At 58.9% G+C, this 49,524-nt stretch carries 46 protein-coding genes, 3 tRNA genes and 1 pseudogene; 30 read left to right on the forward strand and 20 right to left on the reverse strand.

The annotated features are described in order from the left end of the window. Positions 1–632, forward strand: a 632-nt coding sequence (locus tag BN1129_RS23185) for a glycoside hydrolase family 19 protein (protein WP_209418483.1), incomplete at its 5' end; no start/stop codon positions are given. Positions 633–1,383: 751 nt separating this feature from the next. Further along, positions 1,384–2,595: a hypothetical protein gene (locus BN1129_RS06720; protein WP_042035385.1), complete on the forward strand. Its 1,212-nt coding sequence runs from the start codon at positions 1,384–1,386 to the stop codon at positions 2,593–2,595. Here the strand turns inward: BN1129_RS06720 and BN1129_RS06725 are convergent. From BN1129_RS06725 to BN1129_RS06735, 3 genes are all read right to left on the reverse strand, one after another. Further along, positions 2,596–2,671: transfer RNA gene (locus BN1129_RS06725), tRNA-His, on the reverse strand. It lies immediately after the preceding gene. A 52-nt stretch (positions 2,672–2,723) separates the two neighbouring features. Next, positions 2,724–2,800 (reverse strand) — tRNA-Arg (locus BN1129_RS06730). Positions 2,801–2,837: 37 nt separating this feature from the next. Beyond that, a tRNA-Pro gene (locus tag BN1129_RS06735) sits at positions 2,838–2,914 on the reverse strand. Positions 2,915–3,117: 203 nt separating this feature from the next. On the opposite strand from BN1129_RS06735, the gene folD reads away from it, so the two are divergent. Continuing rightward, complete coding sequence (folD, locus tag BN1129_RS06740; protein WP_042035387.1) at positions 3,118–3,972, forward strand: bifunctional methylenetetrahydrofolate dehydrogenase/methenyltetrahydrofolate cyclohydrolase FolD; 855 nt, start codon at positions 3,118–3,120, stop codon at positions 3,970–3,972. A gap of 119 nt (positions 3,973–4,091) precedes the next feature. Here folD and cspD read toward each other — a convergent pair whose 3' ends face one another. Next, complete coding sequence (cspD, locus tag BN1129_RS06745; protein ID WP_042035390.1) at positions 4,092–4,310, reverse strand: cold shock-like protein CspD; 219 nt, start codon at positions 4,308–4,310, stop codon at positions 4,092–4,094. 229 nt (positions 4,311–4,539) lie between these two features. Here cspD and clpS point away from each other — a divergent pair, with 229 nt between their 5' ends. Next, positions 4,540–4,857, forward strand: a complete 318-nt coding sequence (clpS, locus tag BN1129_RS06750; protein ID WP_042035393.1) for an ATP-dependent Clp protease adapter ClpS — start codon at positions 4,540–4,542, stop codon at positions 4,855–4,857. Between the two features lie 60 nt (positions 4,858–4,917). After that, positions 4,918–7,170, forward strand: coding sequence for an ATP-dependent Clp protease ATP-binding subunit ClpA (gene clpA, locus BN1129_RS06755; protein ID WP_042035395.1), 2,253 nt, complete (start codon positions 4,918–4,920; stop codon positions 7,168–7,170). 68 nt (positions 7,171–7,238) lie between these two features. Here the strand turns inward: clpA and infA are convergent, their stop codons facing one another. The 3 genes from infA to aat form a co-directional block, all read right to left on the reverse strand. Continuing rightward, on the reverse strand, positions 7,239–7,457 hold the full coding sequence (infA, locus tag BN1129_RS06760; protein WP_005300033.1) for a translation initiation factor IF-1: 219 nt from the start codon (positions 7,455–7,457) through the stop codon (positions 7,239–7,241). Positions 7,458–7,525: 68 nt separating this feature from the next. Then, positions 7,526–8,242 (reverse strand): arginyltransferase, encoded by a 717-nt coding sequence (locus BN1129_RS06765; RefSeq protein WP_042035397.1) that lies wholly within the window; start codon positions 8,240–8,242, stop codon positions 7,526–7,528. Continuing rightward, positions 8,239–8,946 (reverse strand): leucyl/phenylalanyl-tRNA--protein transferase, encoded by a 708-nt coding sequence (gene aat, locus BN1129_RS06770; RefSeq protein WP_042035398.1) that lies wholly within the window; start codon positions 8,944–8,946, stop codon positions 8,239–8,241. Before aat ends, BN1129_RS06765 begins: the two co-directional genes overlap by 4 nt. A gap of 19 nt (positions 8,947–8,965) precedes the next feature. Here aat and BN1129_RS06775 point away from each other — a divergent pair, with 19 nt between their 5' ends. Next, entirely contained in the window at positions 8,966–9,436 is a 471-nt protein-coding gene (locus BN1129_RS06775) for an outer membrane lipoprotein (RefSeq protein ID WP_042035400.1), read from the forward strand. Positions 9,437–9,526: 90 nt separating this feature from the next. On the opposite strand, the gene BN1129_RS06780 is transcribed toward BN1129_RS06775, so the two are convergent. The 3 genes and pseudogenes from BN1129_RS06780 to BN1129_RS22330 all read right to left on the reverse strand — a co-directional run bounded on the left by BN1129_RS06780 (position 9,527) and on the right by BN1129_RS22330 (position 12,686). Beyond that, positions 9,527–10,774, reverse strand: a complete 1,248-nt coding sequence (locus BN1129_RS06780) for a diguanylate cyclase (protein ID WP_042035402.1) — start codon at positions 10,772–10,774, stop codon at positions 9,527–9,529. A gap of 57 nt (positions 10,775–10,831) precedes the next feature. Next, on the reverse strand, positions 10,832–11,782 hold the full coding sequence (gene trxB / locus BN1129_RS06785; RefSeq protein ID WP_042035405.1) for a thioredoxin-disulfide reductase: 951 nt from the start codon (positions 11,780–11,782) through the stop codon (positions 10,832–10,834). A gap of 179 nt (positions 11,783–11,961) precedes the next feature. Then, positions 11,962–12,686, reverse strand: a pseudogene (locus tag BN1129_RS22330) (alanine dehydrogenase). Positions 12,687–12,836: 150 nt separating this feature from the next. On the opposite strand from BN1129_RS22330, the gene lrp reads away from it, so the two are divergent. The 9 genes from lrp to miaE all read left to right on the forward strand — a co-directional run bounded on the left by lrp (position 12,837) and on the right by miaE (position 24,763). Continuing rightward, complete coding sequence (gene lrp / locus BN1129_RS06795; RefSeq protein WP_005300047.1) at positions 12,837–13,328, forward strand: leucine-responsive transcriptional regulator Lrp; 492 nt, start codon at positions 12,837–12,839, stop codon at positions 13,326–13,328. A 201-nt stretch (positions 13,329–13,529) separates the two neighbouring features. After that, complete coding sequence (locus tag BN1129_RS06800; RefSeq protein WP_042035407.1) at positions 13,530–16,043, forward strand: DNA translocase FtsK; 2,514 nt, start codon at positions 13,530–13,532, stop codon at positions 16,041–16,043. An 80-nt stretch (positions 16,044–16,123) separates the two neighbouring features. Further along, positions 16,124–16,732 (forward strand): outer membrane lipoprotein periplasmic chaperone LolA, encoded by a 609-nt coding sequence (gene lolA, locus BN1129_RS06805; protein ID WP_042035510.1) that lies wholly within the window; start codon positions 16,124–16,126, stop codon positions 16,730–16,732. A 75-nt stretch (positions 16,733–16,807) separates the two neighbouring features. After that, positions 16,808–18,145, forward strand: coding sequence for a replication-associated recombination protein A (locus tag BN1129_RS06810; protein ID WP_157013289.1), 1,338 nt, complete (start codon positions 16,808–16,810; stop codon positions 18,143–18,145). Between the two features lie 387 nt (positions 18,146–18,532). Then, positions 18,533–19,828: a serine--tRNA ligase gene (serS, locus tag BN1129_RS06815; protein ID WP_042035411.1), complete on the forward strand. Its 1,296-nt coding sequence runs from the start codon at positions 18,533–18,535 to the stop codon at positions 19,826–19,828. A 234-nt stretch (positions 19,829–20,062) separates the two neighbouring features. Next, positions 20,063–21,652: an AbgT family transporter gene (locus BN1129_RS06820; RefSeq protein ID WP_042035413.1), complete on the forward strand. Its 1,590-nt coding sequence runs from the start codon at positions 20,063–20,065 to the stop codon at positions 21,650–21,652. 122 nt (positions 21,653–21,774) lie between these two features. Then, positions 21,775–22,263 (forward strand): CvpA family protein, encoded by a 489-nt coding sequence (locus tag BN1129_RS06825; protein ID WP_042035415.1) that lies wholly within the window; start codon positions 21,775–21,777, stop codon positions 22,261–22,263. A 21-nt stretch (positions 22,264–22,284) separates the two neighbouring features. After that, on the forward strand, positions 22,285–23,805 hold the full coding sequence (purF, locus tag BN1129_RS06830; protein ID WP_042035416.1) for an amidophosphoribosyltransferase: 1,521 nt from the start codon (positions 22,285–22,287) through the stop codon (positions 23,803–23,805). Between the two features lie 199 nt (positions 23,806–24,004). Further along, complete coding sequence (gene miaE, locus BN1129_RS06835) at positions 24,005–24,763, forward strand: tRNA isopentenyl-2-thiomethyl-A-37 hydroxylase MiaE (RefSeq protein WP_042035418.1); 759 nt, start codon at positions 24,005–24,007, stop codon at positions 24,761–24,763. 157 nt (positions 24,764–24,920) lie between these two features. Here the strand turns inward: miaE and BN1129_RS06840 are convergent, their stop codons facing one another. The 6 genes from BN1129_RS06840 to pspF all read right to left on the reverse strand — a co-directional run bounded on the left by BN1129_RS06840 (position 24,921) and on the right by pspF (position 31,496). Continuing rightward, positions 24,921–25,706, reverse strand: coding sequence for a peptide ABC transporter ATP-binding protein (locus BN1129_RS06840; RefSeq protein ID WP_042035419.1), 786 nt, complete (start codon positions 25,704–25,706; stop codon positions 24,921–24,923). Between the two features lie 55 nt (positions 25,707–25,761). Continuing rightward, positions 25,762–26,760, reverse strand: a complete 999-nt coding sequence (locus BN1129_RS06845) for a peptide ABC transporter ATP-binding protein (RefSeq protein WP_042035422.1) — start codon at positions 26,758–26,760, stop codon at positions 25,762–25,764. 127 nt (positions 26,761–26,887) lie between these two features. Next, on the reverse strand, positions 26,888–27,781 hold the full coding sequence (locus BN1129_RS06850) for an ABC transporter permease subunit (protein WP_042035424.1): 894 nt from the start codon (positions 27,779–27,781) through the stop codon (positions 26,888–26,890). A gap of 35 nt (positions 27,782–27,816) precedes the next feature. Further along, on the reverse strand, positions 27,817–28,776 hold the full coding sequence (locus BN1129_RS06855; RefSeq protein WP_042035426.1) for an ABC transporter permease: 960 nt from the start codon (positions 28,774–28,776) through the stop codon (positions 27,817–27,819). 2 nt (positions 28,777–28,778) lie between these two features. Next, positions 28,779–30,374 carry an ABC transporter substrate-binding protein SapA gene (gene sapA / locus BN1129_RS06860; protein WP_042035431.1) on the reverse strand — a complete coding sequence of 532 codons (1,596 nt, stop codon included), beginning with the start codon at positions 30,372–30,374 and terminating at the stop codon, positions 28,779–28,781. 90 nt (positions 30,375–30,464) lie between these two features. Continuing rightward, positions 30,465–31,496: a phage shock protein operon transcriptional activator gene (pspF, locus tag BN1129_RS06865; protein WP_042035433.1), complete on the reverse strand. Its 1,032-nt coding sequence runs from the start codon at positions 31,494–31,496 to the stop codon at positions 30,465–30,467. 195 nt (positions 31,497–31,691) lie between these two features. Here pspF and pspA point away from each other — a divergent pair, with 195 nt between their 5' ends. The 11 genes from pspA (at position 31,692) to yfiB (ending at position 41,224) form a co-directional block, all read left to right on the forward strand. After that, on the forward strand, positions 31,692–32,378 hold the full coding sequence (pspA, locus tag BN1129_RS06870) for a phage shock protein PspA (protein WP_042035435.1): 687 nt from the start codon (positions 31,692–31,694) through the stop codon (positions 32,376–32,378). Between the two features lie 3 nt (positions 32,379–32,381). Next, on the forward strand, positions 32,382–32,618 hold the full coding sequence (pspB, locus tag BN1129_RS06875) for an envelope stress response membrane protein PspB (RefSeq protein ID WP_042035437.1): 237 nt from the start codon (positions 32,382–32,384) through the stop codon (positions 32,616–32,618). After that, positions 32,615–33,019 carry an envelope stress response membrane protein PspC gene (gene pspC, locus BN1129_RS06880; protein ID WP_042035439.1) on the forward strand — a complete coding sequence of 135 codons (405 nt, stop codon included), beginning with the start codon at positions 32,615–32,617 and terminating at the stop codon, positions 33,017–33,019. Before pspB ends, pspC begins: the two co-directional genes overlap by 4 nt. Positions 33,020–33,130: 111 nt before the next feature. Further along, entirely contained in the window at positions 33,131–34,552 is a 1,422-nt protein-coding gene (locus BN1129_RS06885; RefSeq protein ID WP_042035440.1) for a YcjX family GTP-binding protein, read from the forward strand. 69 nt (positions 34,553–34,621) lie between these two features. Beyond that, entirely contained in the window at positions 34,622–35,665 is a 1,044-nt protein-coding gene (locus BN1129_RS06890; protein ID WP_042035511.1) for a YcjF family protein, read from the forward strand. A gap of 169 nt (positions 35,666–35,834) precedes the next feature. Continuing rightward, positions 35,835–36,629: a phenylalanine 4-monooxygenase gene (gene phhA, locus BN1129_RS06895; protein WP_042035442.1), complete on the forward strand. Its 795-nt coding sequence runs from the start codon at positions 35,835–35,837 to the stop codon at positions 36,627–36,629. A 54-nt stretch (positions 36,630–36,683) separates the two neighbouring features. After that, positions 36,684–37,037, forward strand: coding sequence for a 4a-hydroxytetrahydrobiopterin dehydratase (locus BN1129_RS06900; protein ID WP_042035444.1), 354 nt, complete (start codon positions 36,684–36,686; stop codon positions 37,035–37,037). A 134-nt stretch (positions 37,038–37,171) separates the two neighbouring features. Then, a complete protein-coding gene (gene tyrR / locus BN1129_RS06905) occupies positions 37,172–38,719 on the forward strand; it encodes a transcriptional regulator TyrR (RefSeq protein ID WP_042035446.1) in 1,548 nt (515 codons plus the stop codon). Between the two features lie 200 nt (positions 38,720–38,919). Next, on the forward strand, positions 38,920–39,468 hold the full coding sequence (yfiR, locus tag BN1129_RS06910) for a regulatory sequestration protein YfiR (RefSeq protein WP_042035448.1): 549 nt from the start codon (positions 38,920–38,922) through the stop codon (positions 39,466–39,468). Continuing rightward, on the forward strand, positions 39,465–40,733 hold the full coding sequence (gene dgcN / locus BN1129_RS06915; protein WP_042035450.1) for a diguanylate cyclase DgcN/YfiN: 1,269 nt from the start codon (positions 39,465–39,467) through the stop codon (positions 40,731–40,733). Before yfiR ends, dgcN begins: the two co-directional genes overlap by 4 nt. Positions 40,734–40,735: 2 nt before the next feature. Beyond that, positions 40,736–41,224, forward strand: coding sequence for an outer membrane lipoprotein YfiB (yfiB, locus tag BN1129_RS06920; RefSeq protein WP_042035452.1), 489 nt, complete (start codon positions 40,736–40,738; stop codon positions 41,222–41,224). 59 nt (positions 41,225–41,283) lie between these two features. Here the strand turns inward: yfiB and BN1129_RS06925 are convergent, their stop codons facing one another. Beyond that, positions 41,284–42,015, reverse strand: coding sequence for a TerC family protein (locus BN1129_RS06925; RefSeq protein ID WP_042035453.1), 732 nt, complete (start codon positions 42,013–42,015; stop codon positions 41,284–41,286). 108 nt (positions 42,016–42,123) lie between these two features. Between BN1129_RS06925 and BN1129_RS06930 the strand changes: the two genes are divergently transcribed. The 3 genes from BN1129_RS06930 (at position 42,124) to BN1129_RS06940 (ending at position 45,402) form a co-directional block, all read left to right on the forward strand. Further along, the gene (locus BN1129_RS06930; RefSeq protein ID WP_042035454.1) at positions 42,124–43,239 is read left to right on the forward strand and encodes an ATP-NAD kinase family protein; all 1,116 of its coding nucleotides are present in this window, start codon (positions 42,124–42,126) and stop codon (positions 43,237–43,239) included. A 122-nt stretch (positions 43,240–43,361) separates the two neighbouring features. Beyond that, the gene (locus BN1129_RS06935; protein WP_042035455.1) at positions 43,362–43,640 is read left to right on the forward strand and encodes a YfcL family protein; all 279 of its coding nucleotides are present in this window, start codon (positions 43,362–43,364) and stop codon (positions 43,638–43,640) included. Positions 43,641–43,737: 97 nt separating this feature from the next. Further along, the gene (locus BN1129_RS06940; RefSeq protein WP_042035456.1) at positions 43,738–45,402 is read left to right on the forward strand and encodes an AMP-binding protein; all 1,665 of its coding nucleotides are present in this window, start codon (positions 43,738–43,740) and stop codon (positions 45,400–45,402) included. A 67-nt stretch (positions 45,403–45,469) separates the two neighbouring features. Here BN1129_RS06940 and cdd read toward each other — a convergent pair whose 3' ends face one another. The 3 genes from cdd to BN1129_RS06955 all read right to left on the reverse strand — a co-directional run bounded on the left by cdd (position 45,470) and on the right by BN1129_RS06955 (position 47,589). Then, on the reverse strand, positions 45,470–46,363 hold the full coding sequence (cdd, locus tag BN1129_RS06945; RefSeq protein ID WP_042035457.1) for a cytidine deaminase: 894 nt from the start codon (positions 46,361–46,363) through the stop codon (positions 45,470–45,472). 186 nt (positions 46,364–46,549) lie between these two features. Then, a complete protein-coding gene (locus BN1129_RS06950) occupies positions 46,550–47,236 on the reverse strand; it encodes an LrgB family protein (protein WP_042035458.1) in 687 nt (228 codons plus the stop codon). Then, positions 47,233–47,589 (reverse strand): CidA/LrgA family protein, encoded by a 357-nt coding sequence (locus BN1129_RS06955; RefSeq protein WP_042035460.1) that lies wholly within the window; start codon positions 47,587–47,589, stop codon positions 47,233–47,235. The genes BN1129_RS06950 and BN1129_RS06955 overlap by 4 nt, the downstream gene beginning before the upstream one ends. 191 nt (positions 47,590–47,780) lie before the next feature. Between BN1129_RS06955 and BN1129_RS06960 the strand changes: the two genes are divergently transcribed. Beyond that, the gene (locus BN1129_RS06960; RefSeq protein WP_042035462.1) at positions 47,781–49,490 is read left to right on the forward strand and encodes a glycoside hydrolase family 36 protein; all 1,710 of its coding nucleotides are present in this window, start codon (positions 47,781–47,783) and stop codon (positions 49,488–49,490) included. Positions 49,491–49,524 lie beyond the last annotated feature (34 nt).

Below are 49,524 nucleotides of genomic sequence, written 5' to 3' on the forward strand. Positions count from 1 at the left end.
TTAGGATCAGTTATTTAGAAGAGGTTAATAGTAACTTGGAACGGTTCAAATTAAATACTAGAACTAGACAAAGGCATTTTTTCTCTCAGATAAGAGGTGAAGTCGGTGTGACAATGGAAGGTAGAACTGAAAGTTGGGAATACTCTCCTGCCGTCCTTAGGTCATTTAGTAGTTACTATAGAGCTAACCCACAAGAGTCAGAGGTTGACGGATACAAAAAGGACTCAAAGGGTAGCATAATTAGGGGCGCGGATCAGCAGGCCATAGGAAGAAAACACTTTCAGAAACTGAATGGAAATCGAGCATCCAATCCGAATGATGGATTCAATTTCAGAGGTAGGGGATTAATACAGATTACTGGTTACGAAAAATATAATGGCTTTAAGTCTGATTATGCTTCTTATTGGTTGGGAGATGTCCCTGATGCAGTAGAGCAGCCGAACATTATAAATACAATGCCGATTGCAATTAGAAGCGCCTTATGGTTCTGGTTTAAGTATAAAGTTTATTTATGTGATAATGGTAATGGTTTTGGTGATGTGCCAACAGTGACAAAACGAGTAAATGGAGGCAGTGTGGGCCTCGATGAGCGAAAAGAAGCGTATAAAATCATAGAGACTATTTTAAAATGAAGTATCTACCTATATTGCTTGTTACAATTTCAGCTTCATATGTTATTGGTGCAAATGGTAACGAAATTAACTTATGCAAATCTGATGAGATAGAAATTGCTGCATGTCAGATAGATGAAACAAAAGAGAGATTGATATCATTTTGCTTAGACAAAAAAAGAGATGTTATCAATTATAGGTTTGGTAAAAAAATTCTATCGAGTTAACAACTAAGTTTACGAATGAAAACAAACTTCAGAGGTGGGCTGATATAGGAACCTATACGGTCTATCTTGGATTTAAACGTGGTGAGTATTCATATTCACTTGGCATTCCACAAGAAACAATAAATGCTAAAGCATTCTTATCTATTAAGAGAAATAGAGAGCGTCTTGGGCATGATAAGTTATGCGTAGGCAATTCTTTTGGGGATAAAAATATATATAGCAATTCCATAATTGATATTGATGATGAGGTGGTGAGAAGCGGTAGTTTCGATTTTCCTAAATAATTTTTTCATATGGTTCTAATTTCAAGTTGGAGCTATATGCTTGAAAAGCGTAAACGGACAGCTTGTACTGCTCGAATGATCACCAGACATCTGCCTCCAGCCGGTGTCTTTTTACGCAGGTTTAGTTAAGAAAAACCTGGGAAAGAAAAACCTGGGACACCCACCATTTTGACAGGGACACCGGCAAATCTGGGACACCCACTTTTTTGAGCAAGTCGCTGTGTGGCCCGAGATCTCCCCGATCGTTTTTAAAGGTCAGTGATGACGCAGGGGAAGCCGCTCCCCTGCGAAGTCGCCTCTCTCGATGCGTTTATCGAGAAGATCAACAGTCTCAAGAGCGGCGCTTTCCTGATTGGTCGCAACCGTATCTGGCACGGTGGCATCCACCTCAGTGAGAAAGGGGGGTGGCTCCCCAGCGGCGCTGTACGCGCCATTGCGGACGGGGAAATCGTGGCCTACCGGCTGGCGACCAAACCAGCCAAGGCGACCCGTAGCGCCGAAGAGGGCAAGCCAGAGGGAAAGATTGACTTGTATACCTCCCCTTCGTTTTGTCTGGTGCGTCATCGCTACGAGGCCGGTGAGCAAAACAAGAACCGTCTGACCTTTTACAGCCTCTACATGCACATCGCGTGTGAGAACACCTACAGCAGCCCAGAGGCGGCGCGAGTGACCGTCAAGGGCTCGGGTGTCTCCACCTATGAACCGGTGGCAGCGGGGGATCCCCTCAAACTGACACGCCGACTGTCGGGCAGTCACCCTGTGTATGCCAAAACAGGGGCTGAAGTGAAGCTGATCCAGCAAACCCCGAGTAACCTGCTCAACCACAGAGATGAGGCCCACGATTACTTTCTGGTGCACTACGTCGATGAACCGAACAGCCCGTTCTATATCGCACAAAGCCAGTTGCAGCATGAATATCCGCAAAAGCCGAGGTGGATGACCCCACCAGAAGGCAAACCGGCCCGTCATGGCATTCCGAGTAATACCTGGTTACGGCAAACGGCTGACACCACGGCGGGGAGCCTGGGGCTACCTGCTGGCAGTGAGGTGGTGGTATCTGGTGAGTCACAGATGGTGGCCCTCGGCGGCGGTTCGACCGAGTTTCGTAAAGTGCAGGTGTTCAAGGTGGGCAGCGGCACCGTCAAAGACAGCGCCAATGGGGTGATGGCCAATGCCAGCAAAGGGGCCATTGGCTGGCTGGCGACAAGCAAGATGGGGGCCGGACTTGCCGCCGAGCCGAGTATCCCTGTCGAATTCAAAGAAGATGCGCCGGTCGTAGACCGCAGCGAGAACCCGATAGCGGTGCAGGCCGGAGAGGTCATCGGTCACTGGGGCGAACATCAAATAGCCAAAGCCGGTGCAAGCGGCTTAGTGAAAGACGCCGACAGTAAAGCTGTGCACTTTGAGGTGTTTGTGACCGAGCAGGATAGCAAAGATGATTCTGAGAAAAGGAATAAGCAGGCGAAGGGGTAATGGGGTGGCTGATGGGGCTCGAACCCACGACAACCGGAATCACAATCCGGGACTCTACCAACTGAGCTACAGCCACCACTGAAAATTTCCATCAATACCATCCATCCCGAGGAGAGAGGATTTATTAATGGTGCGCCCTGCAGGATTCGAACCTGCGACCCACGGCTTAGAAGGCCGTTGCTCTATCCGACTGAGCTAAGGGCGCTCTGTATCGATCAGCCAAGCTGGCTCATCGATGAACTTGGTCGGTGATAAAGGATTCGAACCTTTGACCCTCTGGTCCCAAACCAGATGCGCTACCGGGCTGCGCTAATCACCGAAAATTTCTTGTCCAGCATACCGATAGCGGCGGTACTGGGCAACGGGCGGGCATCATACCCAAGCGGGAAAGGCAGCGTCAATGTATTTTTCCGCTAGTAAATTCAAGTGCCTACTTATTGCCCGCTTAGCGAGCGCTGCTAACACCCGCGCCAAAAAAATGCGACAATGCGCGGCAGTTGAACACATGGTGAGTGAAGAACGATGTCTGCCAAAATCATTGATGGAAAACAGGTTGCGCAAACGATTCGCAATCAGGTCGCAGCGCAAGTCCAACAGCGGTTGGCACAGGGGAAACGGGCGCCAGGTCTGGCGGTGATCCTGGTCGGGGTGGATCCGGCGTCTCAGGTCTATGTCGGCAGCAAGCGCCGCGCCTGTGAAGAGGTGGGGTTTATCTCCCGCTCTTACGATCTGAGCGCGACAGCGAGCCAGGAAGAGTTGCTGGCCCTGATCGATCGGCTCAATGATGATGTGGACGTAGATGGCATTCTGGTGCAACTGCCGCTGCCGGCCCATTGTGATACGACTCAGGTGCTGGAGCGTATTCGTCCCGACAAGGACGTGGATGGCTTCCATCCGTACAACGTTGGCCGTCTGGCTCAACGTATTCCGGCGTTGCGTCCCTGTACGCCCAAGGGGATCATGACGCTGATTGAGGCTACGGGTGTCAAGACACACGGCCTGCATGCGGTAGTGGTTGGAGCATCCAATATTGTGGGACGCCCGATGACGCTGGAGCTGCTGCTGGCCGGTTGCACCACAACCACTTGTCATCGCTTCACTCAGGATCTGGAAGATCAGGTGCGTCGTGCCGACTTGCTGGTCGTGGCGGTGGGCAAGCCGAACTTCATTCCGGGGGAGTGGATCAAACCGGGGGCCCTGGTGATCGATGTGGGCATCAATCGTCTGGCTGACGGTTCTCTGGTGGGTGATGTGGAGTTTGAAACGGCGCGTAATCACGCCTCCTTCATCACACCGGTTCCGGGGGGCGTTGGTCCCATGACGGTGGCGAGCCTGATGGAAAATACCCTGAGCGCCTGTCAGGACTACCACGACTAGGCCCTGTGCTGGCCGATGAAGCCTTCGTCTGACAAGCTTCACGCTCGCAAGAGCGCACTGCTATAAAAAAACCGGCGACCTTGCGGTCAGCCGGTTTTTTTATTTATCCAGTTCGACTCTTACATGTTCTGTGCTTCGTTTGGCACGATGACAGAGGCGTGATTTCCTTTCGGCCCCTGCTGCAGTTCGAAGTTGACTGCCTGACCTGCTTTCAAGGTCTTGTAACCTTCCATTTTTATCGTGGAGTAGTGGGCGAAGATATCTTCACCACCCCCTTCCGGACAGATAAACCCAAATCCTTTTGCGTTGTTAAACCACTTGACTGTTCCGGTTGCCATACATCTACATCCTTTTATTGATTACCCTGAAGTCGTTGAGTAACCTGCGCCAGCCCTTTATAACTAGTAGCATATGCCCATAGCAGACGGGCGCCGATTAGCAAGTAACCAATCTAGTCTAACTTTTGAGCGAGTCAAGGAGTTGTTAACAACTGATGTGATCGGGTTAACAAGTCTATTGACAATCTTGTGTTAGACGGTAGTAATCTAGAGGTACCGAAGCGCGATTATGAGCAAGCAGAAAGAACTCTTTGCTAATGAAGAGATTGCACAAGCAGAGAAAACGAAGCTGCAACCGCCACCCATGTACAAGGTCGTCCTGAACAACGATGACTACACACCGATGGAGTTTGTGGTGGAGGTGCTGCAAAAGTTCTTTGGTATGGATTTGGACAAGGCCACCCAAGTGATGCTGAGTGTGCATTATAGTGGTAAGGGAGTCTGTGGCATGTTCACCGCCGAGATTGCCGAAACCAAAGTGGTCCAAGTCAATACCTATTCACGTAACAACGAACATCCACTGCTATGTACCATGGAAAAGGCTTGAATCTGATGACTTGATGGCGATGACGACACCACATTGTTGCTGTACTGAGGGGAGGTGCCTATGTTGAATAAAGATCTAGAAAAGACGCTGAACGAGGCTTTCAAACTGGCCCGTGACGAGCGCCACGAATTCATGACCGTCGAGCACCTGTTGTTAGCCCTGTTGGATAACAGCTCAGCCCATGAGGCGCTGAGTTCATGTGGTGCGGATGTGGAGCTGATGCGCAAAGAGATCAGCGCATTCATTAGTCAAACAACCCCGCTTATTCCCCGCGATGATGAAGACAGAGAAACTCAACCCACGCTTGGCTTCCAGCGAGTGCTGCAGCGTGCCGTGTTCCATGTTCAGTCTTCAGGTAATACTGAAGTCAGCGGCGCCAACGTGCTGGTCGCCATCTTCAGCGAGCAAGAGTCACAGGCTGCCTATTTCCTGAAGAAAGCCGAGATCAGCCGGCTGGATGTGGTCAATTTCCTCTCCCACGGGGTGCGTAAAGACAGCAAGCCGGATAACAGCAGTAACAACGCCGAGTCTGATGACGATGTCTCTGCCGCCCAGATCGAGAGTTTTGCGACCAACCTGAATCAGTTGGTGCTGGAGGGGAGAATCGACCCGCTCATCGGTCGCGATCAGGAGCTGAGCCGCACTATCCAGGTACTGTGCCGTCGCCGCAAGAACAACCCGCTGCTGGTGGGTGAAGCGGGTGTAGGCAAGACTGCGATCGCCGAAGGGCTGGCCTATCGCATCGTCAAGGGGGATGTGCCCGAGGTGATTGCCGGCAGCACCATCTATTCACTCGACATGGGCTCCCTGCTGGCAGGCACTAAATACCGTGGTGACTTCGAGAAGCGCCTCAAAGTGCTGCTCAAGCAGATTGAGCGCCAGGAAGGGGCCATTCTGTTCATCGACGAGATCCACACCATCATAGGGGCCGGGGCAGCTTCCGGTGGCCAGCTGGATGCGGCCAACCTCATCAAGCCGTTGCTCTCCAATGGCTTGCTCCGCTGTGTCGGATCGACGACCTACCAGGAATATTCCCAGATTTTCGAGAAAGACCGAGCGCTGGCCCGTCGTTTTCAGAAGATCGATGTCGTCGAGCCGAGTGTGGATGACACCACTCGCATCCTGATGGGGCTCAAGAGCCGCTACGAATCGCACCACGGCGTGCGTTATACAGTCAAAGCGATCCGTGCCGCGGTCGAACTTTCGGCAAAGTACATCAATGACCGTCATCTGCCTGACAAGGCGATCGACGTGATCGATGAGGCGGGGGCAGGGCAGCGTCTGCTGCCTGTGAGCAAGCGCAAGAAAGTGATCAATGTGCCGGAAATCGAAGCCATAGTCGCCAAGATAGCCCGTATTCCAGAGAAGTCTGTCTCTTCTTCCGATAAGGAAGTGCTAAAGAACCTGGAGCGGAACCTCAAGATGGTGGTGTTTGGTCAGGACAAGGCAATCGCTGTGCTGACTGACTCAATCCGCCTGTCACGCTCGGGCCTTGGCAATGAACGCCGTCCTGTGGGTTGCTTCCTGTTTGCTGGCCCGACCGGGGTGGGCAAGACAGAGGTCACCCAGCAGCTTGGCAAGGCGCTCGGGGTGGAAGTGCTGCGTTTTGACATGTCCGAGTACATGGAGCGACACACAGTCTCTCGTTTGATTGGTGCTCCTCCTGGTTATGTCGGTTTTGAACAGGGCGGCTTGTTGACCGACTCAGTGCTCAAGCATCCGCACTCAGTGGTGCTGCTGGACGAGATCGAGAAGGCGCATCCTGACGTGTTCAACCTGCTGCTGCAGGTGATGGACAACGGGACCCTGACGGATAACAACGGGCGCAAGGCGGATTTTCGCAACGTGATCCTGGTGATGACCACCAACGCTGGCGTGCAGGAGACCCAGCGCAAGTCCATTGGCTTCCAGCAGCAAGACATGAGTCATGATGCCATGGCGGTGATCAACAAGACGTTCAGTCCGGAATTCAGAAACCGGCTTGATCACACCATCTGGTTCAACCATCTGGATATGACGGTGATCCATCAGGTGGTTGACAAGTTCATTGTCGAGTTGCAGGTACAACTGGATGCCAAAGGCGTGTCTCTTGAAGTGTCCGAGGGTGTCCGCCACTGGTTGGCCGAGAAGGGATATGACAGGGCGATGGGAGCCAGACCCATGGGACGGGTCATCCAGGAACACCTCAAGAAACCCTTGGCCAATGAGATCCTGTTCGGATCACTGGTTGATGGGGGGGTAGTAAAGGTTGAGTTGGTAAATGACAGCCTCAGTTTTGATTTTCAGGTCAATATTGAAGCTGTCTCCCACTAAGCACTGATAGTTAGAAAGCGACAAAAAACCCCAACCGAAAGGTTGGGGTTTTTTGCTGAATTCCTGGCTTAGCGAGAGCGGAAAACAATACGTCCCTTGGAGAGATCGTACGGAGTCAGAGCTACCGTTACTTTGTCCCCAGTCAGGATACGGATGTAGTTTTTGCGCATCTTGCCGGAAATATGAGCGATAACCACGTGACCATTTTCCAGTTCCACACGGAACATGGTATTGGGCAGGGTTTCGAGAATGGTGCCCTGCATCTCAATACTGTCTTCTTTAGCCATTGAATCCTCTTGATAAGCCACAACAAAAATCCGCTGGATCATGCCGGATTTAAGGCTATGTGTAAAGTTTACTCGGGCTTGGTGTCGATATTTTTCCATTCCCCGTGGATCAGTCGCTCGTGGGGCAGGTATTGGCGCTTGTAATTCATCTTGCGGCACTCCTCCACCAGATAGCCGAGATACAACCAGGTGCGACCTGTACGCCTGGCCAGTTCCAACTGACTCAGGATGGCGAAGGTACCGAGGGAGCGATCGGCATGGGCCGGATCGAAGAAGGTATACATGGCACTCATGCTGTGAGGTAGCAGATCCGTGGTGGCGACTCCGATCAGCTGGTTGTCCTTGCGCATCTCCAGGTAAAGGGGAGGCATCCAGTCGCAGTGTAAAAAGCCCTTGTACTGGGTCCGGCTGGGGGGATACATGCTGCCATCACGGTGACGCTCGCAAATGTAGCGCTCGTAGAGCTGATAATATTCGGGTTTATCATCGTAGCTGAGCACCAGCTCCAGGTCCTGGTTCAACTGGCTGATCCGCTTCTGGCTGCGGCTTGGCATGAAACGCTCACTGTGGATGCGCAGGGACTGGCAGGCACTGCAGGCAGGGCAGTGAGGTCGATAGATGTCGTTACCGCTGCGCCGAAATCCTGCGGTCAGCAGCCGCTCATAGCCACTGGCATTGAGCAGGTTGTGGTCCATCAATACCAGCAGCTGCTCCTGTTCATGGCCCAGATAGCTGCATTGATGCTTGGGGGTCAGCCCTACCTTGAGGATCACTTCTTCTGTCATAGGCTGATGCTCTCCGGTTGCCAGCAGTGCTTTGCCAATGGTTGTCGACTCAGTTGGGCCAGGGCTTTCAAGAAGGTGGCCCTTGGCCACTCCTGGATCCCCATGGTGACCAGGAAGTCATTTTGCATCTGGCAATCGATTAGCGCGCCGCCGTAGCGGGTGAAGTGCTGGCAGAGTGCCATCATGGCCAGCTTGGCGCCGTTGTCGATGCGACTGAACATGGACTCGCCACAGAAGAGGCGCCCGAGTGAGAGGCCATAGAGACCGGCTTGCAGCTGGCCATCCTGCCAGATCTCGACTGAGTGGGCATGGCCAAGGCGGTGAAGTTGTCGATAGGCGTCGATCATGGGCGTGCTTATCCAGGTTCCACTGGCACTGCGACGGGGGGCGGCGCAGGCCGCTATTACCTCATTAAAGGCGCGATTGATGGAAATATCGAATGAGGTACGGCGGATAAATTTACGCAGGCTGCGATTGACGTGCAACTGTTCCGGAATGATGACCCCTCTGGGATCCGGTGACCACCACAGCAGCGGCTGGTGGGGCTCATTCCACGGGAAGATCCCCTTGTGGTAAGCTGCCAGCAATCGGTCAGGGGAGAGATCACCCCCGATCGCCAGCAGGCCATTGGGTTCTTCCAGGGCGTGCTCGGGGTCGGGAAACCAGCACAGCTCATCATCCAATTGGGTAAGATAGCGAGACATAAGGCGAAGAGGTTCACAGATGAAGGCCATTATCCTGATAGTATCCAGCTTGTTCTGCTTTGTCACTGCACCCGCCAGTGCTCAGGTATACGAGCGCAACACGGCGCGGCCCGTGGATCAGGTGGTGTTTGGCCAGATCGAGACGGTGCGCAATATCACCCAGCGCCAGATCCTGGAGTCCGAGCACTCCGGCTGGAAAACGCTGGGGGGGGCCGTGTTGGGCGGTCTGCTGGGTAACCAGTTTGGTGGCGGCCACGGCCGTGAAATTGCTACCGCCGTCGGTGCTCTTGCCGGCGCGGCTGCAGCGCAGCAGTATCAGTCTGGCGGCACTGTGGTGGAGAACAAGCTGGTGGAGCTGCTCATTCGCAACGAGCAGAACGGGCTCATCAACGTCATTCAGGATTATGATCCGGCCATGGTATTCATGAACGGCGACAAGGTGCGTATCCTCTATTTCAACGATGGGGTGCGTGTCGACAAGACCTATTGAGTGGCGTTGAAAAGAGAAGAGCAACCCGACGACATCCACCGTGAGGATCCGTCGGGCAGTACTACAGGGTGCTCATCTGCCAAGGTTTGCTCAGGCCGATGAGTCCTGAGACACTATCTTGTCGCGACCCGTGTTCTTCGCCTGATAGAGCAGGCGATCCGCCTCGCTCAGTGCCTCGTCCATGGAGACGGGCCCAACCTTGATCACCCCGAAACTGGCTCGAGCAAACAGCGGGATCTCCCGTGACAATGGCTGTTGACGCAGTTGCTGGCGCAGCCCCTCCAGCCGTTTGAGCAGCACCGGCACGGTGCAATGGGGCACCATCAGGGCAAACTCCTCGCCGCCAAAGCGGGCGATCATGGCATCGGGGAAGAACTGGGCGAGCAACCGGGTCAGGTGACAAAGCAGCTGATCGCCGATGGCATGGCCCCAGTGATCGTTGACCTGCTTGAAGTGATCCACGTCGAGCACGCAGAGGGCGAGCGGTGTGCCTTGGCGCTGATGCTCCTCAAACCACTTCTGCCCCTCGTTGAACCAGTAGCGCCGGTTATAGAGCCCGGTCAGGTAGTCACGGTTGGCCGACTCCTGAATGCTGTTGAATTGCTCAAGGGCCTCCAGGTTGTGGCTGACCCGGCACTGCAACTCTTCCGGTTCAAACGGCTGGTTGAGAAAGTCGTTGGCACCCTGCTTGAGGTAGCGGGCAGAGAGGCCGCGCTTGTCCGACACCGAGATCCCTATGATGGCGAGCTGCTGCTTGCTGTAGCGCTCCCGCAGCATGCGCACCAGGCTGATGCCGTCGATCTCCGGCATGTGGTAGTCGACCAACACCAGCCTAATGGCCGGGTTTTGTTCAAGCTGGGCCAGGGCATCGCGGGCATGGCTCGCCTCATGTACCTGCAGCAACTGTTTGCGCAGCTGGGCCATGGTGCGATGGCGGGAGGTGCGCGAATCATCGACCACCAATACCTCAATCTGCTGATTGAGATAGAGGCGATGCACCAGACTCACCGCATATTGCAGTGAGTGGCGCGAATCTTTCATCACGTAATCCAGCACCCCGGCTTCCAGCCAGGCCTCCCGCTTGTCTTCGCTGATATCGGCGGTGAGGATCACCACCGGCAGGCCCAGTTCCAGCAGTACTTTGACTGCTTCCCCGCTGGGGGCATCCGGCAGGGTGAGATCGACCAGGGCCACCACATACTCTTCCCTCTGGCAATGACGGGCGCCCTCCAGGGTATCGAACGCATCTATCTCCAGGCCTGTTTGCTGTGCGATGGCCTGGATCAACATGCGGCGGATCGTCAGACTGTCTTCGACAATCAGTATTTTATGTTTCATCCGGCTCCTTAAAATAAAAAGGCATGCCTCACGGCATGCCTTTTATATCCCTTGCGCTTATTGCGCGTCCAGATATCGCTCGGCGTCGAGGGCCGCCATGCAGCCGGTACCGGCAGAGGTGATGGCCTGACGGTAGGTGTGGTCGGCCACGTCCCCGGCGGCAAAGACCCCTTCGATGCTGGTCTGGGTGGCAAAGCCATCCAGCCCGCCACGAACGATCAGGTAGCCGTTTTTCATGGCCAGCTGGCCATCGAAGATTTGGGTGTTGGGCTGGTGACCGATGGCGATGAATACCCCCATCAGCGGCAGTTCTGAGGTGGTGTCGTCCTGGGTGCTGCGCAGACGCACGCCGGTTACGCCCATCTGATCCCCCAGCACTTCGTCCAGGGTCTGGTGGGTGTGCAGCACTATGTTGCCGCTCGCCACCTTGTCGTGCAGACGTTTGATCAGGATCTTCTCGGCGCGAAACTCGTCGCGGCGGTGAATGAGGTGCACCTTCTTGGCGATGTTGGCCAGATAGAGCGCCTCTTCCACAGCAGTGTTGCCGCCGCCAATCACGGCCACTTCCTGATTGCGATAGAAGAAGCCGTCACAGGTGGCGCAGGCGGAGACGCCGCGGCCCTTGAATGCCTCTTCTGAAGGCAGTCCCAGGTACTTGGCAGAGGCGCCGGTGGCGATGATCAGTGCATCACAGGTGTACTCGGCGCTGTCGCCCTTGAGGCGGAACGGACGCTGGGTCAGCTCCACTTCATTGATGTGATCAAACAGGATGCGGGTGTCGAACTTTTCCGCATGCTCTTTCATGCGTTCCATCAGGGCCGGACCGGTCAGCCCCTCTGGGTCACCTGGCCAGTTTTCCACTTCGGTGGTGGTGGTCAGCTGACCGCCTTGCTGCATGCCGGTGATCAACAAGGGATTGAGGTTGGCGCGGGCCGCATAGACGGCGGCGGTGTAACCGGCCGGGCCTGACCCTAAGATCAGCAGTTTGCTGTGAGTGACTTGGCTCATGATGTGATTTCCGAGACGTGATGAGTTTGCGCGATTGTAGGTAATTCGAGATCCGGGGTCAAAGGCCAGTGAGTCGATTGTGGCAATCGATTATCGGTGCGGACTGGCGTGCGTTCGGACATAAAAAACGCCCATCGCGGGCGGATTCTGACTCACCGACTCCCCGGTTGGGGGGGCGATCAGCTCAACAGGGTCAGCGGAACGGTAGAGGCCTCGGCCACCTCTTTGCAGGTGACGTGACCCGCCATGATGTTGAGCCCGTGGCGCAGGTGGTCATCTTTGAGCCGCGCCTCCCGATAGCCTTGCTCCGTCAGTTTGATGATGAAGGGTCGAGTGGCATTGTTGGAGGGCCACGGTGGAGGTGCGAGTCACCACCCCGGCATGTTGGCGACACAGTCGTGCACTACCTCGTCGACTATATAGGCGGGATCCTGATGGGTTGTGGCGTGGGCGGTTTCCACCTGGCGGCCCTGAGCGATGGCCACACCGACACTGGCAGAACCCGGTTTCATCCGGGCAATGTGGTCATGGCTGACAAGTGTTGGCGCAGTGGCACAGGGCACCTGCATGCCGCCGCGCGTGATCAGCTCCTGGGTCTGGGGCAGATGGGTGTCAGATGCAGGTAGGTAAAGAGGGTCTGACCCGTGCTCCGCATGGCGCGTTCGACGACCTAGGGCTCCTTTACCTTGACGCTCATCTCGGCTTTGGCGAAAACCTCTGCGGCGGAGGCCAAAATGTCGGCGCCGGCAGCGCGATAATCTGCATCACCGAAGCCAATGCCGTTTCCGGCGCCGCTTTGGACGAAAACAGTATGGTTTCGTGCTGTTAGTTCACGTACACTGGCCGAAACCATGCCTACGCGATATTCATGGTTTTTTATTTCTTTAGGTACACCGATAATCATGCTATCCCTCGTCTATCGATTGGTGCTTTATGTTGCAATGATGTTGAGCGGCGTGTTCACCGAGCATATTCAGGTATTGACAGGATTTGTGACCATAATTATAAAGTGAATGGTGATTCGTACCAAAAAATAGCCAAAGGATGGAATAAAATGATGGAAGCTAAGAGTCGGCTAAAGGATTTGGACAGGATTGACCGCAACATTTTGAATGAGCTGCAAAAGGATGGCAGGATTTCGAACGTTGAGTTGTCCAAACGAGTTGGCCTGAGTCCTACACCGTGTCTGGAACGGGTTCGTCGCCTCGAGCGACAAGGTTATATCGAGGGATATGCCGCTATTCTGAACCCTCATTACCTGGACGCGTCTCTGCTGGTGTTCGTGGAAATCACCCTCAATCGCGGTGCGCCGGATGTATTTGAACAGTTCAACAAGGCTGTTCAGGTGCTCGAAGAGATCCAGGAGTGCCATCTGGTTTCCGGCGATTTCGACTATCTGCTCAAGACCCGCGTTAGCGACATGTCGGCCTATCGTCGCCTGCTGGGGGAAACCTTGCTGCGACTGCCCGGTGTCAATGACACCCGCACCTACGTGGTAATGGAAGAGGTCAAACAGAGCAGTCGTCTGGTGATCAGTACCCGTTGAGTTAGGTTATGCTATGACTTGCCAGGCTTATGACAAGTCACGACAGTCAGAAACGAGCGGCCGGTCCGCTCGTTTCTTCTTATCGCGTTGATTGTAAATATGGCCCAGCCCATCAGGCACTGGCTGACAATCGGTGGGCTTTTCAGGGATACTAGGCCCCCTTATCCCCTGCATTACATGTTTTCAGAAAGGAGCCGGAGTTTGGCCGATAAAAAGCTGTTTACTCCTTTATCAGGTACACAACGGATCTTCGAAGCCGTCTTGATCGCCATCACCCTGATGGCTGCCTATCTCTTGCTTGCCCTGTTGTCCTATCACCCGGCCGATCCTGGTTGGTCCCAGACCTCCTGGCAAGGGGAGGTGAAGAACCTCTCCGGTAGCGCGGGGGCCTGGCTCGCCGACATCACCATGTTCACCTTTGGGGCCTTCTCTTATCTGGTGCCTCCCCTGGTTGTCCTGCTGGGCTGGAGCCTGTTCTGGCGCCCGAGCCGGCTGCTGGACGTGGACTACCTTACCCTGTCGGTACGGATGGTGGGTTTCGTGCTGACCGTACTCGGCATGTCCGCCATCGCCAGCATGAACTTCAATGACATGCAGAACTTTTCCGCCGGCGGCCTGGTGGGCGATGTGATCGCCTCTGTCGTGGTGCCGCTGTTTGGCGGCGTCGGGGCCAACCTGCTGCTGCTCTGCTTCGTGGCTACCGGCATCACACTGTTTACTGGCTGGTCCTGGCTCACCATAGTCGAGCGGATAGGTGCCACCTGCACTGGTTCAGTCAGCGCCGTTTACCACTTTCCCACCACCCTGGGCCGCTGGTTGACCGGTGGCTGGCGCCAGCCCCGTTTTGAGGGGCCAGATCCCCTGCTGGAAGGTGGCTTGGGTGCCATCGAGCTGGAAGAGGATGAAGAGGACGATCCCCACACCAGCTGGACTCGCAACGCCAAGGGAAAGGCGGGTCAGAAGGCCAAGCCCGATGAGTGGCTGCCCGAGCTCGATGATGATACCTTCCAGTTCGATCCCCAGTTTGATGATGAAGACGACGAGCCGGCGCCCGTGGCCAAGCCCAAGCGCGCCGCTGCTGACAATGCACGTCGCCAGCCAGCCCTGACCACGGCCGATGACGAGGATGACGCGCTCGATCTGCCCTGGGCCGAGGGTGACGACGTGACCGCACCGGTTGCCGTCGCACCGACCAAACCCAAGCGTCGTCCACTGCCTGGCATGGCGCCCTTGCCAAGCCTGGAGCTGCTGGACAGGCCGCCAGCCAAGACCCAGATGATGAGCAAGGACGAGCTGGACCGCATGGGCCGTCTGGTGGAGGCGAAACTCGCGGACTACAACGTGCAGGCCAAGGTGGTCGGTGTCTATCCGGGCCCCGTCATCACCCGTTTCGAACTGGATCTGGCGCCCGGCATGAAGGCGAGCAAGATCACCAACCTGTCGCGCGATCTGGCCCGCTCCCTCTCTGCCAGCAGCGTGCGGGTGGTGGAAGTGATCCCGGGCAAGACCTTCGTCGGCATCGAGCTGCCCAACCGGGTGCGTCAGACTGTCTACCTGCGCGAAACCCTCGACTGCGACGCCTTCCGTGACAGCCGTAACCCGCTTACCATGGGGTTGGGTCAGGACATAGCTGGCGAGCCAGTGGTAGTGAATTTGGCCAAGATGCCGCACCTGCTGGTGGCCGGTACCACCGGCTCGGGCAAGTCGGTGGGGGTCAACACCATGATCATCTCCATGCTCTACAAGTCATCTCCCGATGATCTGCGTTTCATCATGATCGACCCCAAGATGCTGGAACTGTCGGTCTACGAAGGGATCCCGCATCTCTTGACCGAGGTGGTCACCGACATGAAGGATGCTGCCAACGCCCTGCGCTGGTGCGTAGGTGAGATGGAGCGCCGCTACAAGCTGATGTCGGCGGTCGGGGTGCGTAACCTCAAGGGCTACAACGACAAGGTGCTGGCCGCCATCGAGGCGGGTGAGCCCCTGCTCGACCCGCTGTGGCGTCCGGGTGACTCCATGGATCAGATGCCGCCGGAGCTGGAGAAGCTACCCCACATCGTGGTGGTGGTGGACGAGTTTGCCGACATGATGATGATCGTCGGCAAGAAGGTGGAAGAGCTGATTGCCCGTATCGCCCAAAAGGCGCGAGCGGCCGGTATTCACCTCATTTTGGCGACCCAGCGTCCCTCGGTGGATGTGATTACCGGTCTTATCAAAGCCAACATCCCGACCCGTATCTCGTTCCAGGTGTCGAGCAAGATCGACTCGCGCACCATCATCGATCAAGGCGGTGCCGAATCCTTGCTCGGTATGGGTGACATGCTCTACATGCCAGCCGGTACCTCCAACCCGACCCGGGTGCATGGCGCATTTGTCGATGACCACGAAGTGCACAAAGTGGTGGCGGACTGGAAACTGCGCGGCGAGCCAAACTACATCGACGAGATCCTCTCTGGTGAATCAGGCGGCGAAGGCGGCAGCGGTGAATATGGCGGCGGTGGCGATGAAGAGCTCGACCCCCTGTTCGACGAGGCGGTCGCCTTTGTGGTGGAGTCCCGTCGCGGTTCTACCTCCAGCGTACAGCGCAAGTTCAAGATTGGTTACAACCGGGCAGCCCGTCTCATCGAGCAGATGGAAAATCAGGGCATCGTCAGCTCACCGGGCGGCAATGGTCAGCGCGATGTGTTGGCACCGCCGCCGGTGCGGGACTAAGCCTCGCCGTTTCATATTATCCCTGGCCATGCCCTCCACGGGCGTGGCCTTTTATCGAGAGCGTCTTTATGAAGATCGTGATGAAAAAGCAACTGTTGATGGGTACCGTGCTGCTGATGGCCAGCAGCCAGGTGTGGGCCGATGCGGCCAGTGATCTCAAACAGAAGCTGGCGGGTGTCAGCCTCTTCTCCGCCAAGTTTGCCCAGACCGTCTATGACAGCAAGGGCAAGGAGCTGCAAAAGGCCAGCGGCGATCTGCTGGTGCAGCGTCCGAACCGCTTCAACTGGCACACCACCTCGCCGGACGAGAGCCTGATCGTGGCCGACGGTCAGGATGTGTGGATCTATGACCCCTTCGTCGAGCAGGTCACTGTCCTCAAGCTCAAGGATGCGGTCCTCAATACTCCCTTTATTCTGATCGCCGGTAATGACGACAAGTTCTGGAAGAACTATGACGTGACTCAGGAGGGGGATGTCTACATCGTCACCAGTCGCAACAAGGATGAGCTGATCGCCTCTTTCCGCGTTACCTTCGATCGGGCCAACAACATCAGCCGCTTTGATGTGAAAGAGGCGCAGGGGCAGTGGAGCGAATTCACCCTGAGCAGTTTCAACCGCAAGCCGGTGCTCAAGGGCAATGAATTTGTTTTCAAGATCCCGAAGGGGGTCGCGCTGGACGACCAGCGCTGATGAGCACGCGGTCGTTGGATTGCTCGCCACTGCGCCAGTCAAAGGCGAGTGGTGTGACGCTGGGGGTCAATACAGATGAGTAACTTGTCGCTGGATTTCTCATCGGACTTTCGCCCGCTGGCGGCCCGGATGCGGCCGCAAAACCTAGACCAGTATATTGGTCAGCAGCATATTCTGGGGGCTGACAAGCCCCTGCGCAAAGCGATCCTGGCGGGTCATTGTCACTCGATGATCCTGTGGGGACCTCCCGGCACCGGCAAGACCACCCTGGCGGAGCTGATGGCGCACTACTGCCAGGCGGAAGTGGAGCGACTCTCGGCAGTGACCTCCGGCATCAAGGAGATCCGCGCCGCCATCGACAAGGCGAAGGAGAACAGCTGGCGCGGGGTACGCACCATACTGTTCGTGGATGAGGTGCACCGCTTCAACAAGAGCCAGCAGGATGTGTTCCTGCCCCACATCGAAGACGGCACCATCACCTTTATCGGCGCCACCACCGAAAACCCCTCGTTCGAACTCAACAACGCGCTGCTCTCCCGGGCCCGGGTCTATCTGCTCAAGCGGTTGGAAGAGGATGACATCCTCGCCATGATCGAGCAGGCAATGCAGGATCCGCGCGGTCTCAATGATCCGGCGCTCTCCTTTGCCCCCGGCGTCAAAGAGGCGCTGGCCAAGGCGGTGGATGGGGACGGGCGCAAATCCCTCAACTATCTGGAGCTGTTGGCCGACATGGCCGAGACCAATGATGCAGGGAAGAGAGTGATCGACAGCGCCCTGCTCGCCGCGGTGGTGGGGGAGCACGTGGCCCGTTTCGACAAGGGGGGGGATCACTTCTATGACCTCATCTCGGCGGTGCACAAATCCATTCGTGGCTCGGCCCCGGATGCGGCGCTCTACTGGTACGCCCGCATGGTGAGCGCTGGCTGCGATCCCCTCTATATTGCCCGCCGCTTGCTGGCCATCGCTTCGGAAGATGTGGGCAACGCCGATCCGCGCGCCATGCAGGTCGCCCTGTCAGCTTGGGATTGCTTTCATCGCATCGGCCCTGCCGAAGGGGAGCGCGCCATCGCCCAGGCCATCGTCTATCTCGCCTGCGCCCCCAAGAGCAATGCGGTCTACACCGCTTGGAAGGCAGCGCTCAACGATGCGAAAAACCTGCCCGACTTCGAGGTGCCACCGCATCTTCGCAACGCACCCACCAAGCTGATGAGCGAACTGGGTTATGGTGCCGAGTATCGTTATGCCCACGACGAGCCGGGGGCCTACGCCGCCGGCGAGAGCTACTTCCCGCCAGAGCTGGCAGGCAAGCAGTACTATCAGCCCACGGATCGCGGTCTTGAGAAGCAGATTGCCCAAAAGCTTGACTACCTCCATGAGCTGGACCGGCAGAGCCCGCAACAAAGGGGCAAGTAGCAGGCTGGCGCTGGCGCCTCGAACAGCCCGGTTGGCAGAGGTGTGGCCGGTGAATGCACTTGTTCAAATGAGGCAGTTCAGGTACCGGTTTGCCTCTGTGGTCAGGAATGGGGTTCGAGGGAGGATCCGCGAGTCTTCCCGACCGGTGAGGTCCGTGAAAACGACGTAAATAGTCCCTGTTCGGGCGGGGGGGCGGTCTGATACACTGGCCCTCTGACCCCGCTTGTCTCGGCCTTGCGCCATCTTCTTGATTTCGAAGGCCTGATTTTGAAGGCGCGATCCTGAAGACGATAGGGGTGCGCCAACCGATGTTAACTTCCGGATCTGTTCTCTCGCCCGGTCATGATGACCCAGGCCCAGATCCCATTTTAAAAAAGTAGGTAAACCATGCTGGATCCCAAATATCTGCGTAGCGAGATTGATGAAGCTGCCGCTCGTCTGGCGACACGTGGCTACGTTCTGGACGTAGCGGCTGTCAATGCTCTGGAAGAGAAACGCAAGGATCTGCAGTCCCGTACCCAGGAGCTGCAGGCCGAGCGCAACGCCCGCTCCAAGTCCATCGGTGAGGCTGCCCGTCGTGGTGAGGATGTGGCCCCGCTCAAGGCCGACGTGACCAAGATCAACGACGAGCTTGAAACCAGCAAGGTTGAGCTCGAAGTGCTGCTGCGCGATCTCAAATCCATCTCCGACGCCATCCCCAACCTGCCGAGCGAGACCACGCCGGTGGGCCGCGATGAGGACGACAACGTGGAAGTGCGTCGTTGGGGAACGCCGCGTGCGTTCGATTTCCCGGTACGCGATCACATCGATCTGGGTGAAGCGGCCAAGGGCGTGGATTTCAAGAACGGCGTCAAGATTTCCGGTGCCCGCTTTGTGGTGATGAAGGGGCAGATTGCCCGCCTGCACCGCGCCCTGGCGCAGTTCATGCTGGACCTGCACACCCTGCAGCACGGTTACACCGAGTGCTATGTGCCTTATCTGGTGAACCCGGACAGCCTGTATGGCACAGGTCAGCTGCCGAAGTTCTCCGAAGACCTGTTCAACACCGGTATCGAGGGTGAAGGGGAAGAGGAGGGCAAGCTGCGCAAATTCTCCCTGATCCCGACCTCCGAAGTGCCGCTCACCAACATGGCCCGCGACGAGATCTTTGATGAGCAGGAGCTGCCCATCAAGATGACGGCCCACAGCCCCTGCTTCCGCTCCGAAGCCGGTTCTTATGGCCGTGACACTCGCGGTCTGATCCGTATGCACCAGTTCGACAAGGTCGAGATGGTGCAGCTGGTTCACCCGGAAAAATCCTGGGAAGCACTGGAAGAGATGGCCGGTCACGCCGAGAAGGTGCTGCAACTGCTGGAGCTGCCGTATCGCGTGATGGCGCTGGCCACCGGTGACATGGGCTTCTGCGCCGCCAAGACCTACGATCTGGAAGTGTGGCTGCCGGCCCAGAACACCTACCGCGAGATCTCTTCTGTCTCCAACTGCACCGATTTCCAGGCGCGCCGCATGCAGGCGCGCGTCCGCATCGACGGCAAGCCCCAGCTGCTGCACACCCTGAATGGCTCCGGCCTGGCCGTGGGGCGCACCCTGGTGGCCGTGATGGAGAACTACCAGCAGATCGACGGCCGCATCGCCATCCCGGCTGCGCTGCAATCCTACATGGGCGGTCTGACCCACATAGGCTGATCCTGTCGCCTTCATGTTAAAAGCCATGGTTCGCCATGGCTTTTTTGTTTCAGAACTTTGCGTTCATGTTGTATTCAGTTGGAGGAAGGTAAAAGGCTCGCGGTCAATTCATCGAGGATTGATTCCGGTTCGGTGATCAGGGTGCGTATTGTGTCCTTGCTTACGTTCATTAGAAGCGCAGGCATATCGGCTGCACTGGCCGGTGGCATGTTTCAAATGAATAAGGAGTAATGAATGACGTCGAGGACGACACCATTGGTGCCCGCTCGCCCCGGTTTGTTTAACCGTTTTCTCAATGGGGTGGAGTGGCTGGGCAATTTGTTGCCACACCCTATCACCTTGTTTGCGCTCTTCTCCCTCACGCTGATCCTGGCCTCCGGTGTGGCGGCCTGGTTCGAGGTGAGTGTGGTTGACCCTCGCCCGGAAGGCGCTCCGGGTCGCAGCATCGACGGCATGATCACGGTGATCAGCCTGTTCAGTGCCGATGGTCTGCAGCGTATCGTCTCCAATCTGGTGACCAACTTCACCGGCTTCGCCCCGTTGGGTACAGTACTGGTTGCGCTGCTTGGTGTGGGTATTGCCGAACACTCGGGCTTGCTCAGTGCCGCCATGCGTGGCCTGGTGATGAGCGCATCACGGCGCATGGTCACCCTCACAGTGGTGTTTGCCGGCATTATGTCAAACACTGCCGCTGAACTTGGCTATGTGGTGCTTATTCCGCTGTCAGCCATGATATTCCACTCATTGGGCCGTCATCCCCTGGCCGGTCTGGCTGCGGCGTTTGCTGGCGTGTCAGGCGGCTATTCCGCTAACCTGCTGCTCGGTACAGTGGACCCCCTGCTGGCCGGGATCACCCAGATATCGGCTCGCATCATAGATCCCACCTATGTGGTTGGTCCCGAGGTGAACTGGTACTTCATGTTTGTCAGCACCTTCCTAGTTACCTTGTTGGGGGCCTGGGTGACAGAGAAGATAGTGGAACCCAAGCTCGGCAAGTATGATCCCAGCGACGCCAGCGTGGTGCTGGATCAGAAGGCTGAACCTCTGAGTGTGCAGGAGAAGCGCGGGCTCTGGTCTGCTCTGGTGGCTGTGCTGGTAGTGAGTGCTCTGCTGGCCCTGACGGTGGTACCGGCAGATGGCATCCTGCGTCATCCGGATACGGGTGCCATTGCAGGCTCCCCCTTCCTGCACGGGATTGTTGCCTTCATCTTCATCTTCTTCGCCATTCCCGGCTTCGTCTATGGCAAGGTGGTGGGAACCATGAAGAGCGATCAGGATGTGATCAAAGCCATGTCCACCAGCATGGGCACCATGGGGATGTATATCGTACTGGTGTTCTTTGCTGCCCAGTTCGTTGCCTACTTCTCCTGGACCAACTTTGGCACCGTGTTTGCGGTGAAGGGGGCCGAGCTGCTGCAATCTCTGGGTCTGACAGGTCCCTGGCTCTTCTTCGGCTTCATTCTGATGTGTGCCTTTATCAACCTGATGATTGGGTCAGCATCCGCCCAGTGGGCTGTGACGGCCCCCATTTTCGTTCCCATGTTGATGCTGATCGGCTACTCCCCTGAGGTGATACAGGCGGCGTACCGGATCGGCGACTCTGTGACCAATATCATCACCCCCATGATGAGTTATTTCGGACTTATCCTGGCGGTGGCGGTGCGTTACCAGAAGTCTCTGGGAATAGGCACCCTGATTGCAACCATGTTGCCCTATACGCTGGTGTTTCTGGTGGGCTGGAGCCTGCTCTTCTACGTCTGGGTATTCATGCTCGGTTTGCCGGTTGGTCCCGGCGCGGCTACCTTCTACCAGGTCGGTGGTTGACTTCCCACAGGGCGCCAGACAGGCGCCCGTTTTTATCCGCAGGCGCGGCAGCAAAACTTTCCCAAGCATTCCGCAATCGTTTTTGTTAGACTGCGCCGCAATTTCGCAGGACACTTTTCTCTATGGTCTGGATTGATTACGCCATCATCGGCATCATCGGCTTTTCCGCCCTCATCAGCCTGGTGCGCGGCTTTGTCAAGGAAGCCATGTCGCTTGTCACCTGGTTTATCGCCTTCTTCATCGCCAGCCATTTCTATCCCGATCTCGCCATCTATTTTACCTCCTTTTCGGATCCCATGGTGCGCAACGGCCTGGCCATCGCCGCTCTGTTCGTGGCGACCCTGATCCTGGGCGCCGTGGTGAACTACGTGGTGGGGCTGCTGGTTGAAAAGACCGGTCTGTCAGGCACGGATCGGGTGCTCGGCATCTGTTTTGGCGCCATTCGCGGGGTACTGGTTGTCAGTGCCCTGCTGTTTTTTATGGATACCTTTACCAGCCTCTCCCAGAGCGACTGGTGGGTGGTGTCCAAACTGGTTCCCGAGTTCAAACCGGTGATCCAGTGGTTTTTCGGGTTCATGTTGAACTCGTCCAGTTATCTTAAACAGGTATAGTGACTTCGAGGTAGCAAAGACATGTGTGGTATTGTCGGTATAGTTGGCACCACCCCCGTCAATCAGGCCCTCTACGACGCCTTGACGGTGTTGCAACACAGGGGACAGGATGCCGCCGGGATCGTGACCATAGACAGTGGAAACTTCCGGCAACGTAAGGCCAACGGCCTGGTGAAGGACGTGTTTGAAGTGCGTCACATGCAGCGTCTGCAAGGGAACATCGGCATAGGTCATGTCAGATATCCCACCGCAGGCAGCTCAAGTGCCGCTGAAGCCCAACCTTTTTACGTGAACTCCCCCTACGGCATGGTGCTGGCCCACAACGGCAACCTCACCAATGCCAAGGATCTCAAGGAGCAGCAGTTCAAGGTGGCCCGTCGCCACATCAACACCACCTCCGATTCGGAAGTGCTGCTGAACGTGCTGGCCCACGAACTGGATCTGTGCGACAAGATGGCACTGCGGCCGGAGGATATCTTCTCTGCGGTGCGCAAGACCCATCAGCAGATCCGCGGTGCCTATGCCGTGGTCTCGCTGGTGATTGGTCACGGTCTCATCGGGTTTCGCGATCCCAACGGCATTCGTCCGCTGATACTGGGTCGTCGGGCCGATGAGCAGGGCCAGGTGGAGTACATGCTCGCCTCGGAGAGCGTGGCGCTGGACGCCATCGGTTTCGAGACGGTACGTGACGTCGCCCCCGGTGAAGCCATCTACATCACCGAGCAGGGACAGCTCTTCTCCGAGCAGTGTGCGGAAAATCCGCAGATGAGCTCCTGCATCTTCGAATATGTCTACTTCGCCCGTCCCGATTCATGCATCGACAAGGTCTCCGTCTACGCCGCCCGCCTTAACATGGGTCGCAAGCTGGGTCAGAAGATTGCACGTGAGTGGGAAGATCTGGACGTGGATGTGGTCATTCCCATCCCCGAGACCTCCTGTGACGTGGCGCTGGAGATAGCCCATACCCTCGACCTGCCTTACCGTCAGGGTTTTGTGAAGAACCGCTACATAGGCCGTACCTTCATCATGCCGGGTCAGACCCAGCGCAAGAAGTCGGTACGTCGCAAGCTCAATGCCATCAGCTCGGAATTCAAGGGCAAGAAGGTGTTGTTGGTGGATGACTCTATCGTGCGCGGCACCACCTCGGAGCAGATCATCCAGATGGCCCGTGAAGCGGGGGCGGCCAAGGTTTACTTCGCCTCGGCGGCACCGGAGATCCGCTTTCCCAACGTCTATGGTATCGACATGCCCACTGCCAACGAGCTGATCGCCCACGGTCGGGAAGTGGAAGAGGTGTGCAAGCTGATCGGTGCCGATGGTCTGATTTTCCAGGATCTGGAAGATCTGGAAGAGGCGGTGCGGGAGATCAACCCCGAGCTGCGTCACTTCGAGACCTCGGTGTTCAACGGTCACTATGTCACCTCCGATGTGGATCAATCTTATCTGGACCACCTGAATGCCTTGCGCAGCGACGACAACAAGGCGGTGCGTGAGTGGCAGGAAGGGACCAGCAACCTGGAAATTTTTAACGAAGGTAGTTAAACGTTTTCGTTGTTCATGAAAGATATGAGATGGGGGCCCCGGCCCCCATTGTCGTGTCTGGGCGGCTGAGCAGAGGGGTATCTGCTGTAAAAATAATCACTTATACCGCTGGGTGTGGGCAGTGGCGGCGGGATCCGCTAGCATGGGCAGCCGCGCACCTATCGCGCCGCCGTATCAACCAGAACAGACGAGAATTCAGATGGATGACCTGCTAGCCCCCGTGCACCAGTTTTTGCAGTGTGAGACCCCGGACGAGTGGGTAGCCATGGCGCGAGATCCCGCCCATCTGCCTACCCTGCTCATCGATCACGCGAACTGCGAGAACAAGGCTGCGCTCACCGCCCACAGCCTGGTGCGGCGCTACTGCCTGCCCAAGGGCAAGCGCCATCTGCTGCCCAAGCTGGCATTTTATCGGGAGCTGGATGCCATCCCGGAGAAGGCCGAGATCCTGGGCAAGCGCAGCATGGGGGAGTCTGATCGCACCGTGTTCGAGGAGCTGGCGCGCAATCCGCTGCTGTTTCCCATGGTGCGGCTCATCCAGGAGGAGCTGCACCACTTCGAGCAGGTGCTGGCGCTGATGGCTGTGCGCAACATCCCCTATGGTCCCGTGACCGCCTCCCGCTATGCCCGCAACCTGATGCAGCATGTACGCACTCACGAGCCTGCCACCATAGTCGACAAGTTGATCATCGGCGCCTACATAGAGGCGCGTTCCTGCGAGCGCTTTGCCAAGTTGGCGCCTCATCTGGACGAGGAGCTGGGTCGCTTCTATGTCTCCCTGCTGCGTTCGGAGGCGCGCCACTATCAGGACTATCTGGCCTTGGCCGAGCAGTATGCGGGGGAGGATATCCGTGAGCGGGTCGCCTATTTTGGCCGGATTGAAGCCGAGCTTATCTGCTCGCCGGATCCGCAGTTCAGGTTCCATAGCGGGCGGCCTGTCAGATCTGACAATGGTTGACGTAAGAAGCGCGGCCTACCATGGCCATGTTCCTACTACGAGCGATGCATTCATTTTTGAGCGTAATTCCCGGCCCCTGAGCCGGGATTTTTTTAGGCTTTTTCAAGCAGATGACGAAGAGGGGTGGCCGGTACCAGGGTCGGCTCCGGCCTGGGGATCAGCGGCGGTATTCGTTGTTGTAGTTCTGGATCAGGCGGCGCGTCACCTCGTGCTGGGGATCGGCGAACACCTTGAGCGTCTTGCCACGCTCCACCACCCGTCCTTCGTGCATCACCAGCACCTCGTCACTGATGTGGCTCACGACCCCCAGATCGTTGGCCACCAGTACATAGCTCAGCCCCATGGTCTCCTGCATCTCAAGCAGCAGGTTGATGATCTGGGAGCGTACCGAGATGTCCAGGGTGGAGAGTGCCTCATCGGCTACCACGATTTTGGGGTTGAGAATGAGTGCCCGGGCCAGTGCCACCCGCTGCTGTTGACCGGCGGAGAGCATCTGCGGATAGAAGAGGGCGTGATCCGGCAACATGCCCACCATGCGCAGGGTCTGTACCACCTTGTCGTGCCGCTCCTCGTCGCTCATCTCTGTGTTGAGCCGCAGCGGTGTCTCCAGGATCTGGCCGACCCGGATCTTGCGATTGAGAGAGGAGTTGGGGTCCTGGAAGATCATCCGCAGCAGCTTGCAGCGGGTCTGATAGTCGCCATGGACCAGCGTCTGACCCTCGATGGCGATCTCGCCGGCGGTGGGTTCTATCATGCCCGCCAGGATCCGCGCCAGCGTACTCTTGCCGGAGCCGGCCTCGCCGACGATGGCCAGGGTCTGGCCGACCTCAAGGTCAAACGAGAGCGGCTTGATGGCTTCGACCGCCTGACGCCGAAACAGGCCGGTGCGGTTCTGATAGGTCTTGCTAAGGCCTCTGACCTGCAGCAGGGAGGGTTCGATCACTGTCCTGGCTCCTTGGTGGCAGAGCATGCGGCCACGGGCTGATAACGTGTTGAATTCATTTTTTCGGCTCTTCCATGTTCAGCGGGAAGTGGCAGCTGAACTGGTGTCCTTTGATCTTGCTCATCAGTGGCGTCTGTACGCACTGTTTCTGGGCATAGGGGCAGCGGGGACCGAGCCGACAACCGATGGGCAGGTGCTGGAGCGGCGGTATCACCCCGGGCAGGGTTTCGAGCCGTGACTTGTGGCGCACCAGCTTGTCAAAGTCGGGAATGGACTTGAGCAGGGCATCGGTATAGGGGTGATGGGGCGAGGTCAGGATCTGCTCCCGGGTGCCGACCTCCACCATCTGGCCGCAGTACATCACGTTGATGGTGTTGGTCAGGTTGGCGATGGCCGCGATGTCGTTGCTGATGATGAGGATGGTGGTGTTGCCCAGCTTGTTCATCTTGTCCAGCAGCCGCAGGATCTGGGAGTGGGTCGTGGACTCCATGGCGCTGGTGGGCTCATCGGCTACCAGCAGGCGCGGCTTGTTGGCAATGGCCATGGCGATCATCACCTTCTGGCACATGCCGTCCGACAGTTCGTGGGGATAGGCGCGCATCACCTTGCGGTGATCCTTGACGCCGACCCGGTGCAGCAGGGCGATGGCCTTCTTCTTGCGCCACTGGAAGCGCTGCCAGAACTGACCCTCGAACGAATCGGTCGGGATCGCCTCTTCCAGCTGGGAACCTATCTCTTCGGAAGGGTCCAGACAGCTGATGGGGTCCTGAAAGATCATGGCGATCTCGCGACCCATGATCCGGCGTCGCTCCTTGGGAGCCATGGTCAGCAGATCCATGTCGTTGAAGCGCATCCGGTCGGCACGTACCGTCCAGTTGTCCTTCTGGATGCCGACGATCACTTTGGCCACCAGACTCTTGCCGGAGCCCGATTCACCGACCAGGCCGCGGATTTCCCCCTCGGTCAGGGTCAGGCTCACCCTGTCTACCGCCTTGACCTTGCCCTGGGGCGTGTCGATCTCGATGGTCAGGTTGCGAATATCTAGCAAGGGCATTAAGCATTCCCCTTTTTGAGCACTTCACGAGGGCTTTCACCGGCCAGCGCATGGTTGATCCGCACGCTGCACAGGAATGAACAGGGTTCAATGGTGAACCTATCTATCTTCGGCAAAGAGTACCGCATCAGTCGTCCCCCTCTTTGAGCGCTTCACGAATGCCTTCGCCAACCAGGTTCGTGACCAGCACGCTGAACAGTATGGCCATGCCCGGCAGGGTCACGGTCCAGGGGGCGAGATAGATGAGATCGCTCGAATCGGCCAGCATGGCGCCCCATTCCGGTTGGGGCGACTGGGCGCCGAGGCCGAGAAAACCCACCGCCGAGATATCGAGAATGGCGGCAGAGAGGGTGCGGGTAGTCTGGGCGACCAGGGTCTCGACTATATTCGGCAAAATGGCCAAACGCATGATCCGCAGCGGCGGCGAACCGTCGAGGCGGCTGGCGATGATGTACTCCTTCTGCATCTCGGTGTGAACCGCGTTGTAGGTCGCCCGGATGAAGGGGGGGATCAGTGCCAGCGTGATGGCGATCAGGGTATTGAACAGGCCCGGCCCCAGGATGGCGACCATGATGATGGCCAGCAGCAGGGAGGGGATGGAGAGCAGGGTATCGAGCAGGTGGTGCAGCACGCTCGATTTCAGCCCCTTGCTCATGCCACCCAGGATGCCGATGGCGGAGCCCACCACCATGGCAATCATCACCACCAGCAGGGCGTTGCCGAAGGTAAGCCGTGCCCCCACCACCAGCCGGGAGAGGATGTCGCGCCCCAGATCGTCGGTGCCGAGGAAGTAGTCGATATTGCCGGTCGCCGCCCAGGAGGGGGCCAGCAGCAGCTTGTCGGTGTGCTGTTCATCGATGCCGTAGGGAACGACCAGCGGCCCCACCAGGGTGATGAGCAGCAACAGCAAAAAGCACCAGAGCCCCGCCATGGCAAGCGGATTACGGCTGTAGGAGGCCCACGTCTGCTCAAGGGGCGAGAGGATCTTGAGCTCGGGATAGATGTTTGATTTATCTTGCATAGGATACCTGGCTCTGGGTCACGCCATGAGCGCGTTTAGTCTTGTTTTGCATAGAGTTCTTTACGCCGCGCCGGATAGATGAGGGTGGTGAGCAGCTCGGTGCTGACGCTGATGACGATGACGAAGCCGGCGACCACCAGGGTGGCGCCCCGGATGGCGGCGTAATCCTGCAGGGCAATGCTGTTGATGAGCCAGCGGCCTATCCCGTGCCATTCGAACACGACCTCTGTGATCATGGCGGAGGTGAGCACGCTGCCCAGTTGCAGACCCAGCAGCGGCAGCACCGGCGGCAGGGCATTTTTCAGGCCGTGACGCCAGACGATCTGCGCCTTGGAGAGACCCCGGCTCGTCGCCGCCTTGATGTAGTTCTGCTTCATGACGTCGATCAGTGAACTGCGCACGTGGCGGATCACCTCTGTGGTGGGCACTACCGCCAGCACCAGCGAGGGCAGGATCAGGTGGAGAAGGGCATCGTGCAGCGCCGCCTGGCGCCAGGGCTCGTTGCTCATCAGCACGTCAAACACAGCGATGCCGGTGATGGAGGGCACGTCATAGAGCAGGCTGATCTGGCCCGAAGCGGGCAGCCAGCCCAGCTCCAGCGAGAAGAACATCACCACCAGCAGCGCCAGCCAGAAGACGGGCACCGCATAACCGATGAGGCCAGCGGTCATGATGGAGAGATCCAGCGGCTTGCCCTGATAGAGCGCGGCCAGGGTGCCGAGCGGAATACCCACCAGCAGCGAGATGGCAAAGGCTGCCATGCAGAGGATCAGGGTGGCAGGGAAGTAGTGACGGATCTCTTCCAGCACCGGCTGGCCTGAAACGCTGGAAAGCCCCAGATCCCCATCCAGAATGCGGCGCAGGAAATCGGGATAACCGCTCCAGAAGCTGGCTTGCTGACCGATGAGGCGAACGTCCAGCAGGTAGACGACGAAGGTCAGCGCCAGCAGGGTAATGAGCAGCAGGTTGATGCGACGCAGTATATAGAGAAACATGCTTACTCCCTGTGGGCTTGGTTGAAGACGGTGCCGCCAAAGGGCATCAGGGAGAGCCCCTGAATGTCGCTGCGACTGGCCAAGGTGCGCAGGGCATGGGCCAGCGGAATGAGTGGCACCTGCTCGTTGAGCAGGGTTTGGGCGTAATAGTAGTTGCGCAGCCGGAACGCCAGCTGGGGCGTGGTGACCGCATCGTCCAGCAGCTGATCGAAGGCCGGGCTGCACCAGCGACTGTAGTTATTGCCGCGCTCGACGGCGGCGCAGCTCAGCAAGGGGCGAAAGAAGTTGTCCGGATCGGCGTTGTCGGCAATCCAGCCAGAGAGCAGGCTGTCATATTGGCCTTTGGCGAGGCGGGCCTGGGTGATGGGCCACTCCTGCTGCACAATTTTCAGCTTGATGCCTATCCTGGCCAGATCGTTTCGTATCAGCTGAGCTGTTTTGAGGGCGTCCGGGTTGTAGGGACGTGAGCCTGGCTGCACCAGCACTTGCATCTCGAACCCCTGTTCGAACCCCGCCTCCTTGAGCAGCTGACGCGCCCGCTTCAGATCCGGCTTGCGCATCGGCAGGGAGGGATTGTAGCCCCAGGAGAGGGGGGGCAGCAGGCTGTTGGCGGCCTGGCCCGTCTCGAAATAGACCGCCTGCAGCAGGTTGTCTATGTTGATGGCGCTGGCGATGGCCTGACGCACTTGCACCTTGTTGAACGGCGGCTTGCGGGTGTTGAGGGCCAGGAAGGCGACGTTCATGCCCGATTGCACCGAAAGGCTCAGCTCAGGTTTTTGCTTAATCACCGAGAGCTGGCTGGCAGCAGGGGTGCTCATCACGTCACACTCGCCGGTCAACAGCTTGGCCAGTCGTTTGGATGACTTGGGGGTGATGTCGTAGATGAGCTGCTCTATTTTGGCCTCGCCGCCCCAGTAACCGGGATGGCGCAAATAGCGGATGAACTCGTTGTGGCGATACTCCTTGAAACTGAATGGCCCTGTGCCGATGGGACGGCTGTCGAGCAGGGCCGGGGTGCCAGCTTGTTGCATCTGACTGGCATATTCGGCGGAGAGCACGATGGCGTAGTCGCTGGCCAGGGTGGCGAGGAAGGAAGCATCCGGTCGATTCAGCTCGAACACGACCTGCCCGGGTCCCTTCTTATGGACCCGCTTGATCAGCTGATCCAGCCCCAGGCTGTAGAAATAGGGATACTCGCCGCCGGAGACGTTGTGATAGGGGTGCTGTTCATCGAGCTGGCGCGCATAGGTAAAGACCACATCGTCGGCATGGAGGGTGCGACTGGGCTTGAACCAGGGGGTATGGTGAAAGGTCACCCCCTTGCGCAGGGTCAGTGTGTAGGTCAGACCATCCTCGCTGATGTGCCAGTCGGTGGCCAACGCAGGCTCCAGCGCCAGGGTGTTGGGGTTTACCTCCAGCAGGCGATCGTAGAGGGTGCGCGAGCTGGCATCCAAGGTGACTCCGGAGTTGGATATCTGGGGATTAAAGGTCTGGGGCGAGCCTTCCGTACAATAGATGAGTCCCGTTCTGGACGCGTCGTCTTGTTTCTGACAACCGGTAACCAGCACCAGCAATCCAAGCAGCAAGGGTTTGAACATTCTCATTGTAGAACCATGTTTTTATACGAATGTGCCAGCGTTAAGGCTGGCGAGTTGCGGGAGTCGGTCTGAACCTGGCTGCCCTGGGTCTTAATCTGCATCGCTGTCACTGTCCAGCAGCTGGTATTTGCGCAGCATGCCGCGAAACTGGTGATAGCTCAACGCCAGCAATTGAGCGGCTTTGCGCTGATTATACTGGGATTGCTGCATGGCTTGCTTGAGTAAATTAATCTCGTACTCCGCCACCGCCTGTTTGAGATCCAGCGGCAGGAGGGGAGGGGTGGAGACGGACGCCTGGATGGGCTCATCGATGGTAGCGGCCAGACTTGCCCGGGAACGGGGGCGCCAGGGGGAGTCAAAGGGGTTGATCACCAGCTCGGACAGCGGCAACTGGGGATTACCCTGGCGGTAGATGCTGCGCTCCACCACGTTTTTCAACTCCCGCACGTTGCCGGGCCAGGGGTAATCCAGCAGTAGCTGGGTCGCCTTGCGGGAGAAACCGGCAAACAACGGATAGCCCAGCTCCCGGGTCATGCCGTGGGCGAAGTGTGCCGCCAGCATCAGTATATCTTCGCGTCGCTCCCGCAAGGGGGGCAGGGTAATGACATCAAAGGCCAGCCTGTCCAGCAGATCGTGGCGAAAGTCCCCTCTGTCGGCCAGTGCCGGCAGATCCTCGTTGGTGGCACACACCAGCCGCACATCTACCTTGAGGGCCTTGGCTCCACCCACCCGCTCAAACTCGCCGTATTCGATGACCCGCAGCAGCTTCTCCTGCACCCGGGCGCTGGTGGTGGCCAGCTCGTCGAGGAAAAGGGTGCCGCCATCGGCGCGCTCGAAGCGGCCCTGATGGCGCTTGGCTGCGCCGGTGAAGGATCCCGCCTCGTGTCCAAACAGCTCGGTCTCCAGCAGGTTTTCGCTCAGGGTCGCGCAGTTGATGGTGACAAAGCTTTGATCCCAGCGCGCCGAGAGATAATGTAGGCGATGGGCGATGAGCTCCTTGCCGGTCCCTCGCTCGCCGATGATCAACACGGGTTTGCGCAGCGGGGCGAGGCGTGAGGCTTGCTCAATGATCTCGAGGAATGCGTTGGATTCCCCCAACAGGCTTTCCGTGGCCGTGGTCATAGTGATCCCTGTCAGTTGTAAAAGCTGGTCAATCTTACCAAAAGTTGGTGATTATTATCATTACTTGTACAGGGGATCTTGAAACTCCACGTATCCTCCCCATATAAATCAACAAGTTAAATTCCGTTCCAGATTGGCACACAAGTTGCCATTGTCAATGGAGAAACAACGCATGCCAATCACAGGAGTTCTATCATGAGTATTTTTTCCCGTCTGGCCGACATCATCAATTCCAACCTGACGGCCCTGCTCGACAAGGCTGAAGATCCCCAGAAGATGGTGCGCCTGATCATCCAGGAGATGGAAGACGAGCTGGTGAAGGAGCGCTCCAATCTGGCCCGCTTCCTCGCCAGCCAGAAAGAGATCGGTCGTCAAGTCAGCCGCCATCAGGAGCGGGTTGACGAATGGCAGGGCAAGGCTGAACTGGCGCTGACCAGGGGCCGTGAAGATCTGGCCCGCGCCGCGTTGATCGAGAAAAAGAAGCAGACCGAACTGGCCGAGACGCTCTATCGCGAGCAGCAGGCGGTGGACAGTGGCATCGACAAGCTGGGTGACGAAATACGTCAGCTGGAAGCCAAGCTGGAAGATGCCCGTAGTCGTCAAAAGGCGATGACGATTCGCACCGAAGCTGCCAGCAGCCGTCTCAACGTGCAGAGCCAGGTCGCCCGTGGCGAGAGCCAGGCCGTGGTCAGCAAGTTTGAGCGCATGGAACGACGTATCGACGAAATGGAAGCCCGCGCCGATCTGGGGCAATCCGACAAGGCGCTGGCCCAGCAGTTTGCCGAGCTGGAAGTCGACGACCAGATCAGCAAAGAGCTGGAAGCGATGCGCCAGAAGCTGGGCCAGAGTGAAAGCAAACGTGAAGGCAAACAAGGGGAGTAACTGATGGAAAATCTGCTGGGCGTATTGATGGTTCCCATGGTGGTCTTCATGGTCGTGGTGGCCCCCATCTGGTTGGTGCTGCACTACCGTGCCAAGGGACGGATTGGTGCCGGTCTCGCCGATAGCGAGCGAGAGCAGCTGCAAGGGTTGCTGGCCCGTGCCGAGAAGATGCAGGAGCGGGTCGGCTCGCTGGAGTCGATTCTGGACGCGGAAGTGCCGGGCTGGAGGAACAAGGTATGAGTCCATCGAATCGGGAGGAGCGCAATCTTTATCGTGACCCTCAGCAGGGCAAGATAGCGGGCGTCTGCGCCGGCCTTGCCGACTACTTCGGCGTGGAGCCCTGGATCGTGCGACTGCTGGCCATCACCGGTCTCATCTTCGCCGGTTTCATTACCTTCACTGCCTACATTGCCGCCTGGTTTCTGCTCGACAAGCGGCCGGTCACTCTCTATGAAAAAGAAGAGGGAGAGTTTGCCGAAGTGCGGATGAAGGCGCGTAGCTGGCAGGCCGGTGTCACCCCTCATCAGGCATTGGACCGTATCGCACAGGAGCTCGACACCCTGGAGCCCAGATTGCAGCGCATCGAGAAGCTGGTGACCTCCAAGGAGTTCACCTTGCAGCGGGAGTTCAGCAAGCTGTGAGCCCTGGCCTCGCCGATTGAGCGAGGCCCTGCCTTGAACGGGATCCGACGACTAGACATAGCTGACGGGCGCAACTGAAACCGATGATTGAATTGAGGGATTGAACAAGCCTTGATACGCAACACACTGGAACAAAAGTGGTCGCTCTTGCAGCACAGGGCCACAGACGTGGTGAACCGGGTACGGGATCGCCATCTGCGGCTGGCGGTGACCGGCCTCTCTCGCAGTGGCAAGACGGCGTTTATCACGGCGCTGGTCAACCAGCTTGAACACGCGGCCATCGATGGCCGCTTGCCGTTGTGGGATGCCCTGCGTCAGGGGCGGATCCTGGGCGCCCGCCGGGTGCCGCAACAAAACGCCCATATTCCCACCTTCGCCTACGAGCGCGGTCTCGACGCCCTGTTCGGGGAGCCGCCCGCCTGGCCTGAGCCTACCCGCGGGGTGGCCGAGGTGCGCCTCGAAATTCGCTATCGCACCCGCCATCCGCTGCGCAAGCATTTGGGGGAGATCTCCACCCTCTATGTGGATCTGGTGGATTACCCGGGGGAGTGGCTGCTCGACTTGCCGCTGCTAGAGATGAGTTACGAGCAGTGGAGCGAGCAGGTGCGCGATCAACTTCGCCGCCCCGAGCTGCAAGCACTCGCCGCCAGCTGGCTGACCCCACAATGGCAAGCGGCGCAGCCTTTTGAAGAGCGACCGGTCGCCCAGCTGGCCGAGCGCTACACCGCCTATCTGCACGCTTGCAAACGGGATCTCGGGTTACACCTGATCCAGCCCGGCCGTTTCGTATTGCCAGGGGAGTATGCCGGTGCCCCCATGCTGCAATTTGTTCCCTGGGTGTGGCAGCCGCCGGTTGGCGAGCCCGCCGAAGGCACCCTTTACGCCACCCTCAAGCAGCGCTTCGAGCAGTACAAACAGCACCTGGTGCAGGGCTTTTATGAGCAGCACTTTGCGGGGTTTGATCGCCAGATCGTGCTGGTGGATTGTCTGCAGCCCCTCAACGCCGGCGCGGCCAGCTTTGGCGACATGCAGCAGGCCATCGCCCGCATCATGGAGAGCTTCGCCTACGGCAAGAGCAACTGGTGGCGGCGACTTTTCTCGCCGCGTATCGACAAGCTGCTGTTTGTGGCTAGCAAGGCGGATCACGTCACCCCCGAGCAGCACGCGCCCATGGTCTCCCTGCTCCAGCATCTGGTGCGCAGTGGCCGGGGTCAGGCGTGCTTTGAGGGGATAACCACCGAGTGTCTGGCGCTCGCGGCCATCAAGGCGACCGAGGTGGGCAAGGGAGTGGCCAATGGCCGCGAGTTCCCCGCCATCCGCGGCACCAGCCTTGCGGGCGAGCCGCTGCTGCTGTTCCCGGGGGAAGTGCCGCCCCATATTCCGCCTGCGCAATGGTGGCATAAACAGGGGGAGAACAATCAGGGCTTTGATTTTCAGGCGTTTCGCCCCTTAGCTATGAGCGCCCATCAGGCGCTGCCTCATATCCGGCTCGATGCGGCGCTGGAGTTTCTGCTCGGGGATCACCTCGAATAACCTAGGTTGTGCGGCAATGCAGGCAGGAAAGGCATGGTGGCACAGGTGCGTGGAGGAACAAGCAACAAGATGAACGATCAGACAAAACCGACGGTGGCCGAACCGGCGCCGCTGCAGGGCAAGGTGATCCTGGAGCCCGCCTTGACGGCGGCAAGCGACGAGCGACCGCCAGCTCCGGCCCAGCGCTTGGAGGAAGAAAGCTTCGAGCGCCTCGATGAGCTGGACGATTTCACTGAGGTGGAGCCTGCGCTTACCATCAAGCCGCGCCGGCGGCACCGGCTGCTCGGCTGGGGATTGGGGGCGGTTGGCCTGCTCTCTTTGGGGCAATATGGTGTTTTTCTCTACGAGCAGTTGCTCACCACCCCGCTCTGGGGCAGCGCCTGGTTGCTGGCCTCCGGTCTGGTGGCCGTGGGCACGGCAGGCATGGTGGGGCGAGAGTGGCTGCGGCTGCGCACCCTCCAGCGGCGCCAGGATGTGCGCTCGCGCGCCGACGATTTGCTGGCCCGTCAGGGCGTCGGGCAGGGACAGGCTTTTTGCGAGGTACTCGCCGAGAAGAGTGGTGACAAGGGACGGGAGGGTTACCAACGTTGGCTGAACCAGCTCGACGAGAGTCACAGCGATCGGGAAGTGCTGACGCTCTACAGTCAGCTGGTGCTGACCGAGCGGGACAAGCTGGCCCAGGCCCGGGTGGCCAAATGGTCGGGGGAGGCCGCTGTGCTGGTGGCCCTGAGTCCCCTTGCCACCGTCGACATGATGCTCATGCTGTGGCGCAACTTGCGGATGATCGAGGATATCGCCGACGTCTATGCCATCGAGCTCGGTTACTGGAGCCGCATTCGCCTCATTCGTCAGGTGTTTCGCAACATGCTCTACGCCGGTGCCACCGAGCTGGTGACCGAGGTGGGCATGGACTTGCTGGGGGCCGAGCTCGCAGCCAAGCTCTCCGCCCGCGCCGCACAAGGGGTGGGCGCGGGACTGCTCACCGCCAGACTCGGGTTGCGCACCATAGAGGCGTGCCGCCCGCTGCCCTGGTGCGGTGACGAGAAACCCAAGCTCGGGGAGCTGCGCAAGCGGCTCATCGGCCAGCTGGCGGGGTATCTCAACAAGGGGTGACGGGCCGTGCCTTGATTGTGGTTGTCACAAATTATTTACAATTGTCAGCAGCAGTCGACCCCGGGGTCGGCTGCTTTTTTAAGGGACAAACCGTTACAGTGATCCCATCAGTCAAACGTGAGTCGCCGCTGCTTGGGTTACCGGGCGGGCACACAGGATGGAACCCTTCATGGCCAGTCTCTACACCGCACACCAGCCGGACCCTCAGGGCCTTATCCATTACACGGATGAGGAGCATGGCACCTGGCAGATCCTGATCGAACGTCAGCTCGCGGCGCTCGAAGGCAAGGCGTGTGACGACTATCTGGCTGGCTTGACCCGCCTCAATCTGCCCCGTGATCGCATCCCCCAGCTGGGCCAGATCAACGCCGTGTTGCAACCCGCCACCGGCTGGTCGGTGGCCGCTGTGCCTGCGCTTATCTCGTTCGATCGCTTCTTTGCCCTGCTGGCCAACCGCCAGTTTCCGGTGGCCACCTTCATTCGCCGCCGGGACGAGCTCGACTATCTGCAAGAGCCCGACATCTTTCACGAGATCTTCGGCCATTGCGCCATGCTGACCAATCCTGCCTTCGCTCACTTCACCCATGTCTATGGCCAGCTCGGCCTGCAGGCGAGCAAGGAGGATCGAGTCTTTCTGGCACGCCTCTACTGGTTCACAGTGGAGTTCGGCCTGCTCAATACCCCTGCTGGGCTGCGCATATACGGCGGTGGCATTCTCTCCTCTATCGGTGAGACCGCCTATGCCCTCGGTGGCCAGCCTGTGCTGCAACCCTTCGATCCCATAGAAGTGCTGCGTACTCCGTATCGCATCGACATCATGCAGCCCACCTATTTCGTGTTGCCCGAGCTGGCCGAACTCTACCGTCTGGCTGAGCAGGACATCATGGCCATGGTGTCCGATGCCCGCCGGTTGGGGCTGCGTCCGCCCCGTTTTGCCCCCGCGGGTGATAAACAGGCGAGCTGACTTGACCAGACCTATTTTGTTATCCGATCCCCATTGATGAACAAGGAGAAACCCATGTCCGAACTGGCAAGCCAGCAGTGTGAAGCGTGCCGCGCCGATGCCCCCAAGGTCAGCGAACAGGAACTCGCCGAGCTGATGCGGCTTATCCCCGACTGGCAGCCGCTGGTGGTGAACGGGGAGTTGCAGCTGAGGCGCGAATTCCCCTTTCGCAACTTCAAGGAGGCGCTGGCCTTCACCAACCGCCTGGGGGAACTGGCGGAGGCGGAGTTCCACCATCCGGCGATCCTGACCGAATGGGGCAAGGTGACCGTCAGCTGGTGGACCCACAAGATAGGCGGGTTACACCGCAACGACTTCATCATGGCAGCGCGCACCGACCAGTTGCTCAGCGATCCGCTGCACAAATAAGCCCCATCCAGTGACTCGGGCCTGTCCGGCGAAAGCGGGGCGGGCCCGCATTTTTATGGGCTGGCGCTCGCACTGGCGGGATCGAGTCTGTATTATCCGGTCATTCATAGAGTTAGCTAGGAAGTGTGTCCCGAATGCGTCTTGAAGTCAGCTGTGAAGACCGCCTGGGCCTGACCCGGGAACTGCTCGACCGTCTGGTGGAGCACAACATCGATCTGCGCGGCATCGAAATCGATACCTCAGGCATCATCTATCTCAACTTTCCCGAGCTGGAGTTTCGTGATTTCCAGCATCTGATGCCGGAGATCCGCCGTATTCCCGGCGTCTATGACGTCAAGACCATCCCCTACATGCCCTCCGAGCGCGAGCACCACGAGATTGAAGCCCTGCTCAAGGCACTGCCGGATCTGGTCTTCTCCCTCGATGCCAAGGGCAAGGTGACCCAGGCCAACCAGTCCGCCCTCACCACCCTGGCCCTGCCGGTGGAAGAGATACGCGGCATGGCCCTGGGCTCCCTGGTCAAGGGTTTCTCCTTTAGCCGCTGGCTGGAGGCGAGCGAGATCAAGCCACAGACCTGCAAGCTCAGCTTCAATGGCGAAGAGTATCTGGCGGATCTGATGCCACTGTTTGTGGCCGAAGAGAAGGGTCGTCAGGCCCTGGCCGGCGCAGTCGTGGTACTCAAATCTGCCCGTCGGGTCGGCATGCACTTCAGCGCGCTGCACGCGGTGGAAGTGGGGGGCTTTGAGCACCTGCAGGCGGAGAGCCAGAAGATGAAGCAGGTGCTGGTGGAGGCGAGCAAGCTGGCGATGCAGGATGCGCCGCTGCTCATCGTCGGCGAGACCGGCACCGGCAAGGAGCTGCTGGCCCGTGCCTGTCACGGCGCCAGCCTGCGCTCCAGCCACCCCTTCATGGCCCTCAACTGCGCCGCCATGCCTGACAACGTGGCCGAGAGCGAGTTGTTTGGCTACGCTCCGGGCGCCTTTGGCAACAACACCGAAGGCAAGCGTGGCGTGCTGGAGCTGGCCAGCGGCGGCACCCTGATGCTGGACGAGATCGGCGACATGTCTCCCCATCTGCAGACCAAGTTCCTGCGGGTGTTGCAAGACGGGGTGTTCCGTCGGGTGGGGGACGAGCAGGAGGTGAAGGTCAATGTGCGCTTCATCTGCACCACCCAGAAGCAGCTGCTGGATCTGGTGCACGACGGCAAGTTCCGCGAAGATCTTTACTATCGCCTCAACGTGCTGAGTCTGGCGTTACCGCCCCTGCGCGAGCGCAAGGCGGACATCATGGCGCTGGCCCAGCAGTTCGTCTCCCGCTTTGCCAGCGAATTACAGCGCCCGCGCCCGCGCTTTACCCGCAACATGGCCGAGTACCTGACCGCCTACCGCTGGCCCGGTAACGTGCGCCAGCTGCGCAACTGCCTCTACCGGGCCATGACATTGCTGGAAGGGGACGAGATCGGTCCGGAGCACGTCGATCTGCCGGTGGCCGCCGATGCCATGCCGCTCATCGACGAGTGGTTCGAAGGGGGGCTGGACGAAGCCGTGAAACGCTTTGAGAGCCGACTGTTGGAGCGGCTCTATCCGGCTTTCCCCTCCACCCGTCAGCTTGCCAAACGGCTGGGGGTGTCGCACACCGCCATCGCCAACAAGCTGCGCGAATACGGGATCAGCAAGAAGTAAGCAGATGAATACAGATGGGATCGCGGGGCTCACACCAGGGTGCGCCCCTGCCATGATTGCGACATTGAGTGACGTACCTGCTTGTTCTGTTGGCGGTGCCTTGTCATGGTGCTGATAAACTCAATACTCCTCCACTCCGGCTCACCCTTCGTGGGCGCCAGGCCTTCGCGGGTGCTGGCGTGGGCATAAGCGCAGGCACGATGCACTCTCTTCTACCGGTTCGAATCCTGGCGTGGTTGACGCCGCTGATCTGTTCGCTGGCGCTCGCCACCGAGCCTGTTCCGCTCACCTCTGCCGAGCTGCGTGCCGAACAGGTACGCCAGACAGTCCTCGACATTCTGAGCTACACCCGTTGGCCGACCGAGCCCGCTGAGTTGCGCCTGTGCATCACGGCGCCGACGGAATATACAGCCGCCCTTTTTTCCATCAAGCAGCAAGCCAATGGCCGGCCGGTCAGCGTCCGTCGCTACGACGTGGATGATGAGGCGCTGGGGCGGCGCTGTGACGTACTCTACCTGGGGATATTGGCGCCGGAGCGGCGGCTGTCCCTGTTTCAGCGATTGCAGGATCGCCCGATCCTCAGCATCAGCGAGCAGAGCGCCGAGTGTGTTGTCGACGCCGTGTTTTGCCTGCAGGTCGGGCTGGATCGCGTTCGGTTCCGGGTCAATCTGGATGCCCTTGCCAGGAGCGGGGTGCGGGTGCATCCTGCCGTGCTGAAGCTGGCCAAGGCGGATGAGGGGACACCATGATAGGGCTCTTTCGTCCACGGACTCAGCGGCTAACCTTGCGACAGAGTCTGGGACGCACCCATATGGTTACGTCCCTGACCGCTGTCTGTATGGCCGGTGTGCTGTTGACCGGTATCGCACTGCTGGCTTTGCGTCTCTATGCGGATCACAACCTGGAGCTGGTGGCGCGCGCTATCAGTTACACCAGTGAAGCGGCGGTGGTGTTCCATGACGAAGAGGCCGCCAAGGATGCGTTGCAAGCCATAGTCACCCATGAGGATGTGGCGCAGGCCAGCATCTATCTGCCTTCGGGGCAGCTGCTGGCAAGCTGGCGCCGGGCCATGACCACCCCCTGGTCGGGGTTGGAGCAGTATCTGGCAAGGCGCATACTGCCGGGCCCGGTCGATCAGCCCATGATGCGGGGTGGGGTGGAGATAGCCCGTATCCATCTGGTTGGCCACGGCCAGTATCTGCTGCGGTTTCTGCTGCAGACACTGATGGCCATGCTGGTCTGTCTCATCCTCAGTACGCTGGGGGCGCTCTACGTGGCGCGCTGGATGCAAAACTCCCTCACGGTGCCACTCAAGGAGCTGGCGCAGGTGGCTCACAGTGTCAGGCGTCAGCGCATTCTGGCCATGCGGGTCCCCGAGGCGCATATCGCCGAGCTGCACGAGCTTGGTCAGGACTTCAACTCCCTGCTCGATGAACTGGAAGCCTGGCAGGCTCATCAGCAGCGGGAGAACGCCAGCCTGCTGCACCGGGCGACCCACGATGCCTTGACCGGCCTGCCCAATCGTGCTCTTTTCGAGGCTCGTCTGGATCAAGCTGTGACCACGGGGCGCTTGTACGAGGAGTGTTTCGCGCTGCTCTACCTCGATTGTGATCGCTTCAAACAGATCAACGATACCCTGGGCCATGCCGCCGGCGATGACGTGTTGATCGCCTTGGCCAGACGGGTACAACATCAGCTCAGGCCGATGGATCTGGTATGTCGGTTGGGGGGGGACGAGTTTGCCATCCTGTTGACCCCAGTGTTGCAAAAGAGCGAGGTGCAGGATGTAGTAGCCCGCATCCAGCAGGTCATGGCCGACCCCGTGGTGCTGGGGGATGGTCGCCAGCTGGTGGCGGCCATCAGCATAGGCATAGCCCTCTATCCGGATCAGGGGTTGACCGCGGCTGAGCTGTTGCAGCAGGCCGATCATGCCATGTACCAATCCAAACGGCTGCGTCGGGAGCTTGCACGCCAAGACCCGCTGGCGTTCGATGTGTCTGCAGAGGAAAAATAATAATGAAGATCCATGTCCTGATGAAAACCGGCCTGATTGGCCTGCTGTTGGGCGTGCTGGTGGGTTGCCAAAGCGCCCCTCACGGCCTGACGGCAGAGCAGATCGCTGTCCTCAAGGAGCAGGGCTTTCGCCTGACCGATGAGGGCTGGACGCTGGACTTCTCCAACCGGGTGCTGTTTGCCACCAACGTGGGGGACCTCAACCCCAAGACTCGAGTTCTGGTAGAAAAACTGGGCAAAACCTTGCTGGGTGCCGGCCTGAACAAGGCACGGATTGATGGTCACACTGATGCCAGCGGACGTGAGCTCTACAACGACCAGCTCTCCTTTGAACGGGCGAAATCGGTGGCCGAGGTGCTGGTGTCGGTGGGCATGCAGCCGGCCAATCTGGACATCCGTGGTCGCGGTGAGCGGGATCCGGTGGCAGACAACAACACCGCTGCCGGGCGGGCCGAAAACCGCCGCGTTGCCATTGTCATCAGCAACGAATAAGCCGGTTATGTGGATAAAAAAAGAGCGCCATAAGGCGCTCTTTTTTGTGGTTCTGGCATTTACTGCTCGAACTTTTCGCGGTCGTGGTGACTGCGCAGGCGGATGTTGATCATCTCCACCGTCAGCGAGAAGGCCATGGCGAAGTAGATGTAACCCTTGGGAATGTGCACATTCATCCCCTCGGCCATCAGGGCGAAACCCACCAGGGTGAGGAAGGAGAGGGCCAGCATTTTGATGGTGGGATGGGCATCGACGAAATCACCGATGGATTTGGCGGCAAACATCATGATGAAGACGGCGATCATGATGGCCAGCACCATGACAGGCACGTGATCGGCCATGCCGACGGCGGTGATCACCGAGTCGAGGCTGAACACGATGTCCAGAATGGCGATCTGGATCAGGGTGCTGATAAAGCCCGAGGCCGCTTTGCTGACGCTCTGTGGCTCGGCTGCCCCTTCCAGGGTGACGTGGATCTCGTGGGCACTCTTGCCGATGAGGAATAAGCCCCCCAGCAACAGGATCAGGTCGCGGCCGGAGATGGCTTCACCCAGCACGGTGAACAGTGGTTCGGTCAGGCGCATCACCCAGGCGAGCGACAGCAGCAGCAGGATCCGGGTACCCATGGCGAGCCCCAGACCCAGAATACGCGCTTTCTGACGCTGCGCCTCCGGCAGGCGACCCACCAGGATGGAGATAAAGATGATGTTGTCGATACCCAGCACGATCTCGAGCAGGGTCAGGGTCGCGAGCGCAACCCAGGCAGAGGGATCAAGAACCCATTCCAGCATGATTGAACCTTGGTTAAAAAATTGAAGCTGCGCATTCTAGCAGTCACCACTTGGCTTGTCCCTGCGCCTTGAAAAGATAAAATGGCGGGCGATGTTAGGGAGAAATCTATGTTTCGTTTAGGGCTCATCATTAACCCGGTCGCCGGTATTGGCGGCGCGGTCGGTCTCAAGGGCAGTGACGGCATGGTCGCCGAGGCGCTGGCGCTGGGTGCCGTGCCCAGGGCGCAGGCGCGGGCGCGGCAGGCCCTGTTGCCCCTGTGCGATCTGGTCGACTCATTCGAGCTGTTGACAGTGGCAGGAGAGATGGGGGAGACGGTGGCCCGCTCTCTGGGGCTGCCTTGTCGGGTCATCTATCAACCTGCCGGGGAGATGACCTCTGCCGATGATACCCGCCACGCCGCCGAGCTGATGCGCGAAGCCGGGGTCGATCTGTTGCTGTTCGCCGGTGGCGATGGCACGGCGCGCGACATCTGTGCCGCCGTGGGGGAGTCGTGCCATGTGCTCGGCATCCCCGCGGGTTGTAAAATTCACTCCGGCGTTTATGGGGTGACGCCAGCAGCCAGCGGTCGGGTGGTGGCGCGAATGATCGCTGGCGAATTGCTCAGCCTGATGGATGGCGAGGTGCGCGATATTGATGAAGCGGCATTCCGGTTGGGCAAGGTGCGGGCTCGCCACTATGGCCAGCTGCTGGTGCCCGGCGATCTGCGCTATGTGCAGGCGGTCAAACAGGGGGGCAAGGAGTCCGAAGAGCTGGTGCTGGCGGATCTCGCCGCCGGTGTGGTGGAGCAGATGGAGCCCGAGACCCTCTATCTGATGGGCTCTGGCAGCACGGTGGCGGCCTGCATGGCCGAGCTGGGTCTGGAAAATACCTTGCTCGGTGTGGATCTGGTGGAAAATGGCCGACTTATCGGGCAGGATCTCAGCGCCGCCGAGATCCTGACCCGGATCCGTGGCCGTCGCTGCCGACTGATCATGACCCTGATAGGCGGACAGGGACATCTGCTCGGACGCGGAAATCAGCAATTGAGTCCAGAGGTGATTCGGTGTGTCGGGCTGGAGCATATCCAGGTACTGGCAACCAAAGCCAAGCTGGCCGCTCTCGCGGGCAGGCCGCTGCTGGTGGACACCGATGATCCGCAATTGAACCGGGCGTTGTGTGGTTATCTGCGCATAACCACGGGATATAAGGATCAGGTCATCTACCCGGTGGCCAGCCCGGAATAGGACGCCAAGGACGCTGTTGGCCTGGCGCCAGAGAGCTGCAATCAACCGGATTGCGGTTCCACTCCCCCGAATAATTTGCCGGCAATTTTTTGCCTGCCACGCTGGAAATGAGGCTGCGTTACATGACGATTCACGATTTTGAGCACACGTTGTTGGGACTGATCGACAGCATGGTTGCCACGGCGACCGAGGATGAGCTGTTTGCCGGTGGCTACCTGCGAGGTCATATCTCGCTGGCGGTTGCCCGGGCCGAGCTGGAAGGCAAGACCCTGCTGCGGGACGTCAAGAGCTATGTGTTGCGCAGCCTCAACGAGGCGATTTTGCAAGGTGAACTCTCCGAAGAGGATGAGACCCTGGTACAGGCAATGTGGATTCGTTTGCAGCAACACGCAGAAGCTTGATCGGATACACAATTCAAACTGAAGTGTGAGTTTATTCTTCCCTGAAGTTAGTGAAAGGTTAATAATAAGTTTCGCCTTTTGTTTCAGGGATTAAACTATGGCCTCCGCCTCACGCATTGCCAATAAACTGCCGCTCGAGATGCTCTATCACTGGGAGCGGCAGTGTTCTGATCGAACCTACCTGCGTCAAACTATCAACCGCGAATATGTCGACTTCACCTGGGGTGAAGTGGCCGATGAAGCGCGGCGAATGGTGACGGCCTTGCGTCACCTCGGTCTGGTGCCCGGTGACAAGGTAGCGCTGCTCTCCAAGAACTGCGCCCAGTGGTTTATCGCCGATCTGGCGATGCAGATGGGGCAGTATGTGAGCGTGCCCATCTATCCGACCGCCAACGTCGACACCATCGAATATGTGCTGCGCCACAGCGAGGCCAAGGCGATCTTCGTCGGCAAGCTGGATGACTGGAAGAGTCAGGAGACTGGCGTGCCCGCCGATCTGCTGCGCATCGCCTTCCCCTACGACACCATGCCTGCCAGCCACCAGTGGGACGATCTGCTGGAAGCGCACGAGCCCATCCCCGACAGTCCGGTCCAGTCCCCTGACTCCCTGCTGAGTCTGGTCTACACCTCGGGCAGTACCGGCAAGCCGAAAGGGGCCATGCTGAGCGTCGAGCGTTACGCCTGGTCGTGCGAGAAGCTGGTGGAGACGGTGGGGCTGAGCCAGGCTGATCGGGGCTTCTCCTACCTGCCGCTAGCCCACATTACCGAGCGGGTTTATATCTATGGCGGCAGCCTCTATGGCGGCGCCACTATCGCCTTCCCCGAATCCCTCGACACCTTTATCGATGACGTCAAACGTTGCCGTCCCACTGTCTTTATCTCTGTGCCCCGGCTGTGGGCCATGTTCCGCATCAAGATCCACGAGAAGCTGCCACAGAAGAAGCTCGCATTGCTGCTCAAGATCCCGCTCATTTCGGGCCTTATCAAACGCAAGCTGCAAAAGGGACTGGGGCTGGATCAGGCGCGGGTGCTGGGCTGCGGTTCGGCGCCGGTCTCTCCTGCGCTGCTGCAGTGGTATCTGAGCATCGGCCTCAAGGTGACCGAAGCCTGGGGCATGACCGAGAACCACGCCTATTCCACCATCAACTACCCGTTTCGCGCCGACAAGATCGGTACCGTCGGCAAGGCGGGTCTTGGTGTCACCATCAAGATCTCCGAGGAGGGGGAGATCCTCTGCCGCTGCGAGGGGATGATGCTGGGTTACTACAAGGATCCCGAGCACAGTGCCGAGGCCATTGACGGTGATGGCTGGCTCCACACCGGTGACATGGGCAAGCTGGACAGGGAAGGTTACCTCACCATCACGGGCCGGATGAAGGACGTGTTCAAGACCGCCAAGGGCAAGTACGTGGCGCCTGTGCCCATCGAGGGGCTGCTGGGGCAGGAGCCCATCATAGAGCAGCTGTGCGTGATTGGTTACGGCATGCCCCAGCCCATCGCGCTGGTGCAACTGGCCGAGAGCGCCATGAAGGAGAGTCGGGATGCCATCAACGCCCAGCTGGAGGCGGCGCGTAACCGGGTGAACGAGCAGCTGGAGTCCCATGCCAAAATTCGTGGCATTCTGGTGGTGAAGAGCCCCTGGAACATAGAGAACGGCGTACTCACCCCCACCATGAAGATCCGCCGCCACCTGCTGGAGCAGAAATACGCGGACATCGGCGAGGCCTGGTCCTCCTCCCAGAGCATCATCTGGGAATCCTGATCCTAAGCCATCAGCAGAAACAACAAGGGGAGCCGGTGGCTCCCCTTGTTTATGGGCCTCTTTTACTTCAGACGGCCTGGTATTCCAGCTCGACCGACCCCAGCGCCTTGAGGGTGGACTGGGCGGAGTCCCGCTGGCTGATCTGGCCGTTTTTGCTCTCCAGCAGCACGGCGCGACGGAGGGTAGCGAGATCTTCACCGTTTAGCACCGCATGGGCGCAGGCCATCTGCATTGGCGGCAGGCTCGGGTTGAAGGCGGCGTTCTCGGCGTAGCGACCGCAGAAGAGGCGGCCATCGGCAAATTGCAGCGCCACCGCGGCATAGCCCTGACTGTAGGGGGCGTAGCTTTGGCGGGCGGCGGCCAGTGCGGCCTGCCAGAGCGGATCCTCGCTCTCGAGCATCAGCTCATCATGGGCTTGCGGGCTCATCAGGGCATCCGTGATGTCGAGATCCGCCGGCCCGAACGAGTGGGGCAGGAAGGATTGCAGGGCGCTCAGGTCATCCGGCAGAGAGACTTTCAGGATCTTGGCCGTGCTCAGCTCATTCATGAACTGGCGGCAGTGGCCGCAGGGGGTGTAATTGACCGTGATCTCGCTGATCCCTGTCTCACCGCCCAGCCAGGCGTTGGAGATGGCGGACTGCTCGGCATGAACCGAGTGGAACAGCCCTTGGCCGGTGAACTCCATGTTGGCGCCGAAATACCAGGTGCCGCTCAGGCCACAGGCGATGGCACCGACAAAAAACCTGGAGATGGGGGCCACCGAGCAGGCCGCGGCCAGTGGCAACAGGGCCAGGCGCAGGGCGCGGTCTTCCAGACCTGTGGCGGCTTTCAGGGTGGTCACTTGCTCAGGGGTAAAACGGGCATTGAACTCGCCGCCCTGTTCGGGATCCAGCATGGGCAGCAGCACCGCTTTGAGCGGGGCGGGCAGGGAATCGAGTGGCTTGGCAAAACGGGGATGCATAGTGTGTCCTCAAAGGCCAATTGGGGGATCATTGTAGGGAGCAAGCTTGGCAAAATGTGTGAGCGTGCTCACGCCCTGACGGGCAAAAGGAGAGGGATGGTAGAGGAAACGTTTGTCTTGCGCAAACTGTGCGTCAGCTCGCACTTGGTGGGCCGCAAGGCCCGCACAACAGCAGAAGGGTGAGACTCAATTAAACCAGTGGTAAATGGCAAACAGCAGGGGAGCCACGGCGGCGGTGAGGATGCCGCACACCACCATGGCGAGCGACGAGAAGGCCCCTTGGGTAATGCCCTTCTCGGCAGAGGTGGCGGTGCCGATGGCATGGGCGCAGGCTCCCATGGCCAGTCCCTGGGCCTCGGGGTCGGTCACTCGCATCAGTTTGAGCAGCGGGTAGCCGATGAGGGCGCCTACAATCCCGGTTACCACCACCACGGCTGCGGCGATGGCCGGAATGCCGCCGAGGGACTGGCTGACGCTCATGGCGAGCGGCGTCGTGATCGATTTGGTGGCGAGCGAGGCCAGCAATGCCGGATCGGCGCCCATAAAATGACCGATCAGCAGGGTAGTACAGACCGAGATCAAGACGGAGGCCAGCGCACAGATTAGGATGGGCTTGAGCCTGACCTGGATCTGGCGGGCCTGCTGGTAGAGCGGCAGGGCCAGCGCTACCACGGCGGGTTCCAGCAGCGCCGTGATGGGGCGGGTGCCGCTCTCGTACTGTTCCAGCGGCAGATCAAGCCAGAGCAGCAGACCTATGATGACGGCGGTGGGCACCAGCACAGGGTTGATGATGGGCCAGGGCAGGCGGCGATAGAGGGGTCTGGTGGCAAAGTAGAGCGCCAGGGTCAGGGGAATGGCAAGCCAGAAGATCATCTGTTCATCCTCTGGTAGAGCCGGCCGACAGTGCCGAGGATCAAGACTATCCCGAGCACTATGCAGAGCATGATGAGGCCGAAGGATTGGCGCAGCGGCTCCAGCCAGGCCACCAACCCGACCGCCACCGGCACGAACAGCACGCCCATGTGGCGCAGCAGCAGGCCGGCACCTAACTCGACCCAGTGCAATTTCACCAGTTGCAAGGAGAGCAGCACAAACAGCAGCAACATGCCGATGATGCTGCCGGGGAAGGCGAACGGCAGTATGGCTGCCAGGGTTTTGCCCGCCAGCAGGCAGGCGACGATGACCATGAAGTCACGAAGGTACAGCAAGGCACGTTGCGCGATCACGTGAGCCCCTACTTGGTAACTGTGAATGAATGGGCAGTTTACCAGAGAGGCAGGGGCGCGACATTAAAACAATAACAGCTGAAATCGGTTCGTTTGAGGCTGATATTATTGAGGATTTTCTGACTCGACGGGTTTTTTAAACGACCTGGTTCTGAACTGTTTGTTTTGTTGATGAATAACAAGGAGTAGCCATGACATCCCTCTTGTCCCGCGTGCGTCAACTGGCAGCCGATAGCGCGCTGCCCCCGGATCTGTTGCAAACCCGTCAGTGGGAGGGGTCACTGTGTCGGGTCAGGCTCGACAACACAGGTCCTGATGCCACGCCGGTCGGCCGCTGGGTGCTGTTTGACGGCAAATTGAGCCTGCCAGTGGAGAGCGCTATTTATGGCGAAGGATTCCAGATGCTGGCCCAGACTATGGGCAGCTGGCAGACCCCGCAGCCGGTTGGCCGTTGCCCCGATGCCAGCGTCTATCACATCAGCGACGACGACGGCTATCACACAGTTCATAACCTGTTGCTGGTGGAGCATGACAAGGGCTGGCTGCTGCTCGCTTTTGCCAGTTGTCACCGTTTTGGCGGCGAGTTCCGCCTCTATCCGGATGGCCGCCTGCAGATCCTGATGAACTGTGAAGATCGTCCGTTGTTTGCCGGCCAGCACTGGCAGAGCGAGGCGCTGCTCTGCCTGGAGGGGGCGGATCGCGAAGCGCTGCTGGCCGAATTGGCGAGCATGCTCGCGGCCGAGCACGGCAGCGTGATCGCCGAGGTGGCGACCCGCCCCAGTGGTTGGTGCTCTTGGTATCACTACTATGCACAGGTGAGCGCCGCCGATATTCGCGAGAATCTGGCGGTGCGGGCCGGGCGTTTTCCGGCCCTGCGCTACGTGCAGATCGACGATGGCTATCAGGCGAAGATGGGGGATTGGCTCACTCCTTCGCCTAAGTTCGAACAGGGAGTGGCAGCCCTTGCGGCTGAGATCCGCCGTGCCGGTTGCGAGCCCGCGCTCTGGGTCGCCCCCTTTATTGCCGAGCCAACCTCACAGGTGTTTCAGGATCACCCTGACTGGTTCGTAAAGGGGGATGACGGGCTGCCGCTCCCCTCCGAACGGGTCACCTATGGCGGCTGGCGCTGTACTCCCTGGTATGTGCTGGACGGCACCCACCCCGAGGTACAGGCGCATCTCGAGCAGGTGTTCAGCACCTTGCGCGAGCAGTGGGGCATTCACTACTTCAAGCTGGATGCCAACTTCTGGGGCGCCATTCATGGCGGCCGCTTCCATGATCCTTGTGCCACCCGGGTCGAGGCCTATCGGCGCGGCATGGCGGCCATTGTGCGCGGAGCGGGTGAGGGCGCCTTCCTGCTCGGCTGCAACGCCCCCATCTGGCCGAGCCTGGGGCTGGTACACGGCATGCGGGTGAGCGATGACGTGGAGCGCAATGGCCACCGTTTTCGCCAGATTGCCCGCGAGACCTTCTGCCGCGCCTGGCAAAACGACCGGCTGTGGGCGCTGGATCCTGACTGCATCTGCCTGCGGGATCTGCCGAGTCAGCAGGCCAGCCCCACAGAGTACAGCTTCCATCTGGCTGCGTTGGTGGCAAGCGGTGGCATGATGCTGGCAGGGGACCGGCTGCGGGATCTCGATGCAGTACAAGCGGCGCAACTGCATAAATTGTTGGCCCTGTGCGCGGCCCGTACTCCGTCCGCCCGTTTCGAGTCGATGGCGTTTGCCTGCGGGGAAGTGAACTTGCCGCAAGGGGGTTCGCTGCTCTGTCTGTTCAACTGGGAGGGGCAACCCCAGGTGTTTTTGCTGCCGGCAGGGGGCATCGATTTTTGGCAGGATAAGGCCGTTGGCACCGAGATCACCCTGCAAGGGGGGGAGGGACGGGTTATCTGCTACCGCTGAGTACATTGGCGAGCATAATTCAGGCTCCCATGGG

Source organism: Aeromonas popoffii (genome assembly GCF_000820025.1).
Lineage (GTDB): Bacteria > Pseudomonadota > Gammaproteobacteria > Enterobacterales > Aeromonadaceae > Aeromonas > Aeromonas popoffii.

What these genes read in the sequence shown, in the direction of transcription:
- cspD (WP_042035390.1), bottom strand. Translation starts at nt 4,310, where the DNA reads ATGGCAACCGGAACAGTCAAGTGGTTTAACAACGCAAAAGGATTTGGG.
- BN1129_RS06810 (WP_157013289.1), top strand. Translation starts at nt 16,808, where the DNA reads ATGAGTAACTTGTCGCTGGATTTCTCATCGGACTTTCGCCCGCTGGCG.
- infA (WP_005300033.1), bottom strand. Translation starts at nt 7,457, where the DNA reads ATGGCTAAAGAAGACAGTATTGAGATGCAGGGCACCATTCTCGAAACC.
- lolA (WP_042035510.1), top strand. Translation starts at nt 16,124, where the DNA reads ATGAAAAAGCAACTGTTGATGGGTACCGTGCTGCTGATGGCCAGCAGC.
- yfiR (WP_042035448.1), top strand. Translation starts at nt 38,920, where the DNA reads ATGCACTCTCTTCTACCGGTTCGAATCCTGGCGTGGTTGACGCCGCTG.
- BN1129_RS06935 (WP_042035455.1), top strand. Translation starts at nt 43,362, where the DNA reads ATGACGATTCACGATTTTGAGCACACGTTGTTGGGACTGATCGACAGC.
- BN1129_RS06825 (WP_042035415.1), top strand. Translation starts at nt 21,775, where the DNA reads ATGGTCTGGATTGATTACGCCATCATCGGCATCATCGGCTTTTCCGCC.
- BN1129_RS06900 (WP_042035444.1), top strand. Translation starts at nt 36,684, where the DNA reads ATGTCCGAACTGGCAAGCCAGCAGTGTGAAGCGTGCCGCGCCGATGCC.
- BN1129_RS06960 (WP_042035462.1), top strand. Translation starts at nt 47,781, where the DNA reads ATGACATCCCTCTTGTCCCGCGTGCGTCAACTGGCAGCCGATAGCGCG.
- cdd (WP_042035457.1), bottom strand. Translation starts at nt 46,363, where the DNA reads ATGCATCCCCGTTTTGCCAAGCCACTCGATTCCCTGCCCGCCCCGCTC.
- aat (WP_042035398.1), bottom strand. Translation starts at nt 8,946, where the DNA reads ATGTCTCGCTATCTTACCCAATTGGATGATGAGCTGTGCTGGTTTCCC.
- BN1129_RS06950 (WP_042035458.1), bottom strand. Translation starts at nt 47,236, where the DNA reads ATGATCTTCTGGCTTGCCATTCCCCTGACCCTGGCGCTCTACTTTGCC.
- BN1129_RS06765 (WP_042035397.1), bottom strand. Translation starts at nt 8,242, where the DNA reads ATGACAGAAGAAGTGATCCTCAAGGTAGGGCTGACCCCCAAGCATCAA.
- BN1129_RS06775 (WP_042035400.1), top strand. Translation starts at nt 8,966, where the DNA reads ATGAAGGCCATTATCCTGATAGTATCCAGCTTGTTCTGCTTTGTCACT.
- lrp (WP_005300047.1), top strand. Translation starts at nt 12,837, where the DNA reads ATGATGGAAGCTAAGAGTCGGCTAAAGGATTTGGACAGGATTGACCGC.
- pspC (WP_042035439.1), top strand. Translation starts at nt 32,615, where the DNA reads ATGAGTCCATCGAATCGGGAGGAGCGCAATCTTTATCGTGACCCTCAG.
- miaE (WP_042035418.1), top strand. Translation starts at nt 24,005, where the DNA reads ATGGATGACCTGCTAGCCCCCGTGCACCAGTTTTTGCAGTGTGAGACC.
- BN1129_RS06940 (WP_042035456.1), top strand. Translation starts at nt 43,738, where the DNA reads ATGGCCTCCGCCTCACGCATTGCCAATAAACTGCCGCTCGAGATGCTC.
- purF (WP_042035416.1), top strand. Translation starts at nt 22,285, where the DNA reads ATGTGTGGTATTGTCGGTATAGTTGGCACCACCCCCGTCAATCAGGCC.
- BN1129_RS06845 (WP_042035422.1), bottom strand. Translation starts at nt 26,760, where the DNA reads ATGCCCTTGCTAGATATTCGCAACCTGACCATCGAGATCGACACGCCC.
- BN1129_RS06850 (WP_042035424.1), bottom strand. Translation starts at nt 27,781, where the DNA reads ATGCAAGATAAATCAAACATCTATCCCGAGCTCAAGATCCTCTCGCCC.
- BN1129_RS06855 (WP_042035426.1), bottom strand. Translation starts at nt 28,776, where the DNA reads ATGTTTCTCTATATACTGCGTCGCATCAACCTGCTGCTCATTACCCTG.
- trxB (WP_042035405.1), bottom strand. Translation starts at nt 11,782, where the DNA reads ATGAGCCAAGTCACTCACAGCAAACTGCTGATCTTAGGGTCAGGCCCG.
- sapA (WP_042035431.1), bottom strand. Translation starts at nt 30,374, where the DNA reads ATGTTCAAACCCTTGCTGCTTGGATTGCTGGTGCTGGTTACCGGTTGT.
- yfiB (WP_042035452.1), top strand. Translation starts at nt 40,736, where the DNA reads ATGAAGATCCATGTCCTGATGAAAACCGGCCTGATTGGCCTGCTGTTG.
- dgcN (WP_042035450.1), top strand. Translation starts at nt 39,465, where the DNA reads ATGATAGGGCTCTTTCGTCCACGGACTCAGCGGCTAACCTTGCGACAG.
- tyrR (WP_042035446.1), top strand. Translation starts at nt 37,172, where the DNA reads ATGCGTCTTGAAGTCAGCTGTGAAGACCGCCTGGGCCTGACCCGGGAA.
- pspA (WP_042035435.1), top strand. Translation starts at nt 31,692, where the DNA reads ATGAGTATTTTTTCCCGTCTGGCCGACATCATCAATTCCAACCTGACG.
- pspB (WP_042035437.1), top strand. Translation starts at nt 32,382, where the DNA reads ATGGAAAATCTGCTGGGCGTATTGATGGTTCCCATGGTGGTCTTCATG.
- BN1129_RS06925 (WP_042035453.1), bottom strand. Translation starts at nt 42,015, where the DNA reads ATGCTGGAATGGGTTCTTGATCCCTCTGCCTGGGTTGCGCTCGCGACC.
- clpA (WP_042035395.1), top strand. Translation starts at nt 4,918, where the DNA reads ATGTTGAATAAAGATCTAGAAAAGACGCTGAACGAGGCTTTCAAACTG.
- clpS (WP_042035393.1), top strand. Translation starts at nt 4,540, where the DNA reads ATGAGCAAGCAGAAAGAACTCTTTGCTAATGAAGAGATTGCACAAGCA.
- folD (WP_042035387.1), top strand. Translation starts at nt 3,118, where the DNA reads ATGTCTGCCAAAATCATTGATGGAAAACAGGTTGCGCAAACGATTCGC.
- serS (WP_042035411.1), top strand. Translation starts at nt 18,533, where the DNA reads ATGCTGGATCCCAAATATCTGCGTAGCGAGATTGATGAAGCTGCCGCT.
- BN1129_RS06930 (WP_042035454.1), top strand. Translation starts at nt 42,124, where the DNA reads ATGTTTCGTTTAGGGCTCATCATTAACCCGGTCGCCGGTATTGGCGGC.
- BN1129_RS06720 (WP_042035385.1), top strand. Translation starts at nt 1,384, where the DNA reads ATGACGCAGGGGAAGCCGCTCCCCTGCGAAGTCGCCTCTCTCGATGCG.
- BN1129_RS06890 (WP_042035511.1), top strand. Translation starts at nt 34,622, where the DNA reads ATGAACGATCAGACAAAACCGACGGTGGCCGAACCGGCGCCGCTGCAG.
- BN1129_RS06820 (WP_042035413.1), top strand. Translation starts at nt 20,063, where the DNA reads ATGACGTCGAGGACGACACCATTGGTGCCCGCTCGCCCCGGTTTGTTT.
- BN1129_RS06780 (WP_042035402.1), bottom strand. Translation starts at nt 10,774, where the DNA reads ATGAAACATAAAATACTGATTGTCGAAGACAGTCTGACGATCCGCCGC.
- pspF (WP_042035433.1), bottom strand. Translation starts at nt 31,496, where the DNA reads ATGACCACGGCCACGGAAAGCCTGTTGGGGGAATCCAACGCATTCCTC.
- phhA (WP_042035442.1), top strand. Translation starts at nt 35,835, where the DNA reads ATGGCCAGTCTCTACACCGCACACCAGCCGGACCCTCAGGGCCTTATC.